Annotated in this window: 50 protein-coding genes (1 of these 50 running past the window's edge); 34 read left to right on the forward strand and 16 right to left on the reverse strand. The window is 71.8% G+C overall.

The window, feature by feature from the left end:
* Together ACIQVL_RS20770 and ACIQVL_RS20775 are read right to left on the reverse strand one after the other, a co-directional pair.
* Positions 1-999 (reverse strand): HAMP domain-containing protein (locus ACIQVL_RS20770; protein ID WP_403476032.1); only part of this gene is annotated, 999 nt, incomplete at its 3' end.
* A gap of 324 nt (positions 1000-1323) precedes the next feature.
* Positions 1324-1689: an STAS domain-containing protein gene (locus ACIQVL_RS20775; protein WP_403444677.1), complete on the reverse strand. Its 366-nt coding sequence runs from the start codon at positions 1687-1689 to the stop codon at positions 1324-1326.
* A gap of 145 nt (positions 1690-1834) precedes the next feature.
* Here ACIQVL_RS20775 and ACIQVL_RS20780 point away from each other — a divergent pair, with 145 nt between their 5' ends.
* The 3 genes from ACIQVL_RS20780 (at position 1835) to ACIQVL_RS20790 (ending at position 3391) form a co-directional block, all read left to right on the forward strand.
* Positions 1835-2389, forward strand: a complete 555-nt coding sequence (locus tag ACIQVL_RS20780) for an ATP-binding protein (RefSeq protein ID WP_403444679.1) — start codon at positions 1835-1837, stop codon at positions 2387-2389.
* Between the two features lie 114 nt (positions 2390-2503).
* Positions 2504-2731 (forward strand): DUF5133 domain-containing protein, encoded by a 228-nt coding sequence (locus ACIQVL_RS20785; RefSeq protein WP_403444681.1) that lies wholly within the window; start codon positions 2504-2506, stop codon positions 2729-2731.
* 159 nt (positions 2732-2890) lie between these two features.
* On the forward strand, positions 2891-3391 hold the full coding sequence (locus ACIQVL_RS20790; RefSeq protein ID WP_403444684.1) for a MarR family winged helix-turn-helix transcriptional regulator: 501 nt from the start codon (positions 2891-2893) through the stop codon (positions 3389-3391).
* Positions 3392-3481: 90 nt separating this feature from the next.
* On the opposite strand, the gene ACIQVL_RS20795 is transcribed toward ACIQVL_RS20790, so the two are convergent.
* Positions 3482-4654: a PP2C family protein-serine/threonine phosphatase gene (locus ACIQVL_RS20795; protein WP_403444687.1), complete on the reverse strand. Its 1173-nt coding sequence runs from the start codon at positions 4652-4654 to the stop codon at positions 3482-3484.
* Between the two features lie 200 nt (positions 4655-4854).
* Here ACIQVL_RS20795 and ACIQVL_RS20800 point away from each other — a divergent pair, with 200 nt between their 5' ends.
* The 3 genes from ACIQVL_RS20800 to ACIQVL_RS20810 all read left to right on the forward strand — a co-directional run bounded on the left by ACIQVL_RS20800 (position 4855) and on the right by ACIQVL_RS20810 (position 7081).
* Entirely contained in the window at positions 4855-5289 is a 435-nt protein-coding gene (locus tag ACIQVL_RS20800; protein ID WP_403444742.1) for a MarR family transcriptional regulator, read from the forward strand.
* A gap of 514 nt (positions 5290-5803) precedes the next feature.
* The gene (locus ACIQVL_RS20805; RefSeq protein WP_403444690.1) at positions 5804-6163 is read left to right on the forward strand and encodes an STAS domain-containing protein; all 360 of its coding nucleotides are present in this window, start codon (positions 5804-5806) and stop codon (positions 6161-6163) included.
* 213 nt (positions 6164-6376) lie between these two features.
* On the forward strand, positions 6377-7081 hold the full coding sequence (locus tag ACIQVL_RS20810; protein ID WP_403476033.1) for an AAA family ATPase: 705 nt from the start codon (positions 6377-6379) through the stop codon (positions 7079-7081).
* A 205-nt stretch (positions 7082-7286) separates the two neighbouring features.
* Here the strand turns inward: ACIQVL_RS20810 and ACIQVL_RS20815 are convergent, their stop codons facing one another.
* Positions 7287-7553, reverse strand: coding sequence for a hypothetical protein (locus ACIQVL_RS20815; protein ID WP_403476034.1), 267 nt, complete (start codon positions 7551-7553; stop codon positions 7287-7289).
* A gap of 52 nt (positions 7554-7605) precedes the next feature.
* Entirely contained in the window at positions 7606-8976 is a 1371-nt protein-coding gene (locus tag ACIQVL_RS20820; protein ID WP_403476035.1) for a carboxypeptidase regulatory-like domain-containing protein, read from the reverse strand.
* A gap of 303 nt (positions 8977-9279) precedes the next feature.
* Between ACIQVL_RS20820 and ACIQVL_RS20825 the strand changes: the two genes are divergently transcribed.
* From ACIQVL_RS20825 to ACIQVL_RS20845, 5 genes are all read left to right on the forward strand, one after another.
* Positions 9280-9837, forward strand: coding sequence for a TetR family transcriptional regulator (locus tag ACIQVL_RS20825; RefSeq protein WP_403440185.1), 558 nt, complete (start codon positions 9280-9282; stop codon positions 9835-9837).
* The gene (locus tag ACIQVL_RS20830; RefSeq protein WP_403476036.1) at positions 9770-10102 is read left to right on the forward strand and encodes an aldehyde dehydrogenase family protein; all 333 of its coding nucleotides are present in this window, start codon (positions 9770-9772) and stop codon (positions 10100-10102) included. The genes ACIQVL_RS20825 and ACIQVL_RS20830 overlap by 68 nt, the downstream gene beginning before the upstream one ends.
* A gap of 215 nt (positions 10103-10317) precedes the next feature.
* Entirely contained in the window at positions 10318-10737 is a 420-nt protein-coding gene (panD, locus tag ACIQVL_RS20835; RefSeq protein ID WP_403440182.1) for an aspartate 1-decarboxylase, read from the forward strand.
* Between the two features lie 21 nt (positions 10738-10758).
* On the forward strand, positions 10759-11103 hold the full coding sequence (locus ACIQVL_RS20840) for a GNAT family N-acetyltransferase (protein WP_403440180.1): 345 nt from the start codon (positions 10759-10761) through the stop codon (positions 11101-11103).
* Between the two features lie 14 nt (positions 11104-11117).
* Positions 11118-11762: an aspartate/glutamate racemase family protein gene (locus ACIQVL_RS20845; protein ID WP_403476037.1), complete on the forward strand. Its 645-nt coding sequence runs from the start codon at positions 11118-11120 to the stop codon at positions 11760-11762.
* A 677-nt stretch (positions 11763-12439) separates the two neighbouring features.
* Here ACIQVL_RS20845 and gndA read toward each other — a convergent pair.
* On the reverse strand, positions 12440-13879 hold the full coding sequence (gndA, locus tag ACIQVL_RS20850; RefSeq protein ID WP_403440170.1) for an NADP-dependent phosphogluconate dehydrogenase: 1440 nt from the start codon (positions 13877-13879) through the stop codon (positions 12440-12442).
* Positions 13880-14243: 364 nt separating this feature from the next.
* Here gndA and ACIQVL_RS20855 point away from each other — a divergent pair, with 364 nt between their 5' ends.
* Complete coding sequence (locus ACIQVL_RS20855; RefSeq protein ID WP_403476038.1) at positions 14244-15443, forward strand: transglycosylase family protein; 1200 nt, start codon at positions 14244-14246, stop codon at positions 15441-15443.
* Here ACIQVL_RS20855 and ACIQVL_RS20860 read toward each other — a convergent pair.
* Entirely contained in the window at positions 15433-16581 is a 1149-nt protein-coding gene (locus ACIQVL_RS20860) for a DMT family transporter (RefSeq protein WP_403476039.1), read from the reverse strand. The two genes, ACIQVL_RS20855 and ACIQVL_RS20860, sit on opposite strands and share 11 nt — an antisense overlap.
* 211 nt (positions 16582-16792) lie before the next feature.
* On the opposite strand from ACIQVL_RS20860, the gene ACIQVL_RS20865 reads away from it, so the two are divergent.
* The 6 genes from ACIQVL_RS20865 (at position 16793) to ACIQVL_RS20890 (ending at position 25763) form a co-directional block, all read left to right on the forward strand.
* Positions 16793-17602, forward strand: coding sequence for a (2Fe-2S)-binding protein (locus ACIQVL_RS20865; RefSeq protein WP_403476216.1), 810 nt, complete (start codon positions 16793-16795; stop codon positions 17600-17602).
* Between the two features lie 38 nt (positions 17603-17640).
* The gene (glgA, locus tag ACIQVL_RS20870; RefSeq protein WP_403440245.1) at positions 17641-18792 is read left to right on the forward strand and encodes a glycogen synthase; all 1152 of its coding nucleotides are present in this window, start codon (positions 17641-17643) and stop codon (positions 18790-18792) included.
* 104 nt (positions 18793-18896) lie between these two features.
* On the forward strand, positions 18897-20117 hold the full coding sequence (gene glgC, locus ACIQVL_RS20875; RefSeq protein WP_403440164.1) for a glucose-1-phosphate adenylyltransferase: 1221 nt from the start codon (positions 18897-18899) through the stop codon (positions 20115-20117).
* 168 nt (positions 20118-20285) lie between these two features.
* Positions 20286-22640 (forward strand): GH92 family glycosyl hydrolase, encoded by a 2355-nt coding sequence (locus ACIQVL_RS20880; protein ID WP_403476040.1) that lies wholly within the window; start codon positions 20286-20288, stop codon positions 22638-22640.
* Positions 22641-22789: 149 nt separating this feature from the next.
* Positions 22790-24121: a wax ester/triacylglycerol synthase family O-acyltransferase gene (locus ACIQVL_RS20885; RefSeq protein ID WP_403476041.1), complete on the forward strand. Its 1332-nt coding sequence runs from the start codon at positions 22790-22792 to the stop codon at positions 24119-24121.
* Positions 24122-24224: 103 nt separating this feature from the next.
* A complete protein-coding gene (locus ACIQVL_RS20890) occupies positions 24225-25763 on the forward strand; it encodes an SDR family NAD(P)-dependent oxidoreductase (protein ID WP_403476042.1) in 1539 nt (512 codons plus the stop codon).
* Positions 25764-26047: 284 nt separating this feature from the next.
* Here ACIQVL_RS20890 and ACIQVL_RS20895 read toward each other — a convergent pair whose 3' ends face one another.
* Together ACIQVL_RS20895 and ACIQVL_RS20900 are read right to left on the reverse strand one after the other, a co-directional pair.
* The gene (locus ACIQVL_RS20895; protein ID WP_403440156.1) at positions 26048-26818 is read right to left on the reverse strand and encodes an SDR family oxidoreductase; all 771 of its coding nucleotides are present in this window, start codon (positions 26816-26818) and stop codon (positions 26048-26050) included.
* A 25-nt stretch (positions 26819-26843) separates the two neighbouring features.
* The gene (locus ACIQVL_RS20900) at positions 26844-27221 is read right to left on the reverse strand and encodes a hypothetical protein (protein ID WP_403440154.1); all 378 of its coding nucleotides are present in this window, start codon (positions 27219-27221) and stop codon (positions 26844-26846) included.
* A 619-nt stretch (positions 27222-27840) separates the two neighbouring features.
* Here ACIQVL_RS20900 and ACIQVL_RS20905 point away from each other — a divergent pair.
* Both ACIQVL_RS20905 and ACIQVL_RS20910 read left to right on the forward strand, forming a co-directional pair.
* Positions 27841-28014: a hypothetical protein gene (locus ACIQVL_RS20905; RefSeq protein ID WP_352356208.1), complete on the forward strand. Its 174-nt coding sequence runs from the start codon at positions 27841-27843 to the stop codon at positions 28012-28014.
* Positions 28015-28072: 58 nt separating this feature from the next.
* Positions 28073-28555 carry a GNAT family N-acetyltransferase gene (locus ACIQVL_RS20910; RefSeq protein WP_403476043.1) on the forward strand — a complete coding sequence of 161 codons (483 nt, stop codon included), beginning with the start codon at positions 28073-28075 and terminating at the stop codon, positions 28553-28555.
* A gap of 25 nt (positions 28556-28580) precedes the next feature.
* Here the strand turns inward: ACIQVL_RS20910 and ACIQVL_RS20915 are convergent, their stop codons facing one another.
* Both ACIQVL_RS20915 and ACIQVL_RS20920 read right to left on the reverse strand, forming a co-directional pair.
* A complete protein-coding gene (locus tag ACIQVL_RS20915) occupies positions 28581-29537 on the reverse strand; it encodes an SDR family NAD(P)-dependent oxidoreductase (protein ID WP_403476044.1) in 957 nt (318 codons plus the stop codon).
* An 82-nt stretch (positions 29538-29619) separates the two neighbouring features.
* A complete protein-coding gene (locus ACIQVL_RS20920; RefSeq protein ID WP_403440149.1) occupies positions 29620-30603 on the reverse strand; it encodes an aldo/keto reductase in 984 nt (327 codons plus the stop codon).
* 101 nt (positions 30604-30704) lie between these two features.
* Between ACIQVL_RS20920 and ACIQVL_RS20925 the strand changes: the two genes are divergently transcribed.
* A complete protein-coding gene (locus tag ACIQVL_RS20925) occupies positions 30705-31286 on the forward strand; it encodes a TetR family transcriptional regulator (protein ID WP_403440147.1) in 582 nt (193 codons plus the stop codon).
* Between the two features lie 171 nt (positions 31287-31457).
* Complete coding sequence (locus ACIQVL_RS20930) at positions 31458-32225, forward strand: aromatic amino acid lyase (RefSeq protein ID WP_403440145.1); 768 nt, start codon at positions 31458-31460, stop codon at positions 32223-32225.
* A gap of 125 nt (positions 32226-32350) precedes the next feature.
* Here the strand turns inward: ACIQVL_RS20930 and ACIQVL_RS20935 are convergent, their stop codons facing one another.
* A complete protein-coding gene (locus ACIQVL_RS20935; protein WP_403476045.1) occupies positions 32351-33694 on the reverse strand; it encodes an amidase in 1344 nt (447 codons plus the stop codon).
* 257 nt (positions 33695-33951) lie between these two features.
* Between ACIQVL_RS20935 and ACIQVL_RS20940 the strand changes: the two genes are divergently transcribed.
* From ACIQVL_RS20940 to ACIQVL_RS20950, 3 genes are read left to right on the forward strand one after another with little or no spacing between them, the layout of a single operon-like run.
* Entirely contained in the window at positions 33952-36315 is a 2364-nt protein-coding gene (locus ACIQVL_RS20940) for an alpha-L-fucosidase (protein WP_403476217.1), read from the forward strand.
* A complete protein-coding gene (locus ACIQVL_RS20945) occupies positions 36308-38161 on the forward strand; it encodes a family 20 glycosylhydrolase (protein ID WP_403476046.1) in 1854 nt (617 codons plus the stop codon). The genes ACIQVL_RS20940 and ACIQVL_RS20945 overlap by 8 nt, the downstream gene beginning before the upstream one ends.
* A gap of 16 nt (positions 38162-38177) precedes the next feature.
* Positions 38178-39776 carry an alpha-L-fucosidase gene (locus ACIQVL_RS20950; protein ID WP_403476047.1) on the forward strand — a complete coding sequence of 533 codons (1599 nt, stop codon included), beginning with the start codon at positions 38178-38180 and terminating at the stop codon, positions 39774-39776.
* On the opposite strand, the gene ACIQVL_RS20955 is transcribed toward ACIQVL_RS20950, so the two are convergent.
* From ACIQVL_RS20955 to ACIQVL_RS20965, 3 genes are read right to left on the reverse strand one after another with little or no spacing between them, the layout of a single operon-like run.
* Positions 39705-44411 (reverse strand): trypsin-like peptidase domain-containing protein, encoded by a 4707-nt coding sequence (locus ACIQVL_RS20955; protein WP_403476048.1) that lies wholly within the window; start codon positions 44409-44411, stop codon positions 39705-39707. The two genes, ACIQVL_RS20950 and ACIQVL_RS20955, sit on opposite strands and share 72 nt — an antisense overlap.
* 2 nt (positions 44412-44413) lie before the next feature.
* On the reverse strand, positions 44414-44758 hold the full coding sequence (locus ACIQVL_RS20960) for a CU044_2847 family protein (RefSeq protein ID WP_403476049.1): 345 nt from the start codon (positions 44756-44758) through the stop codon (positions 44414-44416).
* A 21-nt stretch (positions 44759-44779) separates the two neighbouring features.
* Positions 44780-45805, reverse strand: a complete 1026-nt coding sequence (locus tag ACIQVL_RS20965; protein WP_403476218.1) for a LacI family DNA-binding transcriptional regulator — start codon at positions 45803-45805, stop codon at positions 44780-44782.
* Positions 45806-46069: 264 nt separating this feature from the next.
* Here ACIQVL_RS20965 and ACIQVL_RS20970 point away from each other — a divergent pair, with 264 nt between their 5' ends.
* Genes ACIQVL_RS20970 through ACIQVL_RS20995 form a run of 6 tightly spaced genes read left to right on the forward strand, consistent with a single transcriptional unit; the run spans position 46070 to position 53728 of the window.
* Positions 46070-47362 (forward strand): ABC transporter substrate-binding protein, encoded by a 1293-nt coding sequence (locus ACIQVL_RS20970; protein WP_403476050.1) that lies wholly within the window; start codon positions 46070-46072, stop codon positions 47360-47362.
* A 7-nt stretch (positions 47363-47369) separates the two neighbouring features.
* The gene (locus tag ACIQVL_RS20975) at positions 47370-48257 is read left to right on the forward strand and encodes a carbohydrate ABC transporter permease (protein WP_403476051.1); all 888 of its coding nucleotides are present in this window, start codon (positions 47370-47372) and stop codon (positions 48255-48257) included.
* Entirely contained in the window at positions 48254-49153 is a 900-nt protein-coding gene (locus tag ACIQVL_RS20980; RefSeq protein ID WP_403476052.1) for a carbohydrate ABC transporter permease, read from the forward strand. Before ACIQVL_RS20975 ends, ACIQVL_RS20980 begins: the two co-directional genes overlap by 4 nt.
* A gap of 30 nt (positions 49154-49183) precedes the next feature.
* Positions 49184-50431, forward strand: a complete 1248-nt coding sequence (locus tag ACIQVL_RS20985; protein ID WP_403476053.1) for a glycosyl hydrolase — start codon at positions 49184-49186, stop codon at positions 50429-50431.
* Positions 50428-50691 carry a hypothetical protein gene (locus ACIQVL_RS20990; protein ID WP_403440135.1) on the forward strand — a complete coding sequence of 88 codons (264 nt, stop codon included), beginning with the start codon at positions 50428-50430 and terminating at the stop codon, positions 50689-50691. Before ACIQVL_RS20985 ends, ACIQVL_RS20990 begins: the two co-directional genes overlap by 4 nt.
* A 28-nt stretch (positions 50692-50719) precedes the next feature.
* Positions 50720-53728: an alpha-mannosidase gene (locus ACIQVL_RS20995; protein ID WP_403476054.1), complete on the forward strand. Its 3009-nt coding sequence runs from the start codon at positions 50720-50722 to the stop codon at positions 53726-53728.
* 69 nt (positions 53729-53797) lie between these two features.
* Here the strand turns inward: ACIQVL_RS20995 and ACIQVL_RS21000 are convergent, their stop codons facing one another.
* Entirely contained in the window at positions 53798-54499 is a 702-nt protein-coding gene (locus ACIQVL_RS21000) for a FadR/GntR family transcriptional regulator (RefSeq protein WP_403440131.1), read from the reverse strand.
* A gap of 164 nt (positions 54500-54663) precedes the next feature.
* Between ACIQVL_RS21000 and ACIQVL_RS21005 the strand changes: the two genes are divergently transcribed.
* The 3 genes in view from ACIQVL_RS21005 to ACIQVL_RS21015 are tightly spaced (each overlapping or abutting the next) and all read left to right on the forward strand, a layout consistent with a single transcriptional unit that may run on beyond the window.
* Positions 54664-55734: a sugar ABC transporter substrate-binding protein gene (locus tag ACIQVL_RS21005; protein ID WP_403440130.1), complete on the forward strand. Its 1071-nt coding sequence runs from the start codon at positions 54664-54666 to the stop codon at positions 55732-55734.
* Entirely contained in the window at positions 55731-57245 is a 1515-nt protein-coding gene (locus ACIQVL_RS21010) for a sugar ABC transporter ATP-binding protein (protein WP_403440129.1), read from the forward strand. Before ACIQVL_RS21005 ends, ACIQVL_RS21010 begins: the two co-directional genes overlap by 4 nt.
* Positions 57238-57671, forward strand: partial view of an ABC transporter permease gene (locus tag ACIQVL_RS21015; RefSeq protein ID WP_403440127.1) — the 5' end (the start) only. The gene runs 592 nt beyond the window's last position; only the first 434 of its 1026 coding nucleotides appear in the window; it begins with the start codon at positions 57238-57240; its stop codon lies beyond the right edge, outside the window. Before ACIQVL_RS21010 ends, ACIQVL_RS21015 begins: the two co-directional genes overlap by 8 nt.

Here is a 57671-nt window from a genome sequence, read left to right on the forward strand (position 1 = left end):
GTCGACCATGGTGTTGATGGTGTTCTTGAGTTCGAGGATCTCGCCGCGGGCGTCGACGGTGATCTTCTGGGAGAGGTCGCCCTGCGCGACCGCGGTGGCCACCTGGGCGACGTTGCGGACCTGCGCGGTGAGGTTGCCCGCCATGAAGTTCACCGAGTCCGTCAGGTCGCGCCAGGTGCCCTTGACGCCCTTCACGTCGGCCTGCCCGCCCAGGCGCCCCTCGGTGCCCACCTCCCGCGCGACGCGGGTGACCTCGTCGGCGAAGGCGGAGAGCTGGTCGACCATGGTGTTGATGGTGTTCTTGAGTTCGAGGATCTCGCCGCGGGCGTCGACGGTGATCTTCTGGGAGAGGTCGCCCTGCGCGACCGCGGTCGTCACCTGGGCGACGTTGCGGACCTGGGAGGTGAGGTTCCCGGCCATGAAATTGACCGAATCGGTGAGGTCGCGCCAGACCCCGCCGACCCCGGGCACCTGCGCCTGACCGCCGAGCCGCCCCTCGCTGCCGACCTCGCGGGCGACGCGGGTGACCTCGGCGGCGAACGAGGACAGCTGGTCGACCATCGTGTTGACGGTCTCCTTCAGCTGCAGGATCTCGCCGCGCGCGGGCACGTCGATCTTCTGGGACAGGTCGCCCTTGGCCACCGCCGTCGCCACCTGCGCGATGTCGCGGACCTGGGTGGTGAGGTTGCCCGCCATGGCGTTCACCGACTCGGTCAGGTCCGCCCAGGTGCCGGAGACCCCGGGCACCTCGGCCTGGCCGCCGAGCGTGCCTTCGGTGCCGACCTCGCGGGCGACCCGCGTCACCTCGGAGGTGAACAGGGACAGCTGGTCCACCATGCCGTTGAACACCGTGGCGATGTCGCCGAGCAGACCGGTGCCGTCGGACGGCAGGCGGGTGCCGAAGTCGCCGTCGCGTACCGCTGTCAGCCCGGCGAGCAGCTGCCGCAGCTCCTGCTCGCCGGGGCCCTGCACCTGGGCGTCCATCGTCGTGCCGGCCATGCCCACCCTCGTTCCGCTTCGCAGGATCCCCACCCCGGGGACCCGGAACCAGGCCGGCGCCGCGCACCCCCACCACCAGTGGCGACGCCGCGTTCGACGGCTCCGGCCGACGGGAAATCGATCGCAGACTAACTCAGTTGTCGTGCAGCAACAAAAGGCCGGCGTGAAGTCCGTGGCCCACCAAAAAACAGCGGAGACAAGTGGCATGGCAAGGCCGCACCGGGGAACCCGGCCGGATTTCACCGTCGGCCGACCCCGACCCCGTCCCCGCCGCGCCCGCCGCTCGCGGGATCCCGGTGGCCGCCGCCCGCGAAGTCCCGGCCGTCAGGCCGCGAGGGCCGCCGCGACGGTCGGGTGACAAGGGGTGACGGCGTCGAGGCCCACCAGCTGCACGGTGCGCAGTACCGGGCCGTGGGCGCCCGCCAGGCGCAGCCAGCCCCGCACGGCCCGGGTGGCGTGGTGGGCGGCGACGAGTGCGTTGACGCCGCTGGAATCCATGAAGGTGACCTCGCTGAGATCGACGACGACCCGGGGGCCGGTGGTGGGGTCGGCCGGGGGCAGCGCCCGCGTCAGCGCGCCCACACTCCGGTGGTCGATCTCGCCGCGGACGCCGAGCACGGCGATGCCGTCGACATCCGCGCGGACCACGGCCAACTCGCCGCGTCCCACTGCTTCCTGGTGGTCTGCCACGTCCGTCCTCCGCGCCCTCGGTACGGGTCGAGCCCCCTTCCTGCAGCCAACGTTGCCCAGGATCCCGGCGGTGATGCACCGGAAGTCCCGGACAACTTCCCGGAGCACGGGAATACCGCCGGCGGGGCCGGGTAGACGCGCGCCCATGAACGGGGTATCGCATGTCAGTGGCAGGGAGGAGCCTGTCCCGCCCGAGGAGTGTTCCCGGATGCCGGATGCCGCACCTGCCGAGGTCACCATCGCCCTGGACGGGGCGGACGGCTGTATCGCCGACGCGCGGCGCCGGACGTCGGAGTTCCTGACCAGGGCTCAGTCCGAGCACGGACTGCCGGTCACCTCCCGCACGATGGACGCGGCACAGCTGGTGGTCAGCGAACTGGTCACCAACGCGCTGAAGTACGCGCCGGGACCGGTGCTCCTGCACCTGCGTGTCGTCGAGGGCATGGTGGAGATCGAGGTCTGGGACACCGAACCGACGCTGCCGCTGGCACGGGCCGCCGACGCCGGACGGGTGGGCCAGCACGGACTGGAGATCGTGCTCGCGGTGGTGCAGGGCTTCGGGACACGTCGTGAGCCCGTCGGCAAGTGCGTCACCGCCAGGCTCGCGCTCTTCGACGACCCGCTGCTGGGTCTCGGGCGGCCGGCTGGTGACGGCGGCCGGACGGCAGGCCGGCACGAGCCGCCGGAGGCGGAGCGGTGAGGGACGCGCGGCGACCTGACGGCGGTCGTCACCCGCGGGGAATGAAACGCGGCGGCCGGGGCAGACGGGCCGCTGCATGATCCACGCGAACGGTTGGCAGGCAGGAGGCCCGCGATGCTCATGGCACACCCCGCCGTACTGACGGACTTGATGGAGCGGTACGAGACGCTGCGCATCCTTCACGCGGACGAGGGCGACGAGACCGTCCGCCGCCGGATGGCCGACATCGCCTACACGCTGTGCGTGGCGACCGGCACCAGTGACATCGACGCCGCCCTCGTCGTGGCCCGGTACCGCCTGCCCGGTGCCCGCGTCGAGGACGACTCCCTGCTCTCCGCCTGACCGCGGCGGCCCGGGAACCCGGTCCGGGCGGCGACTCGTGCAGATGCTGTGGAGGCCGAGGGGGCGCCGGGGCGGCGGGCGTGTCCGGCCACCGGCCGGGTACCGCGGGAGAGCAAGGTGGTACCCGTATGGACAGGCGATGTCGGAAAGCGAAGCCTCGTGACTGGTCTCAGTGGTGCCGGGGACGGCCGATCGGGCAGGCCACCGGACGACCTCACGGCACTGGCCGTGTCGATGGCCGACGCCGTCGAGGGCCTCACGACCCTGTGGTCGGTCGCCGCGCAGGGCGCGAGCGTGCGGCTGTCGCCGCACCAGCTGCGCGCCCTGCGGATCATGGCGGGGGAACCCGGGCTCAACCTCACCGCCGTGGCCGCGCGGATGGACATCGGGCTGCCCGCCGCCAGCCGGCTGTGCGACCGGCTGGAGGCGGCCGGTCTGCTGGAGCGGGAACTGCATCCGCGTAACCGGCGCGTGGTGCGGCTGCACGTGACGAGGCAGGGCCGGCAGGCGCTCGACGAGGTGGCGCACCGCAGGTCGAGGAGGCTGGCCGCCGCCCTCGGCGCCATGGAGCCGGCCGATGCCGAGGCCCTGGGGCGAGGGCTCCGGGGGTTTCTGACCGCCCTGGACGGCGGGCCGGGAGACGGGGACGGAACCGGCTGACGCACTCGGGGACGTGCCCGAGGCCGTTCCCGGGCCCGGCGCTCGGCAGCCGGGCGCCCGGGAACGCGCACGCCGTCCCACGTCACGGCGTCACGACTGCATCCGCCCCCGCCAGTCCAGGCACACGACCAGCGCGTCGTCGTCCGCCGCGACGGCATCGCCGCGATGACCCGACAGCTCGCGCAGAACGGCGCGCGGCACCTCGGCGGCGGGCAGCAGCCGGGTGGACTGGATGGCCCGCGCGAGCGCCCGCTCGCCGTACGTCTCGCCCTTCGGCGAGGGCACCGCGTGCACGCCGTCGCTGACGAAGATGAGCCGGTCCCCGGGCTCGACGGCGAAGTCCTGCGCCACGTAGTCCGTCTCCTCGAACATGCCCAGCGGCAGCTGGGCCTCGAAGGGCACCCGCTCGACAGCGCCGCCGCGCAGCCGCAGCAGCTGGGGGGAGCCGGCGTCCACCACGCTCGCCCGGCCCGTCGCCAGGTCGAGGTCCAGCATCAGGACGGACAGGTACCGGCGGCCCCGGTAGTGGGCGTAGACGGCCTGGTCGGCCAGGGCCGCCTGGTCCTCGATGGAGATTCCGGCGCGCCGCGCGTTGCGCAGGGCGCTGACGGCGAGGTTGGTCAGCAGGGCCGCCTCTATGCCCTCGCCCATGCCGTTCGTGACGTACAGCATCAGCCGGTCGGACGTGGCGGACCAGTCGAAGTTGTCGCCGAAGACGGCGTAGGCGGGCTCCAGCTGGCAGGCCAGGTCGTACTCCGGCCGGGAGCAGGAGCGGCCGGGCAGCAGGTGCCACTGCATCTCCGCGGCCAGGGTGAGCCGGTCCTTGCGCCGGGCCTGGAGGTACAGGTCCGTGTCGCGCTCGGCCACGACCACCTCGTGCGCCAGCGCGTCGGCGATCTCGGCGAGCTCCGAGACACAGTCGGAGGCCGCCTCGCTGCCGTTCAGCGTCACGGAGAGCACGCCGAGCCGGTCGCCGCGCACGCTCACCGGCAGATGGACCCGGGCCGGCCGGCCCCGGCCGTCCTCGCAGTACGGCGCCTGGGAGCCGAAGGCCCGGCCGGCCGGGCTGCCGTGCACCGGGACCGGCTCCAGGTTGTGCGGCGCCACCGACACCGGCTGAAGCACCGTCAGGCCGTAGTCGGCCATGAACAGCTCGGCGTCCGCCGCGTCGTATCGCTCGGTGAGCACGAGGCGGACGGCGTCCAGCAGTTCGTGGGGAGCCGCTGTGCGCAGGGCGCGTTCAGCGGTTTCGAATCTGTTCACGATGGGGGGTGCACCAATCTTTCTCCTGACAACGTGCGGGCCCGGCGGCGGCGCCGGGCTCCGTGCGGAGCCGCGTCTGTCGTCCCGAGGTGTCCGTGGCCGGTGGCGGCGGCTAGTACGCTGAGAGGCGCCCCAGTGCCTGCGAGAGTGTGACCGTGACTGCCTTCCGCCGCCGCCCCGAGCCCGAAGAGGTCGCACGCCTGACCACGCGGGCCGTCGAGCTGCTGGAGGTCGTCTGGGGGCGGGCATCGACCGCGCCCACCTCCGCCTCCCAGCTGCGCGTGCTGCACATCCTCGAACACCACGACGGCATCAACCTGCGCACCCTCGCCGAGTTCCTCGCCTCCACCCCGCCGTCGACGAGCCGGCTCTGTGACCGGCTGCAGGCCGCGGGGTTCGTCGAGCGCGTGGTGAGCCCGGAGGACCGGCGCGAGGTACGGCTCCATCTCAGCGCCCGGGGACGCGTCTTCCTCGCCGATCTGCGCGCCCGCCGGGAGGGCGAGTTGCAGAAGGTGCTGGCCGACATGCCCGCGGCCAAGCGTGTTGCGCTGCTGGAGGGCCTGGAGGCGTTCTGCGCCACCGCGGCCACGCAGATACACGACGAGGCTCCGGACTCCGGCAGCCGGACCGCCTGAAGAACCTTCACGGCACCGGTGCCACCACCGCTTCACGACGGTGGCGAGCGGTGCCCGGAGCGGTCTCCGTCCACCGGATCATTCCAGGTCCTTCCCCGTGTACGTCCGACGCGGCTACTCTGTTGCCTCATGGCTATTGTTGTCAAACGGCAACTGTTCTTCGGATCCTCCTCACTCCCTTCGTCGGTCTCTTGCCGGTGCGGTCCGCGGCGACCGTGCGGTACGCCCCGGACGCCGGGGACGCGCGAGTGATCGGAAGCGCGTCCCGGTACGCGACCCGGTCGCAGGGCGCTCGCGGCAGCCGCGTCTCCGCGGCGGCCGCGCCGGCCCTCGACGCGTCGCCGTCGCGTGGTCGGGTTCGCCCGCCGGTGAACCCGACAGTCATCCGTGTACCCGCAGAGAGGGACCGCATGACGATCGTCGCCCAGGCTGTGGCGACTCCCACGGGAAGCGACCCGGCCGTCCGGTCCGGCCCCACCGGTCCCCCGGGGGCCGACGACGTGAGGATGGCGCCATGCACCCGGCTCCCGACCTGAGCGTGCACATCGACCGCCGTGCGCAGGTCTTCGTGCTCACCGTGCGGGGCGAGGTCGACTACGACGACGCCGGTGACTTCGAGCGGGCCTGGGAGGCGGCCGACCGGGCGGCGATGCCCGTCACGGCGGTGGACCTGGCCGAGGTCACCTTCGCCGACAGCATGCTGCTCAACGCGCTCATCCGGGCCCGCCACCGCCACCGGGCCGACGGCAGGACCCTCGTACTGGTCGGCCCCCTGCGGCCCGCCGTCAGCCGGCTCCTGGAGATCAGCGGCACCACGGACCTGTTCACCGTCACGGACGTCCGTCCCGGCCCCGCCGGGACCGGCGGCGCCTGACCGGCGGCGTTTGCGGCGGCGTCTGACCGCACGCGCGAACCGGGGCAGCCTCCGGCTGGGACGGGGACCGGTGGTCGGCGGGCATGTCAGTGCCTGGATCTATGGTCGGAGCATGATTCCGACAGACCCCGTGACATCGGACCGGACCGGAACGGGCAGCCGATGACCCGCCACGGCCGGGGATTTGTCCGCCATATAGCGCTCGATTCACCTGTGGGCGTCGACCGCTACCCCTTCAGCCTGCCTGTCGTCACCCATCTCGCCGGCATGGACAGGCTTGATCTGGACCCCGCGGTGACCTTCCTGGTCGGCGACAACGGCTCGGGCAAGTCCACCTTGATCGAGGCGCTGGCCGCGGCCGTCGGGTTCAACGCCGAGGGAGGTTCCAGGTCCTTCCGGTTCGCCAGCCGGTCCACCGAGTCCGATCTGGGTGATCACCTGACGGTTTGCTGGAACCACAGGCCTCGCACGGGTTTCTTCCTGCGCGCCGAAAGTTTTTACAACGTGGCCACCGAGATCGAGCGGCTGGACGAGGACTCGGGGGAACTGCTGCGCTCCTACGGCGGCCGGTCCCTGCACGAACGCTCCCACGGCCAGTCGTTCCTGGACCTGGTCCACCACCGTTTCGGCCCGAACGGTCTCTACGTGCTGGACGAACCGGAGGCGGCTCTGTCGGTGCACGGATGCCTGGCGCTGATCGTCCGGATCCGGGAACTCCTCCGGCAAGGGTGCCAGTTCGTGATGGCTACCCATTCGCCGATCCTGCTGGCCATGCCGGGCGCACGGATCCTGCAGATCGAATCCGACGGCACCATCGAGCAGGTGGCATACGACCAGGCCGAGCCTGTCGCTCTGACCCGCGCGTTCGTCAATCACCCTGACCGCTTCCTGGACCGCATGTTCGCCGAGGAGGTATGAACCAGCCGGTCCGACGGCACTCTGGAAGCTCGGCAGACGCCTGCGTGCAGCAGGGCAGCAGCTCGGCCTGGACGTCGCGGGTCCGCAGGGGGAATCCGGCCTGCACCGTGCTGACCGGGTGCACGGCCCGGCGCGCCGGCCGTCGCCTGTGGTGGGCGTGGTACGGAAGCGAGCCCGGTAGGTCCCGGCGTGATCCCGAGGGATCTCACCGCGCAGCTCGGGCGGCGCCGACAGCAGTCCCCGTCGGTGACCGTCCCTGAAACAACTCGTCGATGCGCCGGTAGATCACCGCGTCCACACGTTGTTCCACGTGCCGGCGCCGCACCGCGCCACCGCCGCGCCCCGTGGCGAGCTGCGCAGCACCGACCCGCCCGAGTACGGTGCCCGCCGCGACGAGGCTCCGCTGGACCCGTACATCGAACGGCCGGCCCTCCGCGTCCTCGGCCGACCTGACCAGCGTGCGCTCCACCACGCACCCCGGAACCTGCGCGGCGGCCCTCGGGCCGTCCACCTCGGTCAGCGCTTCAGGATCCGCGTCTCGCGGGTTCGAGATCGAGGGGGTGGGCCGCCGCGCGAGTCGTCCGGTTGCCCCGGTCGTGCAGGGTGAAGTCGGCCCGGACCGCCACACCGGACTGCATCAGTTTCCGGTGGACCAGTGGGTCGCGGCCGGGGTGTGAGACCACGACGCTGACGTATTCCTCGGACAGCCCGGTCACCGCGTACTCGCCCCGCGGGTTCGTGGTGGTCCGCACCAGTTGCCGGCCGCTGGTGTCCATGACGGTGACGGCGGCCTGGCGGACGGGCTGCTGTTCGCCGTCGCGGACGATGCCCTCCAGCATCGGCAACAGCTCGCCGAAGTGATGGGGGTGGACCGGAAGCGCGGTGGGCACGGGCGCCTCCACGGAGGGGTCCTCCACCGGCGGTTCCGGAACGTCCTCCTGCTCGCCCTCGGCCACGCGTCGTGCGGCCACGCGGTGGTGCCGCCACGCGTCGAGGCCCAGCAGGGTTATGCCTGCCGCGATCCATGCACACAGCACGAGGACCGGCTTGAGCTCGCCCGCGCCGTCGAAGTACAGGCCCCCTCGCAGGCCGTCGACCGCGTTGCCCAGAGGCATGACGGCGTGCAGGACCTGGAAGAACCTCGGCAGCAGCTGGACGGGGACCAGGCCGCTGGAGGGAACGCTCAGCACGATGTACAGGCCCAGCCCCGCGAGCGGGAAGAAGTGCTTGACGAAAGGCGCCATGCCGAGGGAGAACGTGCCCACCGCCGTGGTGAGCAAGAAGGCGATCGCCAGGGCGGCGGGGGAGTCGGGCAAGTAGCCCAGCCCCACACCGACGAAGAAGCCCACAGCGCTGACGACCGCGGCGAAGCCCGCGACCGTCAGCAGTTTTCTGCGCCGGTTCAGGGCCACCGCCCGCAGCAGGGCCGTCGCGAGGATGTAGCCGGGCATGTTCCAGGCGATCGCGAAGTACACCAGGGTCGTGCCGAGCCCGTCCTTGTGCACGGGGGGAGCCACGTCCATGACCGTCAGCTTCTGGTGCTCGTGCGCCGCGAGCCGGGTGAAGCCCTTGGTCAGCGCCTGATCGAGGCTCACCCCGTTGGCCCCCGCCACGTACAGCACGGAACGCTTGCCCTGGGTGGCGAAGCCTGCCACGGCGTCCCGGTCCAGCACCGCCTTCCGGGCCTGCCGGGCGTCTGCCACGGCGGTGACGTCGAACCCCCCGGGATGCTGCGTCTGCAGAGCGGTGTCGACCTTGCGTTCCAGTGGGGCACCGGCGACCACGAGCTTCGCGTGGTCGGGCTGCGGCTGGTGAAATGCCATGGGGAAGCAGAACAGCAGGCCGAGGAAGAGCAGGGCCGGGACCGTCAGGGTCTCGGCCAGGACTTTGGCCAAGGAGACGCCGCGGGGACGTTCGATCCGGTGTTTCACAGAACCGCACCCCGGGCGCCACGGCGAGCCGTGTCACCGAGCTCGCGGACCAGGTGGCCGACCGGGTGCCCGGTGATCCGAGGGCCGCCTCTTCGGCGCCGGGGGGCCTGCACTTCTCGCGGTCCAACCAGTTTCACGGCGTCCCTCTCGGCTGTGCCGCGCCCGGCCGTCGCCATGGCGCCACTCGATTAATGTACCGATCGGCACATCTACGTCTGCTGGACCATACGCGTACCGATCGGTACAGTCAAAGGTGTGCCCCGCCCCGTGAATGCCGAAAAGCGCGCCGAACTGCAGAAGCAGGTGGTGCACCACCTCCAGCAGCACGGCGTCGCGCAGATGTCATTGGGTCCGCTCGCGGAGTCGATCGGCACCACCAAGCGCATGCTTCTGTACTACTTCGGCAGCCGCGAGAACCTGCTGGCCCAGGTGCTGGCCGCCAACCGGCCCGACGCCCACGCGATGTTCGACGACGTCGGCGACACCGAGGGACTGTGCAGCGCGGCCCATGCCCTGTGGGAAGCGATGACCGTCGGGGAGCAGTCCGGGCCGATCCGCATGCTGCTGCAACTGCTCAGCCTGGCCGCCACCGATCCCGAGCAGTACGGCAGCGTCGCGGCCGAGTCGGTCGAGGTCATGATCGGCCCGATCGCCGCGGCCTACGTCCGGCTGGGGCACTCGGCACCGCAGGCGCGGGCCGGGGCCACGCTGCTCGTCTCCGGCCTGCGAGGTCTGTGCCAGGACCGCCTGGTGACCCATGACGTCGCGCGCACCGACGCGGCCGCCCACCGGCTCATCAGGGACGCGGTCGCCGCGGCCGGCTGAGCCTGCGCCGCCCCCCGACCCGGCGCTGACCGCGGGGCTCCTCGCCCGTGCCACCCTGCACGCCGGCGGCCACCGGAGCGGCGAGCGCGGCTGTCTCTTCGCCTCGGCGGTGATCTCGGGCCTGCGCAGGCCCGGCGAGCTCGTGCAGGAGGAGATCTCCGCCCTCGTCCTGACTGCGCAACGGTTCGACAGCGCCGACGAATCCGTCGAGTTGGCGAACTGTCGCCCGTACGCGAGACCCGGGTCCTGTGCCACCGCGACGTGACCAGGATCTCGATGCGGCTTGCCGGCTCCGGTCCATACCCTGACCGCGGGAAGTCTGCGAGATCCTGACCGGCGACCTGTCGGACAACGCGGCGAGCGGTCGGCGCACGTCCACCCCCGGCGACGGCCGTCAGGCGGAGAACGGTCCGTTATAAGCTGACCGAACAGCCCTTGACCTGCACAAAGCGGGCAGGGAGCGAATTCCGGGAGTTCTGAATGCTTCGTACTCTGTTCAAGTCCAAGATCCACCGCGCCACCGTCACCCAGGCCGACCTGCACTACGTGGGATCCGTGACCATCGACGCCGACCTCCTCGACGCCGCCGACCTGCTGCCCGGCGAGCTGGTCCACATCGTCGACATCACCAACGGCGCCCGGCTGGAGACGTACGTCATCGAGGGCGAGCGGGGCTCCGGTGTCGTCGGGATCAACGGGGCGGCGGCTCATCTCGTGCACCCCGGCGACCTGGTGATCATCATCAGCTACGCTCAGGTCACCGACGCCGAGGCGCGTACGCTTCGGCCGCGGGTCGTGCACGTCGACCACGACAACCGGGTCGTGGCCCTCGGCGCCGACCCGTCCGAGCCGGTACCGGGCTCGGACCAGGAGCGCAGCCCGCAGGCCATGTCGGCCTGACCGGAGGACCAGGAGGGCGACATGAGCGACATCGAGATCCGCGACGACCGGCCGGCCGGCCGTCTTGAGGCGGTCGCCGGCGACGAAGTCGTCGGTCACATCGAGTACTTCGTCCTGGAGTCGCCCTCCCGGGCCCTCGTGCCCGTGCACACCATCGTGGAGCCGGAGCACGAGGGGAAGGGCATCGCGGGCTCCCTCGCCCGCGAGCTGTACGCGATCTCCGAGCGCGAGGAGACCCCGGTGGCCCCGCTCTGCCCGTACGTCGTCAGGTGGGCCGAGCGCCACCCCGACGTGGCGCCGGTCCCGGACCCCGAGCTGCTCCGCGCGGCCAAGGAGTGGCTGGTCGCCCACCCCGGCCGCTTCTGAACGGCGCGGCCCGGATGCTCGCCCTCCTGCACACCTCGCCGCTCCACGTCCCCGTCTTCGACGCCCTGCGCGACGCCCACCACCCGGGCCTGGGGCTACGCCACTCCGTGGCCCCGGATCTGCTGGCCAGGGCCCGCCGGGAGGGCCCCGAAGCGGTGGCCGGAGACGTCACCGCGGCCCTCCTCCGGGCGGCGGCGGACGACGGCGTACGGGCCGTGCTCTGCACCTGTTCCACGATCGGCGAGGTGGCGGAGCGGGCCGCCGGCGAGGTCGGCGTACCGGTCGTCCGCGGCGACCGCCCGATGGCCGCCGCGGCGGTGGCGGCCGGACCCCGTATCGTCGTCCTGGCGACGGTCGAGAGCACCCTGCCGCCGACCCTGGCCATGCTCGACGACGAGGCGCGACGCGCGGACCGCCCGATCCGCGCCCGCGCCCGGGTCGTACCGGGCGCCTGGACCCGCTTCGAGGCCGGTGACATCGAGGGCTGCGCCCGCCTGGTGGCAGCCGCGGCGGACGCCGTGACCGACGCCGACGTGATCGTCCTGGCCCAGGCCTCCATGACCTCGGCCGCGGAGTTCACGACCACGGCGGTCCCGATGCTGTCCAGCCCACGCCCGGGCCTGGCGGCGGCAGCGCGGGCGGTCCGGCCGACCGGGTGAGTGCGCGTGCCCCCTCCGGGTAGGTGGGGAGTAGACCCCGAAGGCTGTGTCGAGCCACTGGCCGGAGGACACCATGACGAACCCGCACCCCGACCCCGTACCCCCTGGCCCCTACCCCAGCCCGGTCCCCACCCCGGAACCGTCCCCGGCCCCCGAACCGGCCCCCGTCCCCGCACCCCCGGGCCCGGGACCGTCCCCCACGCCCACCCCGCCGGACCCCGCGCCGTCCCCGATCCCCCCGGGCCCCGAACCCGTACCCAGCCCCGAGCCGGGGCCGCCGCTCACGTGAGGGGCAAGAGTGCGGCCGATTGCGCCCCGCACCTCGTGCGGCGCGTGCAGCAGCACCGTGCCCGTCGGCTCGCTGCCGAGGGCGAACAGCCTGGAACCGAGCCGCTCGGAATCGAGCAGCCCGGCCACGTCCGCCGTGGTCGCCTCGGGGACCAGCTCCTCGCACAGGACGTGCAGCAGTCGAAGACGGGACGCGGCGCCATCGATCCCCCGAAGCCACGGCCCGGCAGGGCGCCCAGGCGGGCAGCGAGAATATGAACGTACGGAACGTGTGTGTGGGGAAAGAGCCGCATCGCACCGGATCTGCGGGGATGCGGGGCTCCGCGGGATGCGGGGCTCCGCGGGACGCGGGTGCGTACCGGCCGCACCCGCATCCCCGACGGCGGTCGCTACGCCGTGACCTCCGACCGGTCCCCGCCCCACAGCGTGTGGAACGACCCCTCGCGGTCCACCCGCCGGTACGTGTGGGCCCCGAAGAAGTCCCGCTGCCCCTGCGTGAGAGCCGCAGGCAACCGCTCAGCCCGCAGCGCGTCGTAGTACGCCAGCGCGGCCGAGAAGCCGGGCACGGCGACCCCTTCCCGCGTGGCCGCGATGATCACCTCACGCCAGTCGTCCTGTGCCTGCGCGATCTCCCGCGCGAACGTCTCGTCCGACAGCAGGCTCGGCAGATCCGCCCGCGCGTCGTACGCCGCCCGGATCCGGTCCAGGAACGCCGCCCGGATGATGCAGCCGCCCCGCCAGATCGAGGACACCGCGCCGAGGTCGATGTCCCAGTCGTACTCGTCGCTGCCCGCCTGGATCTCGTGGAAGCCCTGCGTGTAGGACACGATCTTCGACGCGTACAGCGCCTGCTCCACCCGGTCCGCGAACGCCGCCGCCTCCGCCTCGGACAGCGCCGTCGGCTTCGGACCGGCCAGGTCCCGGGACGCGGCCCGCAGATCGGCGTGACCGGACAGCGAGCGCGCGAAGACCGCCTCGGCGATCCCGGACACCGGCACACCCAGGTCCAGCGCGATCTGGACCGTCCAGCGGCCGGTGCCCTTCTGCTCCGCCTGGTCCACCACCACGTCCACGAACGGCTTGCCGGTCGCGGCGTCCACGTGCGCCAGCACCTCCGCCGTGATCTCGATCAGGTACGAGTCCAGCCGGCCCGTGTTCCAGGTGCGGAAGATGTCCGCGATCTGCGCGGGGGAGTACCCGGCGACATCCCGCAGCAGCTGGTACGCCTCGCCGATCAGCTGCATGTCGGCGTACTCGATGCCGTTGTGCACCATCTTCACGAAGTGCCCGGCGCCGTCCGGACCGATGTGCGTGACGCACGGCGCGCCGTCGGCCGCCTTCGCGGAGATCTTCTCCAGCATCGGGCCCAGCGAGTCGTACGACTCCTTCGGGCCGCCCGGCATGATGCTCGGCCCGTGCAGCGCGCCCTCCTCACCGCCGGACACGCCCATGCCCACGAAGTGGATGCCCTGCTCGCGCAGCGCCTTCTCGCGGCGCCGGGTGTCCGCGAAGTGCGCGTTGCCGCCGTCGATGATCATGTCGCCGGGCTCCAGGAGCGGAGCGAACTCCTCGATCACCGCGTCCGTCGGACCGCCCGCCTTGACCATGATGACCAGCCGGCGCGGCCGCTCCAGCGCCGCCACGAACTCCTTGGCGGTCTCGGCCGCGATGAAGTCGCCCTCGTCCCCGAAGTTCTCCACCAGCTCGTGTGTCTTGGACACCGTGCGGTTGTGCAACGCCACCGTGTAGCCGTTGCGCGCGAAGTTCCGGGCGAGGTTGCGGCCCATGACCGCGAGACCCGTGACGCCGATCTGCGCCGAAGTGCTCATACCGCCTGCTCCTCAAGAATCAAGTCGATCCCGTAGAACGTGCAAGGGATGCTGCCGCCGCTCATGCCCGCCAGTATTGCCCAAAAGCCATCCTGACCCGCCGTTCGACCGGCCGCACTTGCAGATACGGGCCACAGGGGCCCGACGGCTCAGTAACCTCGTGAAACAACCTCGTGAAACGTCTTTGCGGCGTCCGGCGGGCCGGTACGGCTGACGGCGCGTCAACGGCTCTCCCCGGCACATGCGTTCGGGGGTGACGGCCGGCCTCCAGCGGCGAGAGGCGGCTGATTGCCGTCTTGTCATGGCCTGTTCGGGACGCTTACTTTTGGCCTTCCTGACGCGTGTGGCGAGGGGGGCTTCCGACATGGCCGATCGCGGCCGGCACCGCCGGTACCAGCCGAACAGGATCAACCGTGCCTCGCTCACCGTCACGGCGGGCGGTGCCGGCCTCGCGCTCCCGCTCGCCGCCGCCGGAAGCGCCGACGCGGCCTCCGTTTCCACCTGGGACCGGGTCGCCGCCTGCGAGTCCAGCGGCGACTGGGGCATCGACACCGGCAACGGCTTCTACGGCGGGCTGCAGTTCACCCAGTCCACCTGGGAGGCCTACGGCGGGACGCGGTACGCGCCACGCGCCGACCTCGCCACCAAGGACCAGCAGATAGCGGTGGCGGAGAAGGTCCTCGACGGCCAGGGGCCGGGCGCCTGGCCGGTCTGCTCGGTGCGGGCCGGGCTCACCCGCGGCGGCGACACCCCGGACGTGCACACCGAGAGCGCCGCCACCCACCCCGCGACCCACCACGCGGCGAAGAGTGCCGCGAAGAGTTCCGTACGGGACGTACAGCCGCAGACCACGCCGCAGTCCCGGGCCGGGCAGGCCGAGATGTACACCGTGGTGCACGGGGACACGCTCTCCGGGATCGCCGAGGAACACGACGTGACCGGGGGCTGGCACCGGCTGTACGCGGCCAACCGGACGACGGTCGGCTCCGACCCCGACCTGATCCTGCCGGGACAGCGGCTGAGCCTGACGGGCCAGGCCGCGAAGACCGGTCCGGCGGCGAAGAAGGCGGTCACCAAGACCGGGGCGCACCCGAAGGCCGCTGCCAAGACGAAGACGAAGACCAAGGCCGAGAAGACTGAGGCAGCCACCCACACCGGCCACACCCTCGTCGCCCCGGTCGACGCCCCGGTCGGCACCGGCTACCACGTCTCCGGCTCGCACTGGTCGAAGGGCTACCACACCGGCGTCGACTTCCTCGCGCCCACCGGCACCTCCGTGCAGGCGGTCGAGGCCGGGCAGGTCGTCACGGCGGGCTGGGGCGGCTCCTACGGCTACCAGGTGGTGATCCGGCACGCCGACGGCCGCTACACGCAGTACGGCCACCTGTCCGCGATCTCCGTGCGGGCCGGGCAGAGCGTGTCCACGGGCCAGCGGATCGGCCGCTCCGGCTCCACCGGAAACGCCACGGGCCCGCATCTGCACTTCGAGGTGCGGACGGGGCCCGGTTTCGGCACGGACATCGACCCGGTCGCCTATCTCCGGGCCGGCGGCGTCAGGATCTGATCCGCGTACGGCGCCGGTTCAGGAGCGGGCCGTGCACGTAGTCGGCGGCGGGCAGCAGCACGTCGGCCACGTCCGGGACCACGTCCGGCGCCGCGGACCCCGACCGCTGCTGCGGCATCTCGACCCGTGAGGCGGCCTCCACCGGTCCGGCCGCCTTCGCCGGCTCCGGCTGCGCGGCACCGCCGCGCTCCGCGGCCACCTGCGCCAGGCCCGCCTCGGCCAGTTCCACCAGCGCCTCGACCAGCGGCTCGGGCGACACCTCGGTCACGGCGGGCTCCGGCACCGGGACCGGCTGGACCGGGTGCGGGGTGCGCTCGATGCGCTCGGTCGTCAGCAGGATCAGACCGCCCGCCGCCACCACACCGCAGCCCAGCGCCAGCAGGGTGCCCGTCGTGCCGTAGCGGAACGTCTCGCCGAACATCGTGATGCCGACCGCGGCCGCCAGCACCGGGTTGACCACGGTGAGCGTGGCCAGCGGCGCGGCCAGGCCGCCGCCGCGGTAGGCGGCCTGGGAGATCAGGACGCCCGCGACGGCGTAGGCGCCGATCACGGACAGCCAGAGCACGTCGGCGGTGGCGATCCCGCCGTCCCAGTCGATCGCCACGACCTTGGTGAACACCGAGGACATGCCGAAGGCTATGCCGGACGCGGTGGCGAGCAGCACGCTGCGCACCGCCGGGTGCCGGTGCGCGGCCCGGCCCGCGATCATCAGCGCGACGACCGCCCCGCCGGTGACCAGCGCGACGCCGACCCGCCCGGCGGAGTCCAGGGTGTGCGAGTCGGAGGAGCCGACCAGGGAAAGCAGACCCGCCAGACCGACGGTCGCCATGATCGCGCCCCGCCATGCGGTCGACCCGGCCCGGCGGCCGACGAAGAGGGCCGCCATGGGCAGCGCGAACACGATGGTGAGCGCGCCCAGCGGCTGGACCAGGCTCAGCGGGCCGTAGGCCAGCGCCACCACGTGCAGCAGACCGCCCAGGCCGTTGAGCGCCATCGCGCCCCACCAGCTCGGGCGGCGCAGCGGCGCGTACTGCTCGTCGGGGGAGGAGACCGCTACCTGCTCCTGCACGATCGCTCCGCCGGCGTAGGCGACGGCGGAGACGAAGGAAAGCAACACGGACAACGCGAGGGCGCTCATACTCGGCTCCTCTGCGTCAGGCGGGACCGGTTGGCCCCGCGCGGTGATCGGTCGGCTTCCATGAGCAACACTCTGCCCGTCCGTGTGCTTCCCGTCGTCGTACCTGAGCACCTAATGGGTCCTACTACCGATGGAGTACGCCGGGATCCTGATCATCCCCAGGGTGGGCACCGCCGGGTGGAGAGGGCGTGCGCCCGGGATCCCGCGAGGCCTGGTACTACTGCTCTTCGTGGACCTGTTCGAGGACCTGGACCCGGATCTCGCCGCGCTTCGCCCGCTCGGCGGCTTCTTCGTCCTGCGCACGGTCCGGCCCGCGGTAGGAGACCCCGACCCGGTGCGGACCGGCCAATCCACAACTCTGGCAAAAGCCTATGAAAAACTCACATCGGATGTTTACGGAAATGCCCTAACTTTCCGTGTCGATACCGTTTCGAGGCGTCTGGGTGCCGCCGAACCCCGGGTCGCCGCCTCCATCGCCCACCAGGCGCTGGCCGCCCGGCTCTGGTCCGTCGCCCTCGGCTGCGCCGTCCGCTACGGCCGCCTCCCCGACCTCGACCCCGGCCTGCTCCTGTGGGATCCCGGCGCCACCGCCCCCGACGACCTCCGGCTCACCGGGCTGCGCGCCCTGCCCGGCGGCACCGGCCCGGCCGCGCTCGCCGGCACCGTCGTACGCGTCGTCGTGGACGGTCACCTCGTGCCGCTGGGGGCGGCCGTGCGGGACCGCTACGGCCTCGCCGCCGGCCTGCTGTGGGGCAACGCCGGTTCCGCGCTGGCCGGTGCCGCACGGGAGCTGGACCGCTGGGCGCGCGCGAACAGATGTGCGGATGCGGCCGCCCGGACCCGCACCCTCGCCGACGCCCTCTTCGCGCACCCCCTGCTGAGCGCCACCGGCACCCGCGCCGGCCCGGCCTTCCGGCGCCGCAGCTGCTGCCTCTACTACCGGGTACCGGGCGGCGGGGTCTGCGGTGACTGTTGTTTCACACAACCACCGCGCTCTTCCCCGCGCGCCGCATCTGGGTGACCATGGAACAACCGGCCGTGGAGAGCGAGGGGTTGCGGGTGCGAGTCGGACTGCTGACCCGGGAGTACCCCCCGGACGTCTACGGCGGCGCGGGTGTTCACGTGGAGTTCCTCGCCAGGGAGTTGCGGCCCCTGGTCGACCTGGAGGTGCACTGCTGGGGCGAGGGCCGCGGGGTCGGCGTCGTCCGGCACCGCCCCTGGACCGCCCTGGACACCGCCAACGACGCGCTGCGCACCTTCTCCGTCGACCTGGCGATGGCCGCGGGCCTCGAAGGCCGCGAACTCGTGCACTCCCACACCTGGTACGCCAACCTGGCCGGCCACGTGGCCAAGATGCTGTACGGCGTCCCGCACGTGGTGACCGCCCACTCGCTGGAGCCGCTGCGGCCCTGGAAGGCCGAGCAACTCGGCGGCGGCTACGCCCTGTCGAGCTGGGCCGAGCGCAGCGCGATCGAGGCCGCCGACGGCGTGGTCGCCGTGTCCGGGGCGATGCGCACCGACATCCTCGACTGCTACCCCGCCCTGGACCCGGCGAAGGTCCACGTCGTCCACAACGGCATCGACACCGCCCTGTACCGCCCGGACCGCTCCACCGAGGTCCTCGCGCGCATCGGCATCGACCCCGGCCGCCCCTACGTCCTGTTCGTCGGCCGGATCACCCGCCAGAAGGGCGTGCCCCATCTGCTGCGCGCGGTACGGGACATCGACCCGGCGGCGCAGGTCGTGCTGTGCGCGGGGGCGCCCGACACGCCCGAGATCGACCGGGAGTTCCGCGAGCTGTTCGCGGAGCTGAGCCGGGTCCGTGAGGGCGTGCACTGGATCCCGCAGATGCTGCCCCGCGCCGACGTCATCCAACTCCTCACCCACGCGGCCGTGTTCGCCTGTCCCTCGGTCTACGAGCCGCTCGGCATCGTCAATCTGGAGGCGATGGCCTGCGGCACGCCCGTGGTGGCGTCCCGGGTCGGCGGCATCCCCGAGGTCGTCGAGGACGGCAAGACGGGCCTGCTGGTCGACCTCGACGACGACTTCGAGGACGGCCTGGCGCGGGCCCTGGACGCCGTCGTCGGCGACCGGGAGACGGCCCGCCGGATGGGCGAGGCCGGACGGGAGCGGGCGGTGGGGGAGTTCGGCTGGGACGCGGTGGCCCGGCGCACGGTCCGGCTCTACGAGGAGATCCTCAAACAGGCGTAACGACAGGCGTAACGAACAGGCCGCCTGTTCGACGTGATCCCGGTGCAGGCTTAGCGGGTGTGCTCCCAGGGCAGGCATGGAGCACCAGGGTGAGGGGAGCGGCCATGCGTCGTGGTGGGCCTTCGGTACTCGGGATCGTGCTGGCCGGCGGGGAAGGCAAGCGCCTGATGCCGCTGACCGCCGACCGGGCGAAACCAGCGGTCACCTTCGGCGGTACCTACCGCCTGGTGGACTTCGTGCTGTCCAACCTGGTCAACGCGGACGTGCTGCGCATCTGCGTGCTGACGCAGTACAAGTCGCACTCGCTGGACCGGCACATCACCACCACCTGGCGGATGTCCAGCCTGCTGGGCAACTACGTCACCCCGGTCCCGGCGCAGCAGCGGCTCGGCCCGCGCTGGTACCTGGGCAGCGCCGACGCCATCCTGCAGTCCCTCAACCTGGTCCACGACGAACAGCCCGACTACGTCGCGGTGTTCGGCGCCGACCACGTGTACCGCATGGACCCCCGGCAGATGCTCCAGCAGCACGTCGAGGGCGGCGCCGGGGTCACGGTCGCGGGCATCCGCATCCCGCGCGTGGAATCCTCGGCGTTCGGCGTGATCACGCCGGGCTCGGACGGGCAGACGATAGAGACCTTCCTGGAGAAGCCCGCCGACCCGCCGGGTCTGCCGGACGCCCCGGACTGCGTCTTCGCCTCCATGGGCAACTACATCTTCACCACCAAGACCCTGGTGGAGGCGCTGCACCGGGACGCCGAGGACGAGGACTCGGTGCACGACATGGGCGGCTCGATCCTGCCCCAGCTCACCGCCCGCGGCGAGGCCCAGCTCTACGACTTCGGCACCAACCACGTCCCCGGCGAGACCAGCGGCGACCGCGGCTACTGGCGGGACGTCGGCACCCTCGACGCGTACTACGACGCCCACATGGACCTGATCGCCGAGCGGCCCGCCTTCAACCTCTTCAACCGCAGCTGGCCCATCTACACCCACTCGTACCAGCTCTCCCCGGCCCGCTTCAACGCCGGCGGCATGGCGAGCGAGTCCATCATCAGCGCGGGCTGCCTGATCCGGGGCCAGGTCACCCGGTCCGTGCTGTCCCCGGGCGTACGGGTCGACCCGGGCGCGGTGGTCCAGGGGTCGGTGCTGCACGACAACGTCATCATCGGGCGCGGCGCCGTGGTGCGCGGTGCGGTCCTGGACAAGAACGTCGAGGTCCCGCCGGGCGCGACGATAGGCGTCAACCCGGACCGGGACACCGAGCTGTACACCGTCTCCAAGGGCGGGGTCATCGCCCTCGGGAAGGGCCAGATCGTCTCGTAGCCCGCGCGCGCCCGCCGACCCGGGCGCGACGCGCTGCGAGTGAATAACCCTCATTTGCCGGACTTTGGGTCACTCTCCCCTCACGATGCAGACAGCAATGTCGAACTTCGGAGGTCATCCGACATGAGAGGGACCAGTGGTATGTCACATACCGCCAGTGGCAGTGGTATGTCACATACCGCCAGTGGTACGTCACATACCACCCCGGCTCTCCGGCGCACCCGGCTGTGCCTCGCCGCCGTGCTGACAGCGTCCGCGCTGCTCACCGCCCCGGCCGCGGAGGCCGCCGCACCGGCCGACGGCAGCCTCGCCGACCTGGTGAACCCCTTCATCGGCAGCCAGGACGACGGCAACACGTTCCCCGGCGCGGCCGTGCCGTTCGGCATGGTGCAGTTCTCCCCGGACACCGGGCACAGCACCGGCTACGACTACTCCCAGCACCGGATCCGCGGTTTCTCCCTGGTCCACCTCTCCGGTGTCGGCTGCGCCATCGGCGGCGACCTGCCCGTGCTGCCCACCACCGGTGACGTCACGCAGACGGACTACGCGAAGTACGCCGCCGGGTTCGACCACGCCGACGAGGCGGCGAGCCCCGGCTACTACCGCGCCGGCCTCGACTCGGGCGTGACGGCCGAGCTGACCGCGACCGCCCGCACCGGCGTCCAGCGCTACACCTTCCCCGCCACCGGCAAGGCCAACGTCCTGCTCAACGCCCACCAGGCGCTGCACAGACCGGCCGGCAGCGACGTCGAGATCCTCGACGACCACACCGTCCGCACCCGCATCACCGGCCACGGCTTCTGCCGCGAGACCGCCCCGTACACCGTCTACACGGTCACCCGCTTCAGCCGCCCCTTCACCGCGTACGGCACCTGGAACGGCACCGCGGTCACCCCCGGCGCCCGCACCGGAGCCGACGGCGCCTACGTCCGCTTCGACACCACCCGGGACCGTACGGTCGAGGCGACCACCGCCCTGTCGTACGTCGACGCGCGCGGTGCCGAGGCCAATCTGCGCGCCGAGGGCGGCCGTTCGTTCGACGCGGTACGGCGGGCGGCGCGGGACGCCTGGGAGCGGCGGCTCGCCGACGTCCGCGTCCAGGGCGGCTCCCCGGCCCTGCGCCGTACCTTCTACTCGTCCCTCTACCGCACCTTCCTCGCGCCCAACGTCGGCGAGGACGCCGACGGCCGCTACACCGGCTGGGACCGCCGGATCCACCGCGCCCAGGGGTTCACCTACTACCAGAACTGGTCGCTCTGGGACACCTACCGCACCCAGGCCCAGGCGCTTGCCCTGCTCGCCCCACGCGAGGCCCGCGACATGGCGCTGTCGGTGCTGAAGATCGACGAGGACGGCGGCTGGCTGCCCAAGTGGGGTTACGGCCCGGTCGAGACGAACATCATGACCGGCGACCCGGTCACCCCGTTCCTGACCACCGCCTACCAGCTGGGCCTGCTCAAGGGGTACGAGGAGCGCGCCTACCGGGCGCTGAAGAAGAACGCGGACGGCGTGCCGCCGGCCGCCAACGCCGGGGTCGGCAGGGAGGCCGACGCCGAGTACCTCGCCGACGGCTTCGCGCCGTACCTCAAGGGCCGCCCGCACACCAAGGTGGGCGACTCCGACTACGACCACGGGGCCTCCGTCACCCTGGAGTACGCGCTCTCCGACGCGATGCTCGGGCAGCTGGCCCGGGACCTCGGCCACGTCGAGGACGCGGCCCGCTACGCCACCCGGGCGCAGAACTACCGCAACGTCTTCGACCCCTCCACCGGCTTCTTCCGCGCCCGCGACGCCTCCGGCGCCTTCACCGGCGACCCCGACCCGGCCCGCGGCATCGGCTTCCACGAGGGCACCGCCTGGCAGTACCAGTGGCTCGTCCCGCAGGACCTGCCCGGCGTGATCTCCCTGATCGGCGGCGAGCGTGCCACCAACGCACGGCTCGACTCCTTCTTCGCCTACGACAGGCTGCTCGCCGACCCGGAGAAGACCGCGCGGGACGTGTGGGTGCACGGCAACGCGTACACCTACTACAACGCGGCCGTCTACAACCCGATGAACGAGCCCGACCTGATCGCCCCGTACACCTACCTCTCCACCGGCCAGCCCTGGAAGACCACCGACGTGGTGCACGCGGCGCTGACGCTGTTCACCGACGGCCCGACCGGGATGACCGGCAACGACGACCTCGGCACCATGTCCGCCTGGAACGTCCTGTCGTCCCTCGGCCTCTTCCCGGTGCAGCCCGGCTACGGCACCTGGGGCCTGTCCACGCCCGTCTTCGACCGGGCCGACGTCCGCCTCGACCGGCGTTTCTGGCCGAGCGGCGGGTTCACGGTGACCGCACCGGGGACCTCCGCCGACCACCGGTACATCCAGCGGGCCCGCACCGACGGCACCGACTACGGCCGCACCTATCTGACGACCGGTGCGCTGCGCTCCCTGCGCTCGCTGGCGTTCACGGTCGGCCCGCGCCCGTCAGAGTGGGGTACGTCACCCGAGGCGGGACCACCGGCGCTGAAGTGACCTCAGGTGTCGCATGAGTCCCGCCTCTTTCGGAGGAGGCGGGACTTAATCTGCTGTTAACTGAGCGTAGCGTGATCGTACTTGACCGTAATCATGAGTCGGCGTTTGACTGCTGATCCACCCTCCGTCAACGCGAGGCACCCTTTTCGATGACTGCGACTGCTGACCTGCTCGCCCCGCTCGATCTGGCCTTCTGGAACATCGAGTCCGAACAGCACCCGATGCACCTCGGCGCGCTGGGCGTCTTCTCCGCGCACTCGCCGACCGCCGGCGCGCACGCCGCCGACCTGCTCGCGGCCCGGGCCGCCGCGGTGCCCGGACTGCGGATGCGCATCAGAGACGTCTGGCAGCCGCTCGCGTTCGGCGGTGCCGCCCGCGAGACCGACCCGGACTTCGACCCCCTGAACCACGTCCGGCTGCACGCCCCGACCGCACACTTCCATGCCGACGCCGGCCGGCTGATGGAGCGTCCGCTGGAGCGCGGCAGGCCACCGTGGGAGGCGCATGTGCTGCCCGGCGAGGACGGGGTGTCCTTCGCGGTGCTGTTCAAGTTCCACCACGCCCTCGCCGACGGGCTGCGCGCCCTCAAGCTGGCCGCCGGTGTCATGGACCCGCTCGACCTGCCCGTGCGCGCCCCCCGCTCGATCGAGCCGCCGCGCCCGAGGCCGGCGCTGCCCGACGTGCGCAGGCTGCCCGAGCTGATGCGCGGCGCTCTCTCCGACGTGGGCCGGGCCCTCGACATCGGCGCCTCGGTGGCCCTGTCCGCGCTCGGGGTGAGCTCCTCGGCCGCGCTGCGGTCCGAGCCCACCGGAACCCGCAGCATCGCCGGGGTCGACCTCGACATCGACGACGTCCACCGCGTCCGCAAGGCCGTCGGCGGCACCGTCAACGACGTCCTGATCGCCGTCGTGGCCGGCGCCCTGCGCCGCTGGCTGGACGAGCGCGGCGACGGCACCGTGGGCGTCGCCCCGCGCGCCCTGATCCCCGTCTCCAGGCGCCGCCCGCGCACCGCGGCCCCCCAGGGCAACCGGCTCTCCGGATACCTGATACGGCTTCCGGTCGACAACCCCGACCCGCTCGCCCGCCTCGACCGCGTCCGCACGGCGATGGTCCGCAACAAGGACGCCGGCCCCAACCGGGGCGCCGGTGCCGTCGCCCTGCTCGCCGACCACGTGCCCGCACTCGGGCACCGGCTCGGCGGGCCGCTCGTCGGCCAGGCCGCCCGGCTCTGGTTCGACATCCTGGTCACCAGCGTGCCGCTGCCGGGTGTCGGCCTGTGTCTCGGCGGCCACCCGCTCACGGCCGTCTACCCGCTGGCCCCGCTCGCGCCCGGCCAGTCCCTGGCGGTCGCCATCTCCACCTACCGCAACCGCGTCCACTACGGCCTGGTCGCCGACGCGAGCGCCGTCCCCGACCTCGACGTGCTGGCCCGCGCGGTCACCGACGAGGTGGACTCGCTGATCGCGGTCTGCGATCCATGATCCGGTCGGGTTTGGAGGTATGGCCGGGGGATCCGTAAAATTCCCGGTTCGAAAGCGGGCGCGAGTCGGAGCGCCGCTGGTGGACCAGGGAAGCGGCAGCACGATGACGGTGACACAGGACGGCCCGGCGGCCGAGGACGCGGTGCGGGCCGCGGACGGGGCCGTGGACGGGGCCGTGGACGGGGCCGTGGTCTACGGCCCCGGCATCGACCCCGAGCGGCTCGCCGTCTGCCTCGGCGTGCTCGCCGAACTGGACGAGCTGGAGGTCGACCACCCGGACGCCATCGCGGTGCGCCGGGCCACGGCCGGCGTCTACCGCACGGTCAAGCAGCGCCGCCGCCAGGAGCGCCGGGCCGCCAAGACCGCCCACGACAAGGCGGTCACCGAGGCCACCGCGACCGGCTCCGCCGAGCGCATCGACGACGAGACCGAGGGCCTGCTGCCCTCCTCCCGGACCGAGGAGGGCAGGGTCGCGGGGATACTCCAGCGCCCGCGCTCCTGCTACACCTGCAAGACCCGCTACGTCGAGGTCGACTACTTCTACCACCAGCTCTGTCCGGACTGCGCCGGGCTGAACCGCGCCAAGCGCGACGCCCGTGCCGACCTGACCGGCAAGCGCGCCCTGCTCACCGGCGGCCGCGCCAAGATCGGCATGTACATCGCGCTGCGGCTGCTGCGCGACGGCGCCCACACGACGATCACCACCCGCTTCCCGAAGGACGCCATCCGCCGGTTCAAGGCGATGGAGGACTCGGCGGACTGGCTGCACCGCCTGGAGGTCGTCGGCATCGACCTGCGCGACCCCGCGCAGGCCGTCGCCCTCGCCGAGCAGGTCAGCGCGGCGGGCCCGCTCGACATCCTGATCAACAACGCGACCCAGACCGTACGCCGGCTGCCGTCCGCGTACGCGGCGCTGGTCGAGGGCGAGGGCGCCCCGCTGCCCGCCGGTGAGCTCCCCGCCCACCAGGTCATCGGCGCCTTCAACTCGGGCGCCGTGGACGGTCTCGCCGCGCTGCCGCTGGGCACCAGCGGCCTGGACGCGCAGCAGGTCGCCGACCTCGCCCTCGTCGCGGGCAACGCCAGCGTGGCCCGGCACCTCGACGGCACCGCCATCGACGCCGGCGGTCTCGTCCCGGACGTCGTGGACACCAACACCTGGGTGCAGACCATCGACCAGATCTCGCCCGTCGAGCTCCTGGAGACCCAGCTCTGCAACTACACGTCGCCGTTCATCCTGATCAGCGCGCTCCGGCCGGCCATGGCCACGGCGGCGAAGATGGCGGTGCGTGGCCGGTCCTACGTCGTGAACGTGTCGGCGATGGAGGGCGTCTTCGGCCGCGGCTACAAGGGCGCCGGGCACCCCAACACCAACGCGGCCAAGGCCGCCATGAACATGGTCACGCGGACCAGCGCGACGGAGATGTTCGAGTCCGACGGCATCCTCATGACCTCCGTCGACACGGGCTGGATCACCGACGAGCGCCCGCACTACGACAAGCTGCGCCTGGCCGAGGCCGGCTTCCACGCGCCGCTCGACCTGGTCGACGGGGCCGCCCGCGTCTACGACCCGATCGTGCGCGGCGAGGCGGGCGACGACGTGTACGGGGTCTTCCTGAAGGACTACGAGCCCGGCAGGTGGTGAGCCGCGCTTAATCGTTGGCGACGCCCGGCACCGGCGCCCTAGTCTTCAGGCAGGCGCCGGTGTGCCCGGTGCGCAGGTCACGCGTACTTCGTGGTTCGATCCCATACGGGTCCACCCATGGGCCCGTCGCCCGTCGGGGGCAGCTGCGTTGCCGACTTGATCTCGGGCACCCGCCTTCGCCGGTTCGGCCGACGAAGGGTGCGGTTGTGGGCGGCCGCGGCTCGTGAGGGGCTCGCCGCGCAGTCTTCCCCCAGCCTTCGGCCGGGGGTACCCGCAACGCCCCTTCACGTGGTGATACGCGCCGCTCTCACCCTCGTACCGCCGTCCACCAGGATGTCGGCCCCGGTCACCCATTCCGCCGCGTCCGAGGCCAGCCACAGCACCGCACCGGCCACGTCCTCCGGCTCTCCTATCCGGCCCAGCGGCAGGCCCGCGGCGATCTCCCGCTCGCGCGGCTCCCACATGAAGCGGGCCATCTCCGTGCGCACCAGGCCCGGCGAGACCGAGTTGACCCGCACCTGGGGCGCCAGTTCGCCCGCCAACTGCTGGGTGAGATGGAGCAGCGCCGCCTTGCTGGTGCCGTACGCGCCCACGTGGGGGCCGACATGGGCCGCGCCCTCCGTGCAGATGTTGATCACGGAGCCGCCGTGCTCCCGCATCCAGCCGCGCCACGCGCACTGCGTCAACCGCAGCGGGGCCTCCACGTTGACCGTGAACGCCTCCCGCCACAGGCCCAGGTCGGCGTCCATGAGCGGGCCGTACGGGCGGTTGGTCGCCGCGTTGTTGACGAGGATGTCGAGCCGCCCGAACTCGGTCAGCGCCAGCCGGGTCAGCTCCCGGGCGTGCTCCGGCTCGCCGACGCTGCCTGCCAGGCCGACCCCGCCGAGCCCGGCCGCCGTACGCCGCACCTCGTCCGGGTCCCGCGCGCTCACGCACACCAGCGCACCGGCCGCCGCGAGCGCCTCGGCGACCGCGCGCCCGATCCCGCGGGTGCCGCCGGTGACGACGGCCGCCCGGCCCCGGAGCCCGTACGACGGCCCGTACGATGACGTCATCGCCGTACCGTCTCATGACGGAACGTCAGTCGACAGCCCCCAGACGGGAGTTGCGGGCGGCGACCAGTTCCAGGACGGTCCGCCAGTCCTCCAGGACGCCCGCGTCGAAGCCCGTGGTATGGCTCTCCTCGTCCGCCTGGCGCAGGCGCAGCACGTCGTCGTCGGTGGCGGTGCCGTCCTCGCGGACCAGGTGGTAGACGCGTTCCCCGAGCAGGTGACGGACCGCGTGCGCGGCGCCGTCGGCGGGGCCGAGCAGTTCCTCGATGCCGTGCACCAGGCCTGCCACCTGGAGCTCCTTGTCGGCGGGGCGGCTGCGGCGCAGCAGTGCCGCGGTGCGCAGTGCGCGCTGGTGCCGGCAGGCGTACAGCAGATCCATCAGCTCCTCGACGCTGCGCAGCTCCATGCGTCAGTCCTTCCGCGAGACAGCCGTTGTCCTGCGCCATCGGATCATGTCGAGTTTTCGACCCGGCCAACGCAACCTGAACTGCACAGCCTGTTACGGCTGCGGCCCGCCGCGGCTGCGGATCGGCGCGCCCGGTGAGCCGGGGACCGCCGGGCCGGGCCGTGATGTTCACCGGCGACTCGACCAACGACGTCCGCCGTCCCTCGTACGGCCCGGACGGCCACGCGGTCGTGGCAGGCACATCACCTTTTAGGATCTATGTACGAATTGGAGAGAGGGGCGGGTGAGTCGTAAACAGGGCATGATGTTACGAACAGGTGCATTTCGTGATCGCTGAATTGCGGAGCGACTCGCGATAGTTACACCTTGTTTGCACTCCCTATCGAGCGGACCCCCGCTCATTTGGTTAATCTATAGGGGACGGACAGCACCAAGGGGTCCCACCCACACCCACGGTCCGTCCCGGGGACAAGCCGGTCGACAACGGCCTGCTCTCTCGTGAGTTACCGGCGCCACCGCGTCCGAACCGGCCTTTGACCCAGACCCGAGCGGGCGCCGAGCACCGGAACGCAGACTGTCCGGTACGCCCCGAGGGTGACCGACACAGAAGGAGTGCGCGGTGACACCTGACAAGACGAATCGCGAGCAGCGCCCCAAGGAACGCACGGAGCGCGCCGGCAGCAGGCCCGGACAGCTCGGCAGCCTCGACGTGTGGGCCCGGTCCGCCCCGATCCGCCTCGCGGGTTACGAGGAGGATCTCGCCGAGCCCCACATCCTGCCCAGCGTGGACTGACCGGCCGGTCAGTCCCGTCGCGATCGCCGACGCGCATGGGCGTGCGAGACTCACGCCCATGCTGATCAGAGAAGCCACCGCGGACGACTGGCCGCAGATCTGGCCCTTCTGGCACCGGATCGTCGCCGCCGCCGAGACCTACGGCTGGGACCCCGACACCTCGGAGCAGGCGGCCCGCGCGCTGTGGATGAGCCCGGCGAAGCGTGTCTACGTCGCCGAGGACCCCACCGGAGCCGTCGTCGGCTCCGCCTACCTGACCCCCAACTACGGGGGACCCGCCGCACGGGTCGCCAACGCCGGCTTCATGGTCGACCCGGACCGGGGCGGCCAGGGCGTCGGACGCGCCCTCGCCGAGCACGTCCTCGCCGAGGCCCGGGTGCACGGCTACCGGGCGATGGTCTTCAACGCCGTCGTCGAGACCAACCCCGCCGTGGCCCTGTGGACCTCCCTCGGCTTCACGATCCTCGGCACGGTCCCGCAGGCCTTCGACCACCCCGCGCTCGGACCGGTGGGCCTGCACATCATGTACCGCGCCCTGTGATCCGGCCGCCCGGGGCCTCGGCTGCCTAGCCGACCAGCGCCTCGGACACGTGCCACAGCCGGACCGCGTTGTCCCGGTCCAGGGCGTACGGCGCGACCCCGCCGGCGGCTCCGGCCCGCCCGGTGACCGGCCTTGCCTCCGCACAGTCCTCGAAGTAGCGGCCGCTGATCCCCGCCACGGCCGGCGAGGCGGCCAGCAGCACCGAGGTCGCGGCACCCTGCTCCACCGTCTTCTGCGGCGGCAGGGCGAGTTCGCCCGACGCGATGAACGCCTCGACCTGCTTCATGTCCATGTGCCGGGCCAGGTTGGTGTCGGCGATGTTGCCCGGCATCAGGGCGTTGGCCGTGATGCCGTCGTCGGCCCAGCGTTCGGCCGCTGCGACGGCGAACAGGATGTTGGCGGTCTTCGACTGGCCGTAGGAGGTCCACGGGTCGTAGGGGCGGAACCGGTAGTCCAGGTCGTCGAAGACGACGGGGGAGAAGAGGTGGCCGGTGGAGCTCACCGAGACGATCCGGGCGCCGTCCGCCGCCGCCAGCGCCCGGTGCAGGCCGTTGGTGAGGGCGAAGTGGCCCAGGTGGTTGACGCCGAACTGCTGCTCCTGGCCGTCGGGGGTGCGGGTGACCTCCGCCGGGGCCATCACACCGGCGTTGTTGACCAGGATGTGCAGCGGGCCCTGCCAGCCGTCCGCGAAGGCCGCGACGGTCGACCGGTCGGCGAGGTCAAGGCGCCGCACGGTCAACTCGCCCGACCCGGCCGGGAGTCCGGCCGAGAGGCGGGCCACCACGCGGTCGCCCGCCGCGGTGTCGCGCACGGCCAGGGTGACGTCGGCGCCGGCCGAGGCGAGCGCGCGGGCCGTCTCCACGCCGATTCCGGAACTGGCTCCGGTCACCACGGCCCGGCGGCCGTGCAGGTCGACGCCGTCGACGACCTCGGCGGCGGTGGTGGTGACTCCGAAGGTGCCGGGGGTCTGGGATACGGACATGAGGGGTGTCTCCTGTGGATGTGCGGGGGGTGGTGTGGTGGTTCCCGGGGATCAGCGCCGAGGGTGGCGGCGACGTCGGCGGTCAGCCGTTGAGGGTCCCCATGTGCTCCGGTGCGTACCGCTCGCCGGTGACCACGCCGTGCGGGGCGACCGCCTCGACGGCGGCGAGGTCGTCCGCGGTGAGGGTGATCCCGGTGGCGGCGATGTTCTCCTCCAGGTAGCGGCGGCGCTTGGTGCCCGGGATGGCGACCGCGCCCTGGTGCTGGACCCAGGCCAGGGCAAGCTGGGAGGGAGTGACGCCCTTGTCGGCGGCGAGCCGGCGGACCTCGCGGACCACGTCGAGGTTGCGCCGGAAGTTCTCGCCCTGGAAGCGCGGGTCGGTACGGCGCCAGTCGTCGGCGGCGAAGTCGTCCGGGCTGGTGATCGCGCCGGAGAGGAAGCCGCGGCCCAGCGGGGAGTAGGCGACCAGGCCGATGTTCAGCTCCCTGAGGGTGTCCAGGACGCCGTTGTGCTCGATGTCGCGCTCGAAGAGCGAGTACTCGGTCTGCAGGGCGGTGACCGGGTGGACGGCGTGGGCGCGCCGGATGGTCGCCGCGGAGGCCTCGGAGAGACCGATGTGCCCGATCTTGCCCTCGGTGACCAGCTCGGCCAGGGCGCCGACGGTGTCCTCGATCGGCACCTCGGGGTCGATGCGGTGCAGGTAGTAGAGGTCGACGTGGTCGGTGCCGAGGTGGCGCAGCGACCGGTCCAGGGCGTGCCGCACGTACTCCGGCGTGCCGTTCAGGCCGACCACCCGGCCGTCGTCGGTGATCTCGACGCCGGTCTTGGTCGCGACCACGGCGGACTCCCGGCGCCCGGCCAGCGCCTTGCCGAGCAGCTGCTCGTTGACGAAGGGGCCGTAGCTCTCGGCGGTGTCCAGCAGGGTGACGCCGAGCTCCAGTGCCCGGTCGACGGTGGCCAGCGACTCGGTCTCGTCGGTGGCGCCGTAGAAGACGCTCATGCCCATGAGGCCGAGGCCCTGGACGCCGACGGTCAGGCCCTGGCCGCCCAGTGCGCGCTGTTCCATGAGGTTCCTCAATTCGATAACTAACTGGATAGATACCCTGACCGTAAGCCTGTCTGGGCGCGATGTCAATAACTGGATAGTTACTTGGTAGGGTGGTGGTCATGTCACGGGATTCCAGCGCCACCAAGGCCCGGCTGCTCGACGCCGCCTTCAGCGAGTTCGCCGCGTACGGCATCGCCGGTGCCCGGGTGGACCGGATCGCCGAGGCCGCGGGGGCCAACAAACGGCTGATCTACGTCTACTTCGGCAACAAGGAACAGCTCTTCGACGAGGTGCTGACCCGGGCGATGACGGCGGGTGCCGAGTCCGTGCCGTTCGACGTCGAGGACCTGCCCGGATACGCCGGCGCGATCTTCGACCACCTGGTCGCCCGGCCGGACCTGATGCGCCTGCGCCTGTGGAAGCTGCTGGAGCGCCCCTCCGCCACCGGACTCGAACAGGACGCGTTCCGGAACAAGGCGGCCCAGGTCGCCGAGGCGCAGCAGCGTGGCGACCTCGACCAGGCCATGGCCCCCGACGACCTCCTGACCATGGTGCTCGCCGCGGCCCAGGCCTGGTTCTGGGCCGCCGAGGGCGTCGACCCCAAGGAGATCGGCGAGTCCTGGAACGGGGAGCGGCTCGCCCTGCACCGCGCGGCGGTCGTGGAGACGGCCCGCCGGATGACCGAGCCGAAGCGGTCGTAGCACTCCTCAAGGGGCACTCCGCAAGCGGCACTCTCCAAGCGGCACTCTCCAAGCGGCACTCCTCAAGCGGCACTTCCCAGGGGCACCACGGGCCGCGGAAGTCCCGTGAACCACACAATCGTGCCGCCCGTAGCCTCCTCTGCCTGATTCTTCGCGAGGCGGAGGAACCTCATGCTGTCCCCTGACAAGAACACCGCGTTGACGGGGTTCCAGCACCTGCGCCGCAGCATCCAGGACCGCTACTCCATCCGCTGCGCACCGCATGTCATCGGGGTGCTGATCGACACGGCGACCTGGGTGACGCGGTGGCTGAGCGTCGAGATCAACTCCTCGAACGACAACCCGCTGTTCGACGTGGACGGCGGCACGGTGCACAGCGGCGGCAACTTCTACGGCGGACACGTGGTCCAGGCCATGGACTCCCTCAAGACGGCCGCGGCCAACATCGCCGACCTGCTGGACCGCCAGGTCCAGCTCCTGGTGGACGAGAAGTTCAACAACGGGCTCACCCCCAACCTGGTCGTCCCCGTCGAACAGGACTCCTGGGAGGCCGGGCTGCACCACGGCTTCAAGGGCATGCAGCTGGCGTGCTCGGCCGTCACGGCGGAGGCGCTGAAGGGCACCAACCCGGCCAGCGTGTTCTCCCGGTCCACCGAGGCCCACAACCAGGACAAGGTCAGCATGGCGCCGATCGCGGCCCGCGACGCGCGCACGGTCATCGCACTGGTGGAGGAGGTCGCCGCGATCCACCTGCTCACCGCCTGCCAGGCGCTGGACCTGCGCGGCGCCGAACTCATGGCTTCGCGGACCCGGGCGGCCTACGAGCTGATCCGCGCCCGCGCGCCGTTCGTCGACACGGACCGGCGGATGGACGCGGACATCGCGGCCGTGGTGGATCTGATCCGCTCCGGCACCTTCGACGAACTGCTCACGCCCTGAGACAGCGCCCCTTTGCCGCCCCTTTGCCGTGCCCCGAAGGGGCGCGAGGAACTGCGCGACCAGCCACGACGGCGCCGCGGACGACAAGCGGCCCGTTGTGGCACCCCCGGTGGCCGGCGGCGCTCTCAGCCGAGCGGCGCCGTCCGCTGCCAGGGCCGCAGCGTCTCCAGCTGCCGGGCCACCTCCAGCAGGACCGCCTCCGACCCCGGCCGGCCCACCAGCTGCACGGCGCAGGGCGCGCCCGAGGGCAGCGTGCCGAACGGCACCGACATCGCCGGCCAGCCGGTGAGGTTCCAGGCCGGGGTCAGGGGGGAGTAGTTGGACCCGGCCAGGGCGTTGCGCAGCCAGCCCCGCCGGTGCCAGGGGGCTGCCTTCGGGGCGTGGCGGGCCAGGGCGGGAGTGAGCAGCACGTCGTGCTCGGCGAAGAACGGGGTGAGCCTCGCGCGCAGCCGCTCGCGGGCGTCACCCACCTGTACCCCGCGCAGGAAGCGGCGCCCGACGGCCGCGTGCACCCGGGTCCGCCGGGCCAGCAGGGCGGGGTCCAGGCCGGCCGCGTCCACGGCCGTCCCGGCGGTCCAGTGCCGGATCGCGGTGACACCGATCGACGCCGGGTACGGCGGCTCGGCGCGCCGTACCTCGTGTCCGGTGCCCGCCAGCAGCCCGGCCGCCTCCATCGCCGCGTTCGTATACGGTCTGCTGACGGTCACGCCGACCAACGGGCTGCGCAGCGAGACGGCGATCTTCCGCGGGGCGTGGGTGCCGGTGTCCTCGAACTCCTTCTCCGCCAGTACCGAGAGCATCAGCCGGGCGTCCGCCACGGTGGTCGCCAGCGGCCCGTTCTCCGACATGCCGAACCAGTCGCCGTTGCCGATCCCGGCCGGCACCACGCCGAACCCCGGCTTGATGGTGACCAGACCGCAGTTGGCGGCGGGGATCCGCAGCGAGCCCATGCCGTCGTTGCCGAGGGCGATCGGTGCCAGCCCGGCGGCGACCGCGGCCGCGCTGCCGCCCGAGGAGCCGCCCGCGCTGCGCCGGGTGTCCCACGGGTTGCGGGTGATGCCGTGGGCTCCCTCGGTGGTGCCGAAGACGCACAGCTCGGGCACGTTGGTCAGCCCGATGACCACGGCGCCGGCCGCCCGCAGCCGCGCCACGGTGACATGGTCCGCGTCGGCGGGCGTGTCCGGCGTCGCGGCCGAACCGTCCAGGTGTGCCTCGCCGCGCACCGCCAGGTTGTCCTTCACCGCCAACGGCACCCCGGCGAGCGGGAGTTCGGCGAGGTCCGGACGGGCCGCGACCTCGTCGGCCTCGGCCAGTGCCGCGTCCGCCCGGACCTTGCGGAACGCGCCGATCCGCCCGTCCAGCCGGGCGATCCGCTCCAGGTGCCCGGCGACCACCTCCCGGGGAGTGGCCCGCTGCTCGCGTACGGCGGCGGCGATCTCGGTGGCGGTCCGTCCGGCCCAGTCGGTCACGGGCGCTCCTCGGGGTGCGGGAAGGCGGCTTACTCGTCGGTACGAGAGGGCACTCTGCCCGGTCGCGGGGCGCCACGTCGAGTGCCCCGGCCGCTGCTCCTGCGAACCGGATCCGCCGTGCGGCGGTCGGCGCCGTCAATATCCGCCCCACAGGTCATCCGACCACTGGGCCAACTCTCGTTCGTGCATGCCCCATTGACAGGCCTCTGAGCCCGCTCAATCATCAGACATCCGATGAATGGAGCCGCGCAATGAGCATGTCTCCTTGTCCAAGACGTCAGGTCCTGGGGATCGCGGCGGGTGCCGCCGCGGCGGTCGCCCTGCCTCTCGCGGTGCCGACCGAGGCGCACGCCGCCGGGGCGGCCGACGACCGGGCCGAGGCGGAGGCCGTGTCGCCCTGGGTTCCCGTCCCCGACCCCGTTCCCGTACCGCTCGACTCGCTCTATGACAACGATGGCATCGACACCGCCGCCGCCCGGGGCGGTGACTTCGACGGCTCCGGCTACACGTTCCCCGGCGAGGAGCTCCCGGCCGGCCGGGTCGAGGTCGACGGCATCCCCTTCGAGTTCCCGGCCGCCACCGCGGGCGCCAGGAACAACGTCGTCGCGCTCGGCCAGCGCCTGGACCTCCCCGGGGGCCACTACCTCTCGGCCCTCTTCCTCACCGCCGGCAGCTACGGCAACGCCTCCGGCACGGTCACCGTCCACTACGCCGACGGCACGACCAGCACGGGCAGCCTGAGCGGCGGCGACTGGTACTCGGTGGGCGGGCCCCTGTCGGCGCCGTACCGCTACCAGCCGGACGGCGGCAAGGACGCGCACAGCGTCGGGATCGGCACGTCCGAGGTGTGGATCGACCCGCAGCGCGAGGCCGTCGCCCTCACCCTGCCGGTCACCAACCCGGCGGAGGCAGGCAAGACCGCCCTGCACGTCTTCGCGCTCTCCCTGCAACCCGTCGCCGAGGGACGGGCGCTGACCCTCCGGGACACCCGGTCGACCAGCTCCCTGCTCGATGCCACCGGTGCCCAGAGCGTCGAGGCCACCGTCGTCAACGCGGGCACCGTGGCGATCCTGGCGGGCGACGCGGTGTCCGTACGCGTCGACGTCCCCGGCGCCCGCACCGTCGAGCCCGCCCGCATCCGCCGCCTCGACCCCGGCGAACAGGCACGCGTCCGCGTCGGCATGCGCAACCGCACGGGCACCGCGCCCGGCACCCAGCAGGACGGCACGGTCAGCGTCCACGGCCGCGGCACCCAAGTCACGGCAAATCGACGCACGTTGACGCTCGGCACCGCCGACTACCAGCCCACCGAGACCTCGTTGGCCGGCCACCGGGCACCATACTGGTTCAACGACGCCAAGTTCGGCATCTTCATCCACTGGGGCGTCTACTCGGTGCCCGCGTGGGCGCCGGTCGGGGTGCAGTACGCCGAGTGGTACTGGGACCAGATGCAGGACCCGAACAACCCGACGTACGCCTACCACCGGGACACCTACGGCGCGGACTTCGCCTACGACGACTTCATCCCGCGCTTCACGGCCGAGAAGTTCGACCCGCGTGCCTGGGTGGAGCTGTTCCGGGACGCGGGCGCCCAGTACCACGTGCTGACCTCCAAGCACCACGAGGGCTTCGCCCTGTGGGACACCAAGGTCTCGGGCCGCAACGCGGTGCAGCTCGGCCCGAAACGGGACCTGGTCAAGGAGCTGTTCGAGGCGTCCCGGCGCTACACGCCCGAACTCCACCGCGGCCTCTACTTCTCCATGCCCGAGTGGTTCAACCCCGACAGCCCCTGGATGGGCCACGCCCCGCGCAACCCGTACAGCCTGGACCCGCTGCCGTACACCGGGTACACCGCCGGCAAGGACTTCGTGCGGGACTACCAGGCCCCGCAGATGCTGGAACTGATCCACGGCTACGACCCGGAGATCATCTGGTGCGACATCGGCGGCGCCAACGACAGCGTCGACGTCCTCGCCGAGTACTTCAACCACGCCAAGAACCGCCCCCGTCCGGTCGACGTGACCGTCAACGACCGCTCGGGCATCGGCTTCCACGACTACACGACGCCCGAGTACACGACGTACGCCGACACGGTCGTCGCCAAGTGGGAGGCCAGCCGCGGCCTCGACCCGCGCAGCTACGGCTACAACCGGGAGACCCCGGACGACGCCTACATGACCACCGAGGAGGTCGTGCACAGCCTCGTCGACATCGTCTCCAAGAACGGCAACTTCCTCCTCGACATCGGCCCGCGCGCCGACGGCACGATCCCGGAGATCATGCAGACCCGGCTGCGCGAGACGGGCGCCTGGCTCGCCGTCAACGGGGAGGCGATCCACGGCACCACGTACTGGTCGCGCATGGCCCAGCTCGGCGACGACCTGCGGTTCACCGTCCGCCCGGACGAGGCCTTCTACATCCACTCCCTGACCCGGCCGGGTGCCAAGCTCACCGTCGAGGCCCCGGTGCCGGTCCGCGCCGGCGACAAGGTGACCATGCTCGGCCACGGACGCCCCCTGACCTGGACGGTCTCCAACGGCGCCCTGGTGATCGACCTGCCCGCGGCGGCCCGGCGGGCGGGACAGCACGTCTGGGTGTTCAAGGTCGAGTGGCATGGTTGAGGCGCTCGGAAGAAGAGCGGCACGCCTGCTCGGAGCCGTGGCGGCACTGACGCTGCTGACGGCGCCGACCCCGGCGGCCGCGCAGGAACGGCAGGCGGCCCCGCCGGTCACCCTGCCCGCGCTGCCCGACTGGACGCCGGAGCAGGGGAGTTACACGTTCGGCTCCGGTACCCGCCTCGTCGCCTCCGACCCCGCCGCGCGCAAGGTCGCCGACACCCTGGCCGACGATCTCCGGGCGGCCGGACACCGTGTGGTCCCGGTCGTCACGGGCGCATCCCGGCCCGGCGACATCGTCGTCGACGTCCGCCCCTCGGCACGGCCCGCACTGGGCACCGAGGGCTACGAACTCACCTCCGGCCGACGGCTGTCGATCACCGGAGCGACCGGGACCGGCGCGTTCTACGGCACCCGCACCCTCCTCCAGCTCCTCGCCCAGGGCGACCGGATCCCCGCCGGACACACGACCGACGTGCCCCGCTACCGCGAGCGGGGCGTCGGTGTCTGCGCCTGCTACATCCACGTCTCCCTGCCCTGGCTGGAGAACCTCGTCCGCGAGATGGCGTACCACAAGCTCAACCAGCTGCTCCTGGAACTGAAGGTGAAGAGCGACATCCACCCCGAGGCGAACACCTGGGGCTACTACACCAAGGACGAGATACGAAGGCTGGCCGCCCTCGGTGACCGCTACCACGTCGAGATCATCCCCGAGATCAACTCCCCGGGCCACATGGACCCCTGGATCGAGAACCGCCCCGACCTGCAACTGACCGACTCCGACGGCGTGCAGCAGCCCGCCCGGCTCGACGTCACCCAGCAGGCCGCCTTCGACTACTACACGAGCCTGATGGACGAGTACGCCCAGGTCTTCACGGCGAAGTCCTGGCACATGGGCGCCGACGAGTACATGCTCGGCTCCGACTACGCCAAGTACCCGCAGATGCTCCGGTACGCCCGGCAGAAGTACGGCCCGGACGCCACCCCGCAGGACGCCTACGTGGACTTCGTCAACCGGGTCCAGGCCTACGCGGCGCGCACGGGCAGGCAGCTGCGCATCTGGAACGACGGCCTCACCGGCGCCAACTCCGTCCCCGTGGCGGCCGGGACCACGGTCGAGCACTGGCTGAACGTGGCCGTGAAACCCAGTCGACTGATCGCCCAGGGCTACGCGGTGATGAACGCGTCGTACTCCCTCTACCTCGTCCGCGGCGGCTTCCACAGCGACACCGAGGCGCTCTACGACCAGAGTTGGGACCCCCGCTCCTTCGAGGGCGAGGAACTCGCCTCCGCCGCCGGCGTCACGGGCGCGAAGATCAGCCTCTGGCCGGACAACGGCAGCGGCGAGACCGAGAACGAGGTCGCGGCCGAACTGTGGCCCGCGCTACGGCACATCGCCCAGGCCACCTGGGGCGCCCCGCATCCCGACGCCACCTACGCGGAGTTCACCGCCCGCGGCACGGCGGTCGGAACCGCACCCGGCCGACGGGACCTGACGACGGTGCCGGTACCGGACGGGACGTACACCTTCGCGGCGGACGGGGTGACCTACCGGGCGGAGGTCCGGCGCACCGCCGACGGCTACGCGACCCTGCGCGGCGCCGACGGCTGCCTGGACATCCACGGCGGCAGGCTCACGCTCAACGCGCCGCTCCAGCCGGGGGCGGAGGCGACCTGGAAGCCGTGCGACAGCCGGAACACCGTACAGCGCTGGGAGTTGGAACCCGTGGCAGACGGCGGCTACCACCTGGTCGACGCGATCACCCGCATGGCGCTGACCGTGACGGACGACGGCCGGGTGGTCCAGTACCCGCCCGACCAACGCACCCCCGCCCTCTGGCACCTCTCCTGACCCGAGGAGTACGCCCATGGATCTCTCACGACGCGTCTTCGTCGCCTCGGCGGCGGCCGTGGCGATGGCGGCCGGACTTCCGGCCCTGGCGGCCGCGGCCACCGCGGACGGCGACCGGTCCCGGATCCCGGTCGGCCCCGAGGACACCGAGGCCGACCTGGTCCGCAAGGCCTCCGGGGTCCGCCCCACCGAACGGCAGATCGCCTGGCAGGCCCTGGAACGCACCGCGTTCCTGCACTTCGGCGTCAACACCTTCACCGGCCTGGAGTGGGGCACCGGCGACGAGGACCCCGACGTCTTCCAGCCCACCGGTCTCGACACCGACCAGTGGGCCCGCGCCCTGCGCGACGGCGGCTTCCGGCTGGCGATCCTCACCGTCAAGCACCACGACGGCTTCGTCCTCTACCCGTCCCGGTACACCGACCATTCCGTCGCGTCGAGCAGCTGGATGGGCGGGCACGGGGACGTCCTGCGCTCCTTCGCCGACTCGATGCGCCGCTACGGCCTCAAGGTCGGCGTCTACCTTTCACCCGCCGACGAGAACCAGTACCTGCACGGCGTCTACGCCAACGGCAGCGCACGCTCGCCCCGCACGATCCCGACCCCGGTCGAAGGCGACGACCGCTCCCCGTCCCGCTCCTTCACCCTCGACGCCACCGACTACGGCGCCCACATGCTCGACACCCTCTACGAGGTGCTCACCGAGTACGGCCCGGTGGACGAGGTCTGGTTCGACGGAGCGCAGGGACACATCCCGCCGGACAAGGTGGAGGACTACGACTGGGACAGCTGGTACGCGCTGGTGCGCTCGCTCGCCCCGGCCGCGGCGATCGCGGTCACCGGCCCCGACCTGCGCTGGGTCGGCAACGAGGGCGGCCTCGCCCGCGAGGACGAGTGGAGCGTCATCCCGGTCAAGGAGAACCAGTACGGCCGCACGGACTGGGCCCTGTCCTACGACACCCCCGACGAGGGCAGCCGGGCCGCCCTGGTCGCGGCCCGGCCGAAGACGGACTACCTCCAGTGGTGGCCGGCCGAGTGCGATGTCTCCATCCGGGACGGCTGGTTCTACCACCCCGACCAACAGCCCAAGTCGGTGGACGAGCTGACGGAGATCTACTTCGGCTCGGTCGGCCGCAACGCCGTACTCCTGCTCAACGTCCCACCGGACACCGACGGTCTGCTGCACGCAACGGACGTGACCCGGCTGCGCGAGTTCGGCGAACGGGTGGACCGGGAGCTGCCCGAGGACCTGGCACGCGGCGCACGGCGCTCGGTGACGCCGGGCGCGGTGACCGTGGACCTGGGCCGTGAGCTGGAGGTGGACCGGCTCCGGCTGGCGGAGGACATCCGGTACGGGCAGCAGGTGGAGGGGGTTGTGGTCGAGGCCCACGTGAACGGAGCGTGGTCCGCGGTCGCCACCGCCGGGACGGTGGGCGCAAGCCGGATCCTGCGGCTCGCGCAGCCGGTACGGGCCAGGCGCTGGCGCGCCCGGATCACCGGGGCGCGGGCGGAGCCACGGCTCGCGGAGTTCGGGCTGTACCGGTCAGCCGTCCGACCGGACGACACCGCCGGCCTGAGCCCGCAGGTCGACCGGCAGCAAGGCCTCGATACGTGACAACTCCTCGGGCGTCGGCGATGGTTCGCGGGCCAGTCGCAGGAGACCCAGGTGGGCATCGGCGGCCGCGTGGGCGGCGAGCAGCCTCTGGGCCGCGTCGATGCGTACCGGGACCGGGGCGTTCGAAGCGCCGAGCACCGATCTCAGGGTCCGCCTGGCCACGTCACGTGCCGAGCGCCAGCGCAGGAGCTCACCGGCCGCGCGCACCCGGTGCCGGGCGTCGGCCTGCCCGTCGTCCAGCACCCTGAGGCAGGCGGCCTCCGCCTCGCAGCCGATGTCCAGCTCCCCCCAGGCCGACGCGGCGGCGAGATGGGCCTCGGTATCCGTGGTGCCGGCGTGGGAGAGGCCGAGGAGGATCCGACGGCCCTCCTCTCCCAGATCTTCGGTGAGGAGGGCGGCGGCCCGGGCGCGCACCCCGACCGGGTTGGCCGTGTCCGCGGCCAGGGCACGGGTGAGGGGGACGCGGTTGAACGCGCCGCTCGACGGGAGGCGTTCGCACACCGCCACGCGGAGTTCGGGCGGGACGGCGTCGTCGGCAGCCAGGGGATACCAGACATCGGCCGGATTCCCGGCGGCCACCCGGGCCGCCGCGATCCGCTCCGCGAGCGGAGCCTCGGCGTCCCCTGCCCAGGCCAGCAGGTGTTCCCGGACCCGGTCGGACTCGGCCTCGGTGTGCACCAGCAGCCACAGATCGCCGAGCTGCGTGACCGCTTCCGGGCGGCGCAGGGCCAGCGACTCCAGCCAGTACGCCGCGGCTTCGCGGGGATCGACTCCGGCGAGGGCGGCCGCCGGAGCGTCGACGCTCTCGTCCTGGCCGACGAACGACTGGACCTGGAAGACCTCGCGATTGTCGGCGTAGTTGCTGTGGCCGCCGAGAGACATGTGGAGACCCAGACAGTGCATCCGGTCCGGAGCGATCCCGGCCATCAGGGCCTTCCAGCGGGGATACGGAACCAGTCCGAGCAGCTTCTCACAGGCCCGGGCGCGAGCCGGCGGAGCCGCCGCAGGGTCTTCCGCGACCGCGCACAGGGCACGCCGGAGCAGCGGCACCACTTCGGCGTCGTCGAAGTCCCAGTTGACGTCGAAGTCGAGGAGGGCGTCCGTGGGGACGGTCTCGTCGTCGAGCATCGCGTACAGGCGTCTGCGCAGGGTCACCTCCGGCGTCATGGCATCGGCCAGGGACAGCAGCCGCCACAGGTGCTCGTCCGGCAGCCCGGCCTCGTCGAGAACGCGATGCAGCGCCTCGGCCGCGGCGCGCAGGTCGACCTCGGCCAGCCTGTCCAGGGCCTGGGTGCGGTACCGCATACCCACCCGCCGGTCCTCGGAGACACGGCGCAGCAGCGTCGAGGCGGTGGCCCGCTCACCGGAGTTCAGCAGCATGGTCGCCGCGTCCAATCGTGCGCCGCCGGGAAGCGTGTCGTCCGCCGCGATGCCGCTGACGAGCTCCGCGGCTGCGATCGGATCCAGCTCCTCCATCGCCTCCGCCGCCTCCAGCCGGTCGGCGGCTCCGATCCCGGGGGCCACCGCGAGGTCCGCCAGGCGTGTCCGCAGCGACTGCGACGCGCCCAGGTCGATGAGCGCGGAGACATGTGTGACACGCTCCCGGACGGGGAGCCGAGGATCCTCGAAAACCTCCGTCAGCAGGTCCCGGGAGCCGACCGGTTCCCCGGCTTCCCGCAGGAGCTCCGCACACGGGCCCACACTCCAGCGGTCGGTCCGAAGACCGTTCAGGCAGTCCAGCGCCAGGGACGGCTGGTCGAGCCGGACCAGTCGGGTGACCGCCTGCCGCCGGTCGTAGGCGGGCAGCCGCTCGTCGCGTGCCGTGCGCTCGACGAGAGCCACGTCGTCGACGAAGCCCACCGCGTAGGAGACGGCTCCCTCGGGCGAGCGGGGATCTTCGACCACCTGTGTGGACACGAGACGCCTCGTCTCGATGTCGGTCAGGTGTTTGGTCGCCCAGTGCCGCAGGTACAGGGGCACGGCGGGATCCAGGCACAGCGCTGTGAGAGCCTGAGGCGCCACCGGGGCCAGCAGAATGCCCCGCAGCACCCGGAGCATGTGCGGATCGCCCGCCAGCGCCGGGTTGTCGGCCAGCGCGTCGGCCAGGACGGAGAGAGTCCCTTCGGACCGGTCGGTCCACAGGGAACCCAGGTTGTCGGTCACGTGCACGCGGGGGAAGTCCACCGTGCGCAGCAGCGTCGCGAGCGAGGCCGTGCCGGCTGCCGTGTCCAGTGCGAGCAGGGCGACGGCCGCCTTCTGCCGGGTCTCGGGCACATGACCGGGATCCTCGGCCAGAGCCGTGAGACGACGGCACGCCCCCCGGTGGTCGCCCGCCGGGGCCAGCAGTGCGGCCGCGTCGACCCGCACGTCCGCCGGGAGGTCCGGGTCGTCCGCCAGGGCCGTGGCCAGCGCCGCGGCCCCTTCGGCGTGCCGCGCCACCAGGTGCCGCAGCGCATCGACCCGTGCCCGGTGCGCCACGCCGGGATCGCCGACGACAGCGACCAGGCCGGGCGGGGCGAGCACCGCGTACAACCGGTCCAGCACCGCATCCGGTTGGATGTCACCGACGTGGACTCCACTGCTGTACAGCTTGAGCACGGCTCCTGTGAAACGCGCCGTCAGTTCCTCGTCCGTGACCAGTTCGTCGCTGAGGATCGTGGCGCACAGCAGCAGGTCGCGCCAGCCACCGCCGTCCACGACGGTGCGCAGGAACTCGGCGATGGGCATGCCCTGTTCGTGCCAGCGGGCGGCCATGAACAGCACCAGGTTGGGGCGTTCGGCCGCGATCGCCCCGCGGACCGTCCGCAGGGCCTCCGGATCCTTGGGGTTGAGGCGGTCGGCGAGGGCGTGCCCGGCCAGATACTCCTGGATGGTGTGGTGGAGGAAGTAGAGGGCGCCGCCGCGCTGCCGAATCAGACCGGTGAAGGTGAGGGCGCGCAGCACGGTCTCCGGCGGGGTGCGCTCGGCCAGCAGCTCCATCGCCTGGTCGAGCAGGGGGCGCGCGTCCCCGCCCTGGCGCAGCTCGGCCACGGGGTGCAGCACGTCGTAGACCCGCTCCAGCAGGTCCGGGGTGATGCCGTGCGGGCCGGGGTCGCTGCGCCGGAGGCGCTGGGCCCCCTTCTCACGGAGGATGCCGATGAACCGGGCGTACAGCTCGGCGGGGTTGCGGGGCAGGTCCCGTACGGCGGCGACCGCGCAGATCATCGTCAGGTAGAGCGGATTGCGCGCCACCTCCGCGAGCCGACCCTGGCGCAGGGCCTCGGTGAGCGCGTCCGCCCGCGTCAGGGCGTCCTCGACGCGGAGCGCCGTGAACCAGGTACGGACGAGTTCTCCGACCTCGGCGTGGTCGAATTCGAGAAGAGCGTAGCGCTCCAGCTCGTCCAGCCGGTTCATCTCCGCGGTCACCAGCGACCGGCTCGCCACCACGAACCGCAGATGGGGTTCCCGTGCCCAGCGCTGGATCAGCCGGATGACCCGGCTGCGCTCCTCCGGGTCGAGCACCTCGTCGAGTCCGTCGACGCAGACAAGCCAGTCGACGGACGGCATGGGCGCGGACTCGAAGAGTTCCGGCACGGGGGAGCGGCGCAGCCCGGGCAGGTCGCGGGCCAGCGCGTTCGCCAAGGCCTCGGGCAGCGGGCGGTCCACGAGCTGGTCGGCGGTGACCAGGACCGGGATGTACGAGGGGGCCTGTCCGGGGTCGTCGAGCCAGGCGGCGGCCGCCGTGAACACGAGGCGGCGCAGCAGGCTCGACTTGCCGCTGCCGGCCCCGCCGGTGAACAGGACGTGGCGGTCTTCGGTGAGTACGCCCTCGGCGGCGGCGCCGTCACGTCCGGACGGACGGCGGCCGCGGGGGCCGTCGGCGGCGGTCCGGTCCTCTGCGTGCGAGGCTTCCTGACGGACGTACACCGTCGACAGGGGCACGTCCCCTGCATCCGTGAGCAGGGCGGCGTACGGGTGCTCGTCGGCGGCCTCGCGTGCCGCCTCCAGGTAGTCCCGCAGCTGCGCGGCCGGATACCGGCGGCCACCCGCCCGTACCTGGCCGTCCGTGAGCGTCTCCAGCCAGGCGACCGGCGCCGGCGGCACGGCACAGCGGGCCAGGATCTCGCCGATGGGAACCATGTGGGCGCTGCCCGCCTTGTCGGAGCGCGCGAGCATCCCGCAGACCGCGCCGGTGCGTTCGTTCACCACCGGGCTGCCGCTGAAGCCCTCGCCGACCGGGGTGCCGTAGCCCCGGGGCATGGCCATCGGGTCCTCGAAGGCGAGGCGGGAGTCGCCCTGGTACTCGAGCGCGGCCCACTGGCCCGCACGGTAGTGGCCCTTGGGGTGGCCGTAGGCCCGGAGCCGGTCGCCGAGTGCGGTGGCCGGTGAGGTGAGCACGTACGGCGTCTCGGCGTCGAACCGCAGGAAGGCCACGTCGAGTCCGTTGTCGGCCCGGTGCCGGTCCTCGTCCGTCACCGTCAGCGTGAACTCCGCCCCGGTTCCGATGCGTCCCCGCACCTCGTCGGCGCCGGTCACCACGTGCGCGCACGTCACCACGGTCCCGGGCGCGATCACGAACCCGGTACCGCCCGCGTGCCCACCGGGCAGGTCCAGTGCGACGGTCGCCGACTCCAGCAGCCTCCTCCAGCCGTCCACGCCTACGCTCCCGGGACCTCCTCGGCGGTCCACTCCAAGGTCACCTTCCACGTGGACCTGGACGACGCCCTGCCCACGACCGCCAGGAACTGCCCGGTGTCGAAGGAGACGTCGCACCCGAACTCGACCGTCGCCTTCGACGCGCCAGTCTCCCGGAGCCGCGTGCCCATCGCGCGGGCCACCGCCGTCAGGCCGTCGAGGACGGGGTCGAGGCTGGGTCGGCGCCAGCCGATCTCCTGTTCCCCGCCCAGGGCGCGTTCCGAGGTGCCCTCGCCGGAGGTCACCGCCATCAGGATCGTCTGACCGTCGATCTCGACCGGGATCGTCGTCCGCGTGCCCTCGTCCACTTGCTTCCCCCGTAACAGCCCTCAGACAGACGGTCCATCGTAGCGAGCGGCCGGTGCCGTGCTGCCCCGGATCGTCAGATGCGGCACCGGCACCCGCACGGCCCGCGCCGAGCCGCCGTCCAGCAGGGCGGTCAGCTCCCGGGCTGCCGTGCGGCCGAACTCCGTGCTGTCGCGGGAGAGGGCGGAGAGCCAGGGCTTGACCATGCGGCACAGGGCCGAGTCCTCCCAGGAGACGACGGAGACCTCGTCGGGGACGGAGCAGCCGAGTTCGGCCGCCGCCGCGACCCCGGCCACCGCCATCACGTCGTTGTCGTAGATCAGGGCGGTCGGGGGTGGGGTCGCGCGCAGGACGCGGCGGGTGACGGCGGCGCCCTCGGCGTCTGAGTAGTCGGTGGTGACCGAGTGGACCTCGGACAGGCCCCGGCGGTCGGCCTCGGCGCGCAGGGTGCGGATCCGGCGCTGGGTGTGCGCGAGGCCGGGCAGGCCTGCGATGTGCACGATGCGCCGGTGGCCCAGCCGGGTCAACTCGTCGACCACCGAGGCCATCGCGGCCGCGTCGTCGGCCCAGACGGTCGACAGCTCGGGGTGGCGTTCGTCGGGGGCGCCGCCGATCACCACGGCGGGCAGCCCGAGTTCGTCGAGGAGGTCGGGGCGGGGGTCGTCGGCGCGGGGGTCGACGACCAGGACGCCGTCGACGCGGTGTTCGGCCCACCAGCGCCGGTAGACCGCGCACTCGTCGGCCACGTCCTCCGCCATCTGGAAGAGCAGACCGAGATGGCGCTCGGCGAGCACCTCCTGGATGCCCGAGACCAGTTGCAGGAAGAAGGAGTCCACGCCGAGCGAGTGCGCGGGGCGGGCGAGGACGAAGCCGACGGTGGCCGCGCCCTCGCCGGAGAGGGCGCGGGCGGCCGTGCTGGGGCGCCAGCCGAGCTGCTCGGCGACCCGCTGGACCCGGGCCCTGGTCGTCTCGGAGACCCCGGGGCGGCCGTTGAGCGCGAAGGAGACCGCGCTCTCGGAGACGCCGGCGCGGCGCGCGACGTCCTTCATCGTCGGCCGGCGCGTGGGGCTGCGTTTCTCCGCCAACTCACTTCCTCATTCGGCTCGGGACCGCGATCTGCTAATGCGCTTGAGTCGCCACACCCTAAAGCGCATTAGCGATCCGTGGCAATACGTTCGTAACACCTTTCTGAGCAGGGGTTTTGAGTCACTAATGACTTTAGCTGCGCCGAATCCATTGACGCGGCGGTAAAACGGCGTGCAAGGTCTGGCGCGGCACCTTCGGCCCACCCCGCTGCAAAGGAGCAACGGACCATGCGCATCTCCCGCAGAGCCTTCGCCCTCGCCGCTGCCGCCGTCCTCGCCCTGCCGCTGAGCGCCTGCGGTTCCGGCGGAGACGACGGCGGTTCCACCGACGCCTCGGGCAAGGTCGAGGGTGACATCACCTTCCAGACCTGGAACCTGCGCGCGAACTTCAAGTCGTACTTCGACGGCCTGGTCGCGGACTTCGAGAAGAAGTACCCCGGCACCCATGTGAAGTGGATCGACCAGCCGGCCGAGGGCTACGCCGACAAGATCAGCGCGGACGCGGCCGGCGGCACCCTCCCCGACGTCGTCAACGTCTCCCCGGACCTGGTCGCCCCGCTCGTCAAGGCGGGCCTCGCCCTCGACCTGGACAAGGCGGCGGCCAAGTACAAGCCCGAGTACCTGGCGGGCGCCTGGGCCAGCCACCAGATACCGGGGACGAGCGGCACGTACGCCTTCCCCTGGTACCTGAACACCGGGCCGCTCTTCTACAACAAGACGTTGTTCAAGCAGGCCGGCCTCGACCCGGAGCAGCCGCCGAAGACCTACGACGAACTCTTCGCGGACGCGCTGAAGACGGCGCAGCAGAGCGGCGGCAAGGTCGCCACCCTCGCCAACGTGCCGACGATCGAGGACTTCGGGCGCTACGGCTCGCAGCTGATGAACAAGGCGGGGACCGGGTTCGCCTTCAACGATGCCAAGGGGGTCGAACTGCTCACCAAGTACAAGGAGTTGTACGACGCCAAGGCGCTCGACCCGCAGGCGCTCACCGCGACCCCCGAGTCCACCGGCAAGAAGTTCCTCACCGGTGCCGTCGCCATGAACCCCGGCAGCGCCCTCGACCTCGACAACTTCAAGAAGCAGGCGCCGAACCTGTACAAGAACATCGGCATCACCGACCAGATCACCAGCACCGGGCACGTCAACATGTACGTGATGGGCGTGATGGTCAACTCCCGGACCAAGCACACGGCGGCGGCCGTCGCCTTCGCGCACTTCGTGACCGACGCGCAGAACCAGATGTCCTTCGCCAAGAAGGTCGCCATCTTCCCCAGCACCGCCGGCTCCCTCGACGACCCGTACTTCACCAAGGAGGACGGCACCGACGAGACCCGGGTGCGCATCGCCGCTGCCAAGTCGCTGAAGAACGCGGTCAACTACACACCGGTTCTGTTCAGCGACCAGATGAAGACCGCACTGCGCAACGAGGTCGCCAAGACGCTGCAGGGCAAGGAGAGCCCCAAGTCGGCCCTCGACAACGCTGTCAAGGCCTGCGACCGGCTGCTCCAGCAGGAGGGCTGAGGACCCGATGGCCGACGTGTCCCGCGTGCGGCGCCAACTGCCCACCAGTCCCTGGCTGTTCGCCGCCCCCGGGCTGCTGTTCGTCGGCGCCTTCGTGCTCTACCCGTTCGTCTCGACGGTGGTCAACTCCTTCACGGACCGCCGCACCCTGATCCCGGGCCGCTTCGTCGGCCTCGCCAACTTCCGTGAACTGATCCACGACGACATGTTCTGGACCGGCCTGCGCAACAGCACCCTGTACATCGTCGGAGTGGTCCCCGCCCTCGTCCTGCTGCCGCTGCTGCTCGCCCTGCTGGTGCAGAAGAACATTCCCGGCATCACCTTCTTTCGGTCCGCCTTCTACACCCCGGTGGTCGCCTCGGTCGTCGTGGTCGGGCTCATCTGGGTGTGGCTGCTCGACGAACGCGGCCTGGTCAACTCCCTGCTCGAGACCGTCGGGATCGGCCGGGTCGGCTTCCTCAGCGACCAGTGGCTGCTCCTGCTGAGCGCGATGGCGGTCACGGTCTGGAAGGGCCTCGGCTACTACATGATCATTTATCTGGCGGCGCTCGCCAACGTGCCGCGCGAGTTGCACGAGGCCGCCGCCGTGGACGGCGCCGGGGCGGTCCGGCGCTTCCTCACCGTCACCGTGCCCGCCGTCCGCTCCACCATGGTGCTGGTCGCCGCGCTCTCCTCGGTCGCCGCCTTCAAGACGTTCTCCGAGGTCTACCTGCTGGCAGGCCCGGACGGCGGTCCGGCCGGCGAGGACACCACCCTCGTGATGCTCGTCCAGCAGACCGGCACCGGACTGACCGGCCGGGTCGGCTACGCCTCGGCGCTCTCCGTCGTCGTCTTCGTGGTGACGGTGGTGCTGATGCTCCTCGTGCTGCGCGCCGACCGGAGGGATCGGACATGACCGTCACCGAGGAACGCGTGCGGACCGCACCCCCGGCGAAGGAGGCGCGCGTCACCGACGAACACGGCCGCCGCATCCGGATCGGCGAACTCGTCCTGCGCTACGCCCTGTTGCTGCTCGTCCTGGCCGTCACCGTCGGCCCGTTCCTGTGGCAGCTGTCCACCTCGCTCAAGGGGCCCACCGAGGACATCTTCAGCTCGCCGCCCAGCTTCGTGCCCCAACACCCCACCCTGCACAACTACCGGCGGGTCGCCGACACCATCCCCGTCTGGGACTACGCCCTCAACTCCCTGAAGGTCGCGAGCGCCAGCGTCGTCACCAACTGCGTCGGCTCGGCACTCGCCGGGTACGCCCTGGCCCGGCTGCGCTACCGGGGCCGCCGGATCGCCACCCTGGTCTTCATCCTCGCGATGCTCGTCCCGGTGGAGGGCATCATCATCGCCCAGTTCACCACCATGCGCGAACTCGGCCTCAACAACACCCTCATCGGTGTCGTGCTGCCGGGTTCGATCGGCGCCATGAACGTGCTGCTGATGCGCAACGCCTTCCTCAACCTGCCCTACGAGATCGAGGAAGCGGCCTACGTCGACGGCGCGAACGTCTGGCAGCGGTTCCTGCGGATCGCCCTGCCCTCGGTCAGGGGCACCGTCGCCGTCGTCGCGATCTTCGCCTTCATGGGCGCCTGGGACGACTTCCTGTGGCCCCTCATCGTGCTCAGCGACCCCTCCAGGTTCACCCTCACCATCGGCCTCAACTACCTGCACGGCACCTTCGCCAACGACGAACGCCTCGTCGCCGCCGGCACCGTGATCGCCGTGGCCCCGCTCATCGTCCTGTTCGCCTGCCTCCAGCGGTACTTCTTCCGGGGCGTCGGCGAGGGAGCCGTCAAGGGCTGAACCCCGTCAATCGCCAGCATAGGGATACGCATGCCTCCTGCCGTGCGCTTCGGCGTCAACTACACCCCCAGCGAAGGGTGGTTCCACCACTGGCTCGACTTCGATCTCGACTCGGTGCGCGCCGACCTCGACTCGATCGCCGCGCTGGGGCTCGACCACATCCGGGTCTTCCCGCTGTGGCCCTACTTCCAGCCCGACCGCACCCTGATCCGCCCCCGTGCGGTGGAGCAGCTCGTCGCCCTCGCCGACGCGGCGGCCGAGCGCGGCCTGGACGTCAACGTCGACGGCCTCCAGGGGCACCTGAGCAGCTTCGACTTCCTGCCCGCCTGGACCCGCACCTGGCACCGCCGCAACCTCTTCACCGACCCGCAGGTCGTCGGCGGCGAGGCCGCCTACCTGCGCACCCTCGCCGCGGCCCTCGCGGACCGGCCCAACTTCATCGGGATGACCGTCGGCAACGAGGTCAACCAGTTCGCCGCCGGACCGCACCCCGATCCCGACCGGGTCGGCGAGGCGGACGCGGAACAGTGGCTCGTCCGGCTGCTCGCCGCCTGCGCCGAGGGCGCCCCCGGCGCGCTGCACCTGCACGCCTCCTACGACGCCGCCTGGTACCAGGACGACCAGCCCTTCACCCCCGCCCACTCGGCCCGCCTCGGCGCCGTCACCGCCGTGCACTCCTGGGTGTTCGACGGCACCGCCCAGCGGCACGGCCGCACCGCCCTGCAGACCGAGCAGCACGCCGCCTACCTCGTCGAGTTGAGCAAGGCCTGGGCCGAGGACCCGCACCGGCCCGTCTGGCTCCAGGAGGTGGGCGCCCCCGCGCCGCTGATCCCCGCCGAGCACGCGGCCGCCTTCGCCGAGGCGACGATCACCGCGGTCCTGGACTGCCCCGACCTGTGGGGCATCACCTGGTGGTGCTCCCACGACGTCAGCCGGAGCCTCGCCGACTTCCCCGAACTCGAATACGGGCTCGGCCTGTTGACCAACGACCGCAAGCCCAAGGACATCGCCCACGTCCTCGCGGCGGCCGAGCCCGCGGCGGCCCGGCCGCGCTCGACGGCGCTCGTCGTGCCCGCCGACCCGGCCCTGCGCTCCCGGAACGCCCCCGGCGGGCCGGTCTTCGACGCCTGGTTCCGGCTCACCGCCGACGGCGCCCGCCCCACCACCGTCCTCGACACCCGCGCGGCCGACCGGGACCATCTCACCGCGCGCGGCATCACCGAGGTCGTCACCCCCGAACAGGTTCTCTCCACCCCACAAGGAGGCACCCGCCCGTGAACCCCAGCAGACGTGCCCCGGCCGGCGGCGGAGACCTGCGCCCCGCCCGGAGCGCGGCCCCCGGTGCCGTGCGCCACTACGCCCTGCACCGCCTCCTTCCCGACGGCACCCGGCGTTTCCCCGGTGCCACCGGCCGGCGGACGTATTTCCCGACCGGCCTCCCGCCGGAGCAGGGAGAGACGACGGGACGGTTCGAAGTGCGTGCCGTAGGGGAGCTGTACACCTCGTCGGACCCCGTCACCGTCACGCACACCTGGTAACCGGTAACCAACAAACGGAGCACCCCACATGCATGACGACCGCAGCCTGGTCGAAGTCCGCCTGAGGCGCGTTCTCGACGAGCGCATCCGCCCCGCCGTGTACCCCGAGTCCGTGCCGCTCGACGTCGCGGTGTGGCACGCGCCCGGCGAGCCCGTGCCGGTCGACGAGGGGCTCGCGGCCGAGCCCGAGCCGATCGCGGTGGGCGCCCGGTGGGGTGCTCCGTGGGGCACCTCCTGGTTCCGGGTGACCGGCACCGTCCCCGAGGAGTGGGCCGGCCGGACCGTGGAGGCCCTCCTGGACCTCGGCTTCGACGAGAACATGCCCGGCTTCCAGTGCGAGGGCCTGGTCTACCGCCCCGACGGCACCCCGGTGAAGGGCCTCAACCCGCGCAACCAGTGGGTCCGCGTCGGCGCCCCCGCCGAGGGCGGCGAACAGGTCCGGCTGCACGTCGAGGCGGCCTCCAACCCCGTCATCCTCGACTACCACCCGTTCCGGCCCACCTGGCTCGGCGACAAGGACACCGCCGGGCACGAACCGCAGTACACGCTCACCCGGATGGACCTCGCCGTCTTCGACGAGACCGTGTGGCAGCTCGTCGTCGACCTGGAGGTGCTCGGCGAGCTGATGGCCGAGCTGCCGGCCGACGCGCAGCGCCGCCACGAGATCCTGCGCGCGGTCGAGCGGGCCCTGGACGCCGTCGACCTCCAGGACGTGAACGGCACGGCCGCCCGCGCCTGCTCGTGTCTGGCGGAGGTCCTCGCCGCCCCCGCCGTGCCGTCCGCGCACCGGATCAGCGCGGTCGGGCACGCGCACATCGACTCGGCGTGGCTGTGGCCGCTGCGCGAGACGGTCCGCAAGGTGGCCCGCACCACGGCCAACATGACCGCCCTCATCGAGGACGAGCCCGACTTCGTGTTCGCCATGTCCCAGGCCCAGCAGTGGGCCTGGGTGAAGGAGCACCGGCCCGAGGTGTGGGCACGGGTGAAGAAGGCGGTCGCCGAGGGGCGGTTCGTGCCGGCCGGCGGGATGTGGGTGGAGTCGGACACCAACATGCCGGGTTCGGAGGCGATGGCCCGCCAGTTCGTGCACGGCAAGCGGTTCTTCCTCGACGAGTTCGGCATCGAGAACGACGAGGCGTGGCTGCCGGACACCTTCGGCTTCGCGGCCGGGCTCCCGCAGATCATCAGGGCGGCCGGCTCGACCCGCCTCCTCACCCAGAAGATCTCCTGGTCCCAGACGAACAGGTTCCCGCACCACACCTTCCAGTGGGAGGGCATCGACGGCACCCGGATCTTCACCCACTTCCCGCCCGTCGACACCTACAACTGCTCCATGAAGGGCGGCGAACTCGCCCACGCGGCCCGCAACTTCAAGGACAAGGGCCGCGCCCGGCACTCCCTGGCACCCACCGGGTGGGGCGACGGAGGCGGCGGCACCACCCGGGAGATGGTCGCCAAGGCGGCCCGGGTGCGGGACCTGGAGGGCTCACCGACGGTCGTCTGGGAGACCCCGGAGCAGTTCTTCGCCAAGGCCGAGGCCGATTACCCCGACCCGCCCGTCTGGGTCGGCGAGCTCTACCTCGAACTGCACCGCGCCACCCTCACCAGCCAGGCGAAGACGAAGCAGGGCAACCGGCGCAGCGAACACCTCCTGCGCGAGGCCGAACTGTGGGCCGCGACGGCGGCCGTACGCACTGGGTTCCCCTACCCCTACGAGGACTTGGACCGGATCTGGAAGACGGTCCTGCTCCACCAGTTCCACGACATCCTGCCCGGTTCCTCGATCGCCTGGGTGCACCGCGAGGCGCGGGCGACCTACCAGCGGATCGCGGCCGAACTCACCGGGATCATCGACGCGGCCCAGCGGGCGCTGGCGGGGGAGGGCGACCGGCCGCTGCTGTTCAACGCGGCCCCGCACAGCCGCGGCGGCGTCCCCGCCGGCGGCGCGGCACAGGAGCAGCGGTCCGGCGAGGTGACCGTGTCGGACCGGCCCGAAGGCGGACACGTCCTCGCCAACGGCCTGCTGCGCATCGAGATCGACGCCCGCGGCCTCGTCGTCTCCGCCTACGACCTCGACGCCGACCGCGAGACCATCGCCCCCGGCACGGCCGCCAACCTGCTCCAGCTCCACCCGGACTTCCCGAACATGTGGGACGCCTGGGACGTCGACGCCTTCTACCGCAACGCGGTCACGGACCTCACACAGACCGACGAGCTGACGGCGGTCGCGGAGGGCGTCCGGGTCGTCCGGTCCTTCGGCTCGTCCCGGGTCACCCAGGTGCTGTCCCTGCCGCCGGGGGAGCGCCGGCTGCTGATCGACACGGAGGTCGACTGGCACGAGACGGAGAAGTTCCTGAAGCTGGCCTTCCCGCTGGACGTGCACGCGGAACGGTACGCGTCGGAGACCCAGTTCGGACACTTCCACCGCCCGACCCACACCAACACCTCGTGGGAGGCCGCGAAGTTCGAGGCCTGCAACCACCGCTTCGTCCACCTGGACGAGCCGGGCTGGGGCGTGGCGCTCGTCAACGACTCGACGTACGGCCACGACGTCACGCGCAGCGTCCGCACCGACGGCGACCGCGGTACGACGACCACGGTCCGCGCCTCACTCCTGCGCGCCCCCCGCTTCCCCGACCCCGAGACCGACCAGGGCATCCACCGCTTCCGGCACGCACTGGTACCGGGCGCGGACATCGCGAACGCGGTCCGGGAGGGCTGGCGGATCAACCTGCCGGAGCGCCGGCTGACCGGCGCGAGCGATGTCGCCCCGCTGGTCACGGTCGACAACGACGCGGTCGTGATCACAGCGGTGAAGCTGGCGGACGACGGCACCGGGGATGTCGTGGTCCGCTTCCACGAGGCTCACGGCGGCAGGGCGCGCGCTTCGTTGACCGCGGGCTTCGAGGTCGCGGATGTCACCGCGACGGACCTCTTGGAACGCCCGCTCCCCGATACGCCTGAACAAGTCGGCAACAGTGTTGGATTGCGTCTGCGCCCGTTCGAGTTGGTGACTTTGCGACTCCGCCGAGGTTAGAGCGCCCCTTCAGGGGCGCGGGGAACTGCGCGCTCAGCCCCCACGCACCCGCACCCCAAACACAACGGCCTACCCCCTCAGCTGCGCGCGCAGCCACTCCTCCACCTCACCCACATGCGCAGCCGCCGCAGCCCTCGCCGCCTCCGGATCCCGGGCGACGAGGGCGCGGTGGATCGCCGCATGTTCCCGCCGCGTCCTGTCGAACGCCCCCTCCTCCTCGTACCCCCGCCACACCCGCGCCCGGAACGTCCGCGACGACAGCCCCTCCAGAATCGCGGCCATCGTGTCGTTCCCGGCGGCCCCCGCGATCACCCGGTGGAACGCGAGGTCGTGCGCGAGGATCTCCTCGGGATCGTCCGTCGCGTTCATCGCCGTGAGGTGCTTCTCCACCTCGGCCAGCTGATCGGCCGTGATCCGTGCGGCGGCCAGCGCCGTCGCCGTCGACTCGAGGACCCGCCGCACCTCCAGGAGCTCCACCAGCTGCGGCCCGCGTGACAGGTCGGCGACCACACCGAACGTCTCCAGCAGGTCACCCGCCTCCAGCTGGGTGACGTAGATGCCCGAGCCGTGCCGGGCCTCCAGCACGCCCAGGACCGTCAGCGCGCGGATCGCCTCGCGCATGGAGCTGCGGGACATGCCCAGCTGGGCGGCGAGATCCCGTTCGGTCGGCAGCCGCTGGCCCGGCTCCAGGCGGCCCTCCGCGATCATCGCCTTGATCCGCTCGATGGCGCGCTGCGTCACCGTGCCCTTCTGTGGCGCCGTCTCGTCCACACCGCTCCTCCTGTCGCCGGTGCGCCGAAGTCTAACCAGCGAGGTGGTCCGACCACTACGGCTCGTTGGGCGGGAAATTCGCGTCTGTGGGGTGTTGAAGGAGCCGAGTGGTCTGATAAGTATGCGGGCATCTGCTCGAACACGCTCGATGAGGAGCTGCCAAGATGCCCGGCAGAACACTGAGGAAGCGGAACAGGTCCCGGATCATCGCCGTGACGGCCGTCGCCGTCGGAGCCTCGCTCGTGCTCGCCGCCTGCGGCAGCACCAAGGACACCGGCAGCGGCACCGCCGGAGGCGGCGGCACCGGCAAGGTCGGGGTGATCCTGCCCCTGCTGACCTCGCCGTTCTGGCAGTCGTACAACGACTACGTGCCCAAGATGGCGAAGTCCGAGGGCGTGGACGCGCTGAAGACGGTCAACTCCAACAGCGACCCCTCGCAGCAGATCACCGACATCAACAACGAGCTGAACCAGGGCGTGAAGGGGCTGGTCGTGGCCCCGCTCGACAGCGCCGCCATCGAGGCGGGCCTCGACCAGGCCGAGCGCAAGGGCGTGCCGGTGGTCGCCGTGGACGTGGCGCCCGACAAGGGCAAGGTCGCCATGGTGGTCCGCGCCGACAACGTCGCCTACGGCGAGAAGGCCTGCGACTACCTCGGCCAGCACGTCACCAGCGGCAAGGTCGTGCAGATCATGGGCGACCTCGCCTCGGTCAACGGCCGGGACCGCTCCGAGGCGTTCCGCTCCTGCGTGAAGAAGAAGTACCCGAAGCTCAAGGTCCTGGAGATCCCCGCCAAGTGGGAGTCCGACACGGCCGCCGCCCAGCTGGGCACCCTGCTCAACGCCAACCCCGACATCAAGGGCATCTACATGCAGGCCGGCGGTGTCTACCTCGCGCCGACGCTGCAGACCCTGAAGTCCAAGGGGATGCTGAAGACGGCCGGGCAGAGCGGGCACATCGTGATCGTCTCCAACGACGGCATACCGCAGGAGTTCGACGCCATCCGCAAGGGCCAGATCGACGCGACCGTCTCCCAGCCCGCCGACGCCTACGCCAAGTACGGCATGTACTACATCAAGGCGGCGATGGAGGGGAAGACGTTCAAGCCCGGCCCGACCGACCACGACTCCACGATCGTCAAGCTGCCCAGCGGCATCCTGGAGGACCAGCTGCCCGCGCCGCTGGTCACCAAGGACAACGTGGACGACCCGAAGCTGTGGGGCAACACGGTCAAATGATCACGCCACTCGTTGAGGCCCGGGACATCGTCAAGCGGTACGGCCCCACCGTCGCCCTCGCCGACGGCCGGCTCACCGTCCTGCCGGGCGAGTCCCACGCCCTCGTCGGCCGCAACGGCGCCGGCAAGTCCACCCTGGTCAACGTCCTGACCGGCCTCCAGGCCCCGGACGAGGGCACGGTCCGCTTCGACGGCGAACCCGCGCCCGCGCTCGGCGACCGGGACGCCTGGCGGCGCAGGGTCGCCTGCGTCTACCAGAAGCCGACCGTCGTCCCGGAGCTGACGGTCGCCGAGAACCTCTTCATCAACCGGCAGCCCCTGCACCGGGGTTTCATCAGCTGGCGGCGACTCCGCAAGGAAGCCGCCGCGCTCCTGGACACCTGGGACGTCCGCGTCGACCCCGAGGCACGCACCGCCGACCTCAAGGTCGAGGACCGGCAGATGGTCGAGATCGCACGGGCGCTGAGCTTCGGCGCCCGGTTCATCGTCCTCGACGAGCCGACCGCCCAGCTCGACAACCGGGAGATCGAGCGGCTGTTCAGCCGGATGCGGGCGCTCCAGGACTCGGGCGTGACCTTCCTGTTCATCTCGCACCACCTCCAGGAGGTCTACGAGGTCTGCCAGACCGTCACCGTGCTCCGCGACGCCCGCTGGATCGTCACCGCCCCCGTCGCCGACCTGCCCAGGGCCGCCCTGGTGGAGGCGATGGCCGGGGAGGCCGTGACCCGGCAGGAACTCGCGGCACGGGACGCGGTGGCCGCCGGGGCGCCCGTCGTCCTCAGCGTCAGCGGGCTCACCTCGGAGTCGTACGACGGCATCGACCTCACCGTCCGCAGCGGCGAGGTCCTCGGCCTGGCCGGCACCAGCGGCAGCGGCAAGATCGAACTCGCCGAGACCATCGCCGGGTTGCGCACCCCGACCGGCGGGACCGCGCAACTGGAAGGCGGGCAGCTGCCGTTCGGCGACGTGCGGGCCGCGCTCCGGGCGGGCGTCGGCTTCGTGCCCCGTGACCGGCACGACCAGGGACTCGTGGCCGGCATGAGCATCGGCGACAACGCCACCATGACCGTCCTCGACCGGCTCGGCCGCGGCGGGTTCGTCGGCACCGACCGCAAGCGGGGCTTCGCCGCCGGGCTGATCGAGCGCCTCGACATCCACGCCGAGGGCCCCGACCAGCCCGTCTCCGACCTGTCCGGCGGCAACGCGCAGAAGGTCGTCATGGCCCGCGCCCTCGCCTCGGAACCCCGGCTGCTGGTCCTGGTCAACCCCACCGCGGGCGTCGACGTGAAGTCCAAGGAGTCGCTGCTGGCCCGCGTGGACAGCGCCCGTGAGGACGGCACCGCCGTGCTGGTCGTCTCCGACGAACTCGACGACCTGCGCCGCTGCGACCGCGTCCTCGTCCTCTTCCACGGCCGGACCGTCGCCGAACACCCGGCCGGCTGGCACGACCACGAGCTGATCGCCTCCATAGAAGGAGTGGACTCCATGCCCGAAGGAGTGGACCATGGCTGAGACCAAGGCCCCGCCGCTCACCCCGGTGCGCTCCCCGGACCCGCGCGCGGCCCGCACGGTCATCCTGCGCCGGGCCCGTGAACTCGCCCTCGTTCCGGCCCTGTTGCTGCTGATGGTGCTGGGCGCGGTGGTCAACGACTCGTTCCTCACCGAGCGCAACCTGATCTCCATCCTCGGCGCCTCCGCCGCCCTCGCGATGGTGGTGCTCGCCGAGTCGCTGGTCCTGATCACCGGCAAGTTCGACCTCTCGCTGGAGTCGGTCGTCGGCATCGCGCCGGCCGTCGGCGCCCTCCTCGTGCTGCCGTCGGCCGAGTCCGGCTGGGGCACGGAGTTCCCCGCCGCCCTCGCCATGGTGGCGATCCTGGTCGTCGGCGCGGTGGTCGGTGCCTTCAACGGCATCCTGGTCGTCAAGTTCAAGCTCAACGC

Origin of the sequence: Streptomyces sp. NPDC090499 (assembly GCF_044769305.1) — a bacterium.
Taxonomy (GTDB): domain Bacteria; phylum Actinomycetota; class Actinomycetes; order Streptomycetales; family Streptomycetaceae; genus Streptomyces.

Bases quoted from the DNA above. Each gene is read 5' to 3' on its own strand.
- ACIQVL_RS20910 (WP_403476043.1), top strand. From the start codon at position 28,073: ATGCTGATCAGAGAAGCCACCGCGGACGACTGGCCGCAGATCTGGCCC.
- ACIQVL_RS20915 (WP_403476044.1), bottom strand. From the start codon at position 29,537: ATGTCCGTATCCCAGACCCCCGGCACCTTCGGAGTCACCACCACCGCC.
- ACIQVL_RS20945 (WP_403476046.1), top strand. From the start codon at position 36,308: ATGGTTGAGGCGCTCGGAAGAAGAGCGGCACGCCTGCTCGGAGCCGTG.
- ACIQVL_RS20780 (WP_403444679.1), top strand. From the start codon at position 1,835: ATGAACGGGGTATCGCATGTCAGTGGCAGGGAGGAGCCTGTCCCGCCC.
- ACIQVL_RS20895 (WP_403440156.1), bottom strand. From the start codon at position 26,818: ATGACGTCATCGTACGGGCCGTCGTACGGGCTCCGGGGCCGGGCGGCC.
- ACIQVL_RS20840 (WP_403440180.1), top strand. From the start codon at position 10,759: ATGAGCGACATCGAGATCCGCGACGACCGGCCGGCCGGCCGTCTTGAG.
- gndA (WP_403440170.1), bottom strand. From the start codon at position 13,879: ATGAGCACTTCGGCGCAGATCGGCGTCACGGGTCTCGCGGTCATGGGC.
- ACIQVL_RS20975 (WP_403476051.1), top strand. From the start codon at position 47,370: ATGGCCGACGTGTCCCGCGTGCGGCGCCAACTGCCCACCAGTCCCTGG.
- ACIQVL_RS20785 (WP_403444681.1), top strand. From the start codon at position 2,504: ATGCTCATGGCACACCCCGCCGTACTGACGGACTTGATGGAGCGGTAC.
- ACIQVL_RS20985 (WP_403476053.1), top strand. From the start codon at position 49,184: ATGCCTCCTGCCGTGCGCTTCGGCGTCAACTACACCCCCAGCGAAGGG.
- ACIQVL_RS20925 (WP_403440147.1), top strand. From the start codon at position 30,705: ATGTCACGGGATTCCAGCGCCACCAAGGCCCGGCTGCTCGACGCCGCC.
- ACIQVL_RS20920 (WP_403440149.1), bottom strand. From the start codon at position 30,603: ATGGAACAGCGCGCACTGGGCGGCCAGGGCCTGACCGTCGGCGTCCAG.
- ACIQVL_RS20980 (WP_403476052.1), top strand. From the start codon at position 48,254: ATGACCGTCACCGAGGAACGCGTGCGGACCGCACCCCCGGCGAAGGAG.
- ACIQVL_RS20930 (WP_403440145.1), top strand. From the start codon at position 31,458: ATGCTGTCCCCTGACAAGAACACCGCGTTGACGGGGTTCCAGCACCTG.
- panD (WP_403440182.1), top strand. From the start codon at position 10,318: ATGCTTCGTACTCTGTTCAAGTCCAAGATCCACCGCGCCACCGTCACC.
- ACIQVL_RS20900 (WP_403440154.1), bottom strand. From the start codon at position 27,221: ATGGAGCTGCGCAGCGTCGAGGAGCTGATGGATCTGCTGTACGCCTGC.
- ACIQVL_RS21005 (WP_403440130.1), top strand. From the start codon at position 54,664: ATGCCCGGCAGAACACTGAGGAAGCGGAACAGGTCCCGGATCATCGCC.
- ACIQVL_RS20970 (WP_403476050.1), top strand. From the start codon at position 46,070: ATGCGCATCTCCCGCAGAGCCTTCGCCCTCGCCGCTGCCGCCGTCCTC.
- ACIQVL_RS20880 (WP_403476040.1), top strand. From the start codon at position 20,286: ATGTCACATACCGCCAGTGGTACGTCACATACCACCCCGGCTCTCCGG.
- ACIQVL_RS20855 (WP_403476038.1), top strand. From the start codon at position 14,244: ATGGCCGATCGCGGCCGGCACCGCCGGTACCAGCCGAACAGGATCAAC.
- ACIQVL_RS20845 (WP_403476037.1), top strand. From the start codon at position 11,118: ATGCTCGCCCTCCTGCACACCTCGCCGCTCCACGTCCCCGTCTTCGAC.
- ACIQVL_RS20940 (WP_403476217.1), top strand. From the start codon at position 33,952: ATGTCTCCTTGTCCAAGACGTCAGGTCCTGGGGATCGCGGCGGGTGCC.
- ACIQVL_RS20950 (WP_403476047.1), top strand. From the start codon at position 38,178: ATGGATCTCTCACGACGCGTCTTCGTCGCCTCGGCGGCGGCCGTGGCG.
- ACIQVL_RS20805 (WP_403444690.1), top strand. From the start codon at position 5,804: ATGCACCCGGCTCCCGACCTGAGCGTGCACATCGACCGCCGTGCGCAG.
- glgC (WP_403440164.1), top strand. From the start codon at position 18,897: ATGCGTCGTGGTGGGCCTTCGGTACTCGGGATCGTGCTGGCCGGCGGG.
- ACIQVL_RS20830 (WP_403476036.1), top strand. From the start codon at position 9,770: ATGACGTCGCGCGCACCGACGCGGCCGCCCACCGGCTCATCAGGGACG.
- ACIQVL_RS20890 (WP_403476042.1), top strand. From the start codon at position 24,225: ATGACGGTGACACAGGACGGCCCGGCGGCCGAGGACGCGGTGCGGGCC.
- ACIQVL_RS21010 (WP_403440129.1), top strand. From the start codon at position 55,731: ATGATCACGCCACTCGTTGAGGCCCGGGACATCGTCAAGCGGTACGGC.
- ACIQVL_RS20995 (WP_403476054.1), top strand. From the start codon at position 50,720: ATGCATGACGACCGCAGCCTGGTCGAAGTCCGCCTGAGGCGCGTTCTC.
- ACIQVL_RS20965 (WP_403476218.1), bottom strand. From the start codon at position 45,805: ATGAAGGACGTCGCGCGCCGCGCCGGCGTCTCCGAGAGCGCGGTCTCC.
- ACIQVL_RS20860 (WP_403476039.1), bottom strand. From the start codon at position 16,581: ATGAGCGCCCTCGCGTTGTCCGTGTTGCTTTCCTTCGTCTCCGCCGTC.
- ACIQVL_RS20885 (WP_403476041.1), top strand. From the start codon at position 22,790: ATGACTGCGACTGCTGACCTGCTCGCCCCGCTCGATCTGGCCTTCTGG.